Genomic DNA, 57,671 nt, shown 5'->3' with positions numbered 1-57,671 from the left:
CAAATAAACGTCCTCCAGCATGGATCATTTGTCTGCGCGTTGCATCATGAAACGTTTGTGGACTTTTCACTGTAATCCATCCAGTAATGACACCGCCTTGTCCTTGCATATGTAAATCGCTCGTATCCACTACTACTGCAAAATCAGCATCGTAACCCCTTTTGCAGCATTGAAGTGTACCTGCTTCTCCAACTTCTTCTCCAATTACCGATTGAAAAGTTAAATCTCCAGGTAATTCAATACCAGCTTCTTGTAAAAGTTGAATGGCAAATAGCGCTCCAGCCAGCCCACCTTTCATATCTGCTGCGCCACGTCCAACTAACCAGCCATCTTTTATAAATGGATCAAATGGATTTGTTTCCCACGCCTCATCTGCTGACACTTCGGCTACATCCATATGTCCATTAATAATAAGACTTTTATATGAGTCACTTTTTATCCCTTTTTTTACCCCAACAACATTCGGATCATTCGGATATACATCCCATTTATCAATACTAAAATTTCGTTTTCTTAAAAACTCTGCAACAAATTCTTGTGCTTCATTTGTATTTCTCGCTGGCGGTGCTGGTGTTTCAAAACGAATTAAAGTTTTTGTAAGTTCTAGTAATTCCTCTTTCCTTGAATCTATTTGTTTTAACAACTGCGAAACTTCTGGATTCATCGCTAATTCCCCTTTGCATACATAGTATGTTTCCAGCTTTATTTTCACAAAAAAAGAGACTGTTTACAATTTTACAGTCTCCTAATTAATCACTATTATAAACTCTCTACTTCCGTTGTATTTGTCTTTTCAATATGCTCTACATTACTTCCCTTATTTCTTGTAGCACGATAAAACAGTAAGCAAACAATCATAAATGGAATACCACAATACAATGCCATTCTTTGTTCTGGAATAAAGGCCATGCCAACGATTACTGTTAAATTTAATACTAACGCAAGAAGTGGTACAAATGGATACAATGGTGTTTTAAATTTCAAGTCCTTAACATCCCCGCCCCGCTTCATGTATGACCTTCTAGCTAATAAATTTGATAAAGCAATAGATGCCCAAACTAGTATCGCTCCGAATCCAGCGATAGAAAGCAGCCATAAATAAACTGTATCTTCCGCATAAATACCTGATAGTAGTGAGAGACACCCTACAATTGTGCTTACGATTAATGCATAAATAGGAACACCGTTTTTAGATAACTTTCCAAAAATTGGACTAATCATTCCTTGATTAGACATAGACCATAGCATACGCGAAGTTGCATATAATCCTGAATTCGCAACGGATAGTACTGCTGTAATAATAACGAAATTTATAATATCTGCTGCATAAGGAATACCAATTTTATCAAATACAACTACGAATGGACTTTCTATTACTCCTGCTTGCTGCCAAGGGAATAGTCCAGCAAGAATAAAAATAGATAGTACAAAGAAAACAAGTATACGCCAAACTGTATTGTTAATTGCCTTCGGGATCGTTTTCTCTGGATTTTCACTCTCACCTGCTGCAATACCAACTAATTCTGTTCCTTGGAAAGAAAAATTAACTGCAATCATTGTAATTAAAATGGCTGATAATCCATTTGGAAACAATCCACCATAATCAGTAAAGCTAGAGAACATTGGCGCTGGTTCATTCCCTTTCATATCTAGAAACCCAAACATTGCTGCCCCGCCCAAAATAATAAATGCAATAATTGTAATTACTTTAATACTTGCAAACCAAAATTCCACTTCCGCAAAACTTCTTGAAGATAACGCATTAATAGCAAAGAGCAGTACCGCGAACACTACACACCAAATCCATGACGGTACATCAGGAAACCAACGTTTCATCAAAATACTAACTGCAATTAATTCAATACCTATCGTAGCAGACCAGTTTAACCACGACATCCATCCCACTACATAACCTGCTGCAGGAGAAATATGCTTTGTCGCATACGTTTGATAAGACCCTGCGTCAGGCATCGCAACCGCTAACTCTCCAAGACAGAGCATCGTTAAATACATTACAAATCCACCGACAAGATACGCTACAATTGCTCCTCCAGGTCCAGCTTCATGAATCGTATAACCTGATCCTAAAAAAAGTCCTGTACCAATAACTCCACCGAGTGCAATCATAAATATGTGCCTGCTTTTCAATTCTCTTTTTAATCCTTGGTTTTGATCCATCATATAAATCCCCCCTTTTCACTTTGCCAATCCATTTAATGTAAGCGTTTTTAAAATTATTCACCGTAAAAATAATGATTTAAAATAGCAAAAATACATATCACTTACATTAATCACTGCCTGTTACTAAAAGGTCATCCCTTACTGTTATTAATAACTTTTGATCAGCAATAGCTTGTCCTTCTACTACTTCTAATGATTCAATATAACCACTGATTCCTATCTTAATTTCTACTTTCTGTTTATCTATTGTTTCAATTAACGCTAATTTCTCCCACTCGTATACGTAAGAACTTTCCGTAACAAATAACTTCTCTACTTTTCCATAACAAGGACTATACACACCTTCTATAACTGTCTTCACTTTATAAACCCCTCCCTCTTATTAATTGACACCGAAACGTTGTATATCCTGTAAAAATTCATATTCTCCCCTCTAGAGATTTCAAATATTATTTATGCAAAATGCGTACCAAGTCTCTAATTCATATATTAAATGAGAGTTTTACACAAAAAAGCGTGCACAACCGCAAAATTTTTCTATCATTTGAAAAGTTTTAAAAGAAAAATAGCAAAAAAATTTTGCGGTTTTATAAGAATTTTAATAAAATTATAAAAAGTCAGTCTTCATAGGGTGAAATGAGGAGAAGATAATCTATGCGTACAGAAGACATTAATTTTAAACAGATCATTGAAATGAACATGCTATATGAAACTTTACTCAATGAACTCGATATCGGGATTCATATTATTAATGAGGAAAGTAAAACGATTATCTATAACCGCAAAATGATGGAAATTGAATCAATGGAACGCTCAGATGTATTATATAAAAGTCCTTTAGAAATATTTGCATTTGAAGAAAATAAAAATAGTACTCTTATAGAGGCATTAAAATTAGGAAAAACAAACAAAAATATAAAACAAACGTATTTTAACAATAAAGGACAAGAAATTACAACGATTAACGATACTTTCCCTATAATAGAAAATGGAAAAATTAAAGGCGCTATTGAAATATCAAAAGAAATTAGTAACTTAAAGCAAACAATAAGAATGGGCCCTTCTCGAAAACAAAGTACTAAATTTACCTTTGATCACATAATTGGTGATTCTGAAGCTATTCAATCAATCATTACTGAAGGAAAAAGAGTAATTCGTACATCTTCCTCCATACTTCTAGTAGGAGAAACAGGCACTGGGAAAGAACTATTTGCACAAAGCATCCATAATGAAAGTCAGCGTTCAACAAAACCCTTTATTTCACAGAACTGTGCCGCTATACCTGATACACTCATGGAAAGCTTATTATTCGGTACAAACCGAGGTGCATTTACAGGAGCTATCGATAAAGCTGGTTTATTTGAAGAAGCGAACGGAGGAACTTTGTTATTAGATGAAATCAACTCATTAAGTCCAGCACTTCAAGCGAAGTTACTACGAGCTATACAAGAAAAAACAATACGAAGAATTGGAGGCACACACGAAAAAGAAATTGATGTTCGTATTATAGCAACTATCAATGAAGATCCTTTCGAAGCCATCGCACATAATCGATTAAGAGAAGACTTATATTACCGATTAAGCGTCGTTACTTTATGTCTTCCGCCTTTACGTGAAAGAAAAGAAGATATTCTAGCTCTTGTTCAGCACTTTATTGAAAAATATAATACTCAATTTGGGCTCAACGTAACCGATGTAGATGTAAATGTAAGAGAATTTTTCTATGCATACGATTGGCCTGGAAACGTACGGGAGTTGGAACATATAATTGAAGGTTCCATGAACTTGATAGAAGATGAAACCATCATTACAGCGTTTCATATGCCTACTCGCTTTCGTGAACGAATAAAAACAGAATTCAATATGCAGCATGCACTAACTAATCACAATACTGATGCACCTAAAACTTTAAAACACACAATAGAAAAAATGGAAAAGAACTACATTAATCAAATTCTTAAAGAGAATCATGGCAACATTTCACAAGCTGCAAAATTTTTAGGATTAAGTAGGCAAAACTTACAATATCGAATTAAAAAACTGCATTTACACATATGAAATGAACATGTCTCCAAGTGCAAAAACAACTTGGTAAAATATGTTATAATAAACGTATAACATGCTAGAAAGGGGCTATATATATGAGTAATGATAAAAAATTAAAGTTATTACAATACTTATACTTTTTCCCTGCCATGCTCTGTATGATGTTATTCATTAATGCCGATGTAAGCAGCTCTCCTTATGCAAAGCTATTAGGAACAATTTTTGGCTCCTTTGCAGCTATTATGCTTGCTGCTTTTTGGAATTTAAAGCTACGTATAAAAAATGAAAAATCTTCGTAATACTAAAAAAATCGAGCTACTTAGCCCGATTTTTTTATTTGCCATTAAAACTCAACATTCTCTAAATACAACCCACTTGCCTCAGCAAGACAATTAATTTGATTGCGCTGCTTTTCTTCTAAAATGTTTGGAATTGCTTCAGCATCTAATTGTCCTAATCCAACTTCAATTAATGCCCCAACAATTTTTCTTACCATATTATGAAGGAAGCCGTTACCACTTACTCTAATTTGTACAAACCCTGCCTCTTCCATCACATCAAGTGTATATACTTCTCGAACCATAGATTTTTTCTTTGATTTCGCATTTGAAAAAGCAGTAAAGTCATGTGAACCAACTAAATGTTTTGCAGCTGCTTTCATGCTTTTCACATTTAATTTTTTATTCACATGCATGCTGTATTTACGCATAAATGGATTTGTATGCTCTTCATTCCAAATTTTATACAGATATGTTTTTGCTTTAGAATTGTAACGAGCATGGAAACGATCATGTACTTCTTCCACATTCGTAATGCTAATATCATTAGGTAAATATTGATTTAAATATTTTTTCACTTTATGTTCCACTAACTTCTCATCACTTTGAAAGTTAGCAACTTGATTCAAAGCATGTACACCAGCGTCTGTTCTACTACAACCGATAATTTCAATTTCTTTTCCGATCATTTCAGATATGACACTTTCGATTTTTCCTTGAATCGTATTATCGTTATTACCGAGACGTTGCCATCCTTTAAAACGTGCACCATCGTACTGAATCGTTAATTTATAATTATGCATAATATTCTCCTTCATAGAAAATATTCCCTCATACCATGAGGGAATATTAATAAACTTTACTTTCTAACAAGCTTCACTACATTTTCTACGTGAGCTGTATGCGGGAACATATCAACTGGTTGCACATACTCCACTTCATAGCTCTTCATTAATGCTTGTACATCACGTGCTAATGAAGAAGGATTACAAGACACATACACAACTTGTTTCGGCTTCACTTTTAAAATTGTTTCCAGTAATTTATCATCGCAACCTGTACGTGGTGGATCGACAACAATTACATCTGGACGCCATCCTTCTTTTACCCATTTCGGTAACCATTGTTCAGCTTTACCTGCTTCATATTTCGTATTTGTAAATCCGTGACGCTTCGCATTTTTTCTTGCATCTGCAATCGCTTCTGGAATTACATCCATACCACGTACTTCCGCTGCATCATTTGCAAGCCAAAGTCCGATTGTACCAACACCACAATACGCATCTACAATTTTCTCATCGCCTGTTAACGCAGCTGCTTTTTTCGCTTCATCATATAAAACAATTGTTTGTTCTGGATTCAACTGGAAGAATGCACGTGCTGATAATTCAAATGATAAATCGCCAAGTGTTTCTTGAATTACTTCTTTTCCAGCTAATTTAAATGTTTTGTCTCCAAAAATAACAGATGTTTTACGCCAGTTTACATTTTGCATAATTGATTTAACCGCTGGCATCTGTTTTTGTACTTCTGCAACAAATTGTTCTTTATTTGGTAATTCTTCTTTTGTTGTAATAAGTGTAACTTGTACTTCCCCTGTTTGAACTGCAGTACGTGTTACAATTGTGCGTACTAAACCTTTTTGTTTTTTCTCATTGTAAATAGAAACATTTAATTTTTCTAAAATACGTCTTACAACTTTTGTCGCTTCATTCGTTGCTTTATGTTGAATCATACAGTGAGCAATATCAATTAACTGATGTGAGTTTTGTTTATATAGCCCTGTAATAACCTTTTCGTCTTTACGCCCCACTTGTAATTGACTCTTATTACGGTAATGCCATGGATTTTCCATGCCAAGCGTTGGACGAATTTTCTCTTCCATACTGTTTTTCATGTACTTCTCAAATGCTTGTACAACGATATCACGCTTTTGATTCAATTGTTCTTTATAATCTAAATGTTGCAGCTGACAACCGCCACACTCCTCATATACTGGACACGGTGCTTTCACACGATGCGGTGAAGCTTTACGAACTTTTTTCACTTTCGCTTCAGCGAAGCCACGCTGAATTTTCGTTGTTTCTGCAACAACTTCTTCTCCTGGTAATGCCCCTGGAATGAAAACAACTTGTCTCTTAAAATAACCAACGCCTTCTCCGTTAATCCCAAGACGTTTAATTGTCACAGGAAACGTTTGACCAACTTCCAACTTACTCTCATGTTGCTTTTGTATCATTATTACACCTCTACTCTATACTTTTCCATAAATATAACGCTGCATAACTGCAGTATGGTTCACACTCTTGTTTCACTTTTTCTAAAAATGCATCATCAGGTTTATCATCTAATTGAAATATACCTTGCACTGCACGCTGAATCCCAATGTCCGCTTTCGGGAACATATTTTTCCGTCCAAGCCCAAACATTAAAAAGTTTTGCACTGTCCATGCACCAATTCCCCTAATTGGCAACAATTGTGCTGAAACTTCTTCTTCCGTCCCATTTTCTATACTCGCTAAATTTAATGTACCACTGACAATACTTCGACCTAATCCTACTATATATTCAGCCTTTCGCTGACTAAACTTCTGCTCTCTCAATTCTTCTATTGAAATATTTGCTACTATTTCCGGAGTGGGGAAAAAGAATACACCGTTCTTCTCTATTCCATACCGTTTCACAAATTGTTCTGTTAACACAGTAGCAAATTTCAAATTTATTTGTTGGTGAATGATACAGCGAAGAAGACAAGCAAAATAATCAAATTCTAAAATAATTGGAGTATAAGCATATGTTTCAAATAGTGGACGTAATGATGTGTTTAAAAAATGATTTTGTATATCTTGAAACGGTTCATTCCAATGAAAAATGGCCCTCATTCGTTTCATGACTTTCTCCGGATTTCCTGTCTGACTAGAAATCCAAAACTGTGGATTTTGAACAGTACCAATCCCTTGTAAGCGAACAATAACCTGTTCCTCGTCTATACAAAGCGGGATATAAATGACTTTCTCATCTAATTGAATGACGTTAAGAGGATCAAAAGATAAACGTTTTAATACTTCTTCAAAATGATACGGATACTCTAACGTAACATGTTCGCTCCACATACGTTTCCCCATCCTTTTTACACATCATTATAGCATGAGAAAACCGTAAGCATACATGCTTACGGTTGATTGCTTTTTACTAAGTCATCTAGACTTTTAAAATGATACCCTTTCTCGCGCAAATCATCAATGATTTTCGCAAGTGCTTCTGCATTATCTTTTGATATTGCATGAAGTAATAAAATAGATCCTGGGTGAATCATCGTCATAACATTATTATGCGCATATTGCCATCCTCTTTGCTGATCCACTTTCCAATCCAAAAATGCAAGTGACCAAAATACATTATAGTAGCCCATTTCTTTCGTAAGAGCTAACGTTCTTTCACTAAATACGCCGCGCGGAGGACGTACATATTTCACTTCTTTTTGCCCAGTTACTTTTTTAATTTCTTCCGTTACACTCGTTAATTCTTCACGAAGCTTCTCATCATTTACCGCTGTAAAATCAGGATGACTCCAAGAATGATTTCCAATAATGTGTCCTTCATCCTTCATTCTTAACAATAAATCTTTTTGTGTTTTAATGTAATGCCCCGTTACAAAGAAAGTTGCTGGTACTTTTTTCTCTTTTAATACATCTAAGATTTTCCCTGTGTATCCATTCTCATATCCATTATCAAATGTTAAATAAATATCTTTTTTCTTCGTATCTCCTAAATAAAACCCGCCATTTTTTTGCAGTAAATCCGTATATAACTTTCCTGCATCTGGTACTGTTTCATTTTTAGGACGCGGGATTCCCCAGTTATGTGGAGTATTTGTATAAGCCAATGCCGAAACTGGAACAAGTGCCATCATAATTGAAAAAATGAGACCGATATATAACCATTTATATTTCATAAATAGTCTCCTTTCCATATATAATCGTACCTGTAGTTTCTGTTTACTTACTTACTTTCATGCTGTGCATGTTTTTCTATATATACCAAAAAATGCATCTCGAAAGATTCGAGATGCATTTTTGTTTATTTAAATACCGGCTCTTTAAAGCTCGCTAATTTTTCAAGTGATGTTTTATCAACATCTGCATGTAAACTATTACCATGAGAGTCCATCGTTACAACTGCTTTAAAACCTTCAATGCGTAAATGCCACATTGCTTCTGGAATACCAAATTGTAAGAAATCAACATCTTTCACTTCTTTAATACATTCAGCATAATATTGCGCCGCACCGCCAATTGCGTTTAAGTACACGCCGCCGTGTTCTTCTAAAGCCGCTAATGTTTTCGCACCCATACCGCCTTTTCCAATAACAGCGCGAATACCAAATTTCTTCATAATATCGCCTTGGTACGGTTCTTCACGAATACTTGTCGTTGGACCTGCCGCTTTAATTTGCCAATTGTCATTGTCATCTTTCACAACAACTGGACCACAGTGGTAAATAATTTGTCCATTTAAATCTACTGGACAATCATTATCCATTAAATGCTTATGGATTGCGTCACGACCTGTATACATCATGCCATTAATTATTACAACATCACCAACGCGAAGTCCACGAATTTGCTCTTCTGTAATTGGTGCTTGTAATACAATCTCACGTTGCTCTGTTTTTTCTTGTGCTTCATGCTGAAGTGTATCTTCACCTTCTTGATATAACCAATCCATAATTTCACCTGTTTCAGGATGGATTGTTACACCTAGGCGGCGATATGCCCAGCAATTATACGCCACAGATACGTAGAAGCTAGCCGGCAGGCGGTTATACACGCCAATTTTACAGCCCAGTAAAGTTGTTTCTCCACCAAATCCCATTGTACCAATGCCAAGCTTATTCGCATTTTCTAATACGTACTCTTCAAGTTGTTGTAACTCTGGTACTGGATTGACGTCATCTAATGTACGGAATAATTGATTTTTTGCTAATTCATAACCTGATGTGCGGTCTCCCCCGATACCAACACCAATTACACCAGCACTACATCCTTGACCTTGTGCTTGGTATACTGCATGAAGAAGGCATTTACGAATTCCTTCTAAATCACGGCCAGCTCGTCCAAGTCCTTCTAGTTCACACGGTAAGCTATATTGAATATTTTTATTCTCACAGCCACCACCTTTTAGGATTAAACGTGCATCAATATAATCTTTTTCCCATTGTTCAAACTTAATAACCGGTGTACCTGGTCCTAAATTATTTCCACTATTGTCTCCAAAAAGAGAGTCAACAGAATTTGGACGAAGTTTACCATCTTTTGTCGCCCGCTCAAGCGCATTATAGATAGCTTCCTTCAACTTTAATTGGTTCACACCAACTGGTGTATAAATTTTAAACGTTGGCATCCCTGTATCTTGGCAAATCGGTGAGATGTTATCATCAGCCATTTTAATATTATTTGTAATTGTGCCAAGTGCCATCGCAGAACGAGTCCCTGCATTTTCTCGCTCTTTCGCTTGTTGAATCGCACGACGAACATCTTTCGGTAAGTTCGTTGACGTTTCAACAATTAGTTGATACATGCTTTCTTGAAGCTTTTCCATTGTTACTTCCCCCTCAATTGTGAACGCTACCAAAACGTTATGAGCTGAAAATTCCATTGTTATGCTCTTTAGCTTTTTATTTGTTTCACGCTATTAAAGCATAAATGAAATTTTTCACAACTTGATTATACCTCTTTTTCTATCGTCCTTCTATTATCCGCACAGAAAAAGGCTACCAAATTGGAATTGGCAGCCTTTTTAATATATTATTCGTCTTTTTTAAATTGCTCACATTTTAATTCTAATTCATCTAACATTGCAAGAAGACGATCTACATCTTCTAATTCTACTTCTTCAGGTTCAATTGTATCAATTACTTCAATGAACATATTTAAACGCTCTTTTAAATATACTAATTGTGTATCTTTATCTTGAATTGCTTTTCCCATGAAGGCACTCTCCTTTTAATTCGAGTTGCTTTTATTATACCGCAAAAATGATTGCTATGGGCATGAAATTTCATCAATTTTGTCACAGTCATCCACTATAATGTAAGCCCTCTCTCTTTTCACGCTAAAAAGTTTCACTTTATAAAAAGCACATATTCTTCTATTATAGAGAATAGACAAATTGTTATTTCAATAGTCAAAGGAGTATTTCATATGACGATATCACAAAAAATGAAGCCGATTACTCCTTCTTACGATCCATGGGAAGCGTATATGGACCTTGAAGAGTACGGCAAACTACTATTAACAAATGTTGAATTTACAACGACGACGTTATGCAATATGCGCTGTGAGCATTGCGCTGTTGGTTACACGTTACAGCCGAAAGACCCAAATCCGCTTCCGATGGATCTTTTATTAAAACGATTAGATGAGATTCCTCATTTACGTTCTTTAAGTATTACTGGCGGAGAACCTATGCTTTCAAAAAAATCCGTCGACAACTATGTAACACCACTCTTAAAATACGCCCATGAACGAGGCGTTCGCACTCAAATCAACTCTAACTTAACTATAGATTTAGCACGTTACGAACAAATTATTCCTTATTTAGACGTGTTGCATATCTCTCATAACTGGGGAACAATTGATGACTTCGTTGAAGGCGGATTTGCAATGATGGAGCGTAAACCTACTTACGAACAACGTGCAAAATTATTCGAAAGAATGATTACAAATAGTAAGGCTCTATCAGATGCAGGTGTACTTGTATCGGCCGAAACAATGTTAAACAAAAGAACTCTACCACATATTGAACATATTCACCGTCAAATCGTCGAAGAGATGGGCTGTAAACGTCATGAAGTTCACCCAATGTATCCAAGTGACTTCGCGAGTAATCTAGAGATTTTAACAAAAGCTGAAATTCGTGATGCTATTGAGCATTTACTAGAAATTCGCGATGAAAATGTATGGATGTTATTTGGAACGTTACCTTTCTATGCTTGTAGCGATGACGAGCGAGACATTGCCACATTTAAAAAATTACAAGAGAGCAAAAATGTCACTGTTCGTAATGATCCAGATGGCCGTTCTCGTTTAAATGTAAATATTTTCGATGGAAATATTATTGTGACGGACTTTGGTGATGTTCCACTTCTAGGAAACATACAAACAAACACATTACAAGAAGCATATGACAAATGGAGTGCTTCAAAAACAGCAAAATCATTAAGCTGTCACTGTCCTGCAGTAAAATGTCTTGGACCAAATGTTCTTGTAAAAAACAGCTACTATCCGACAGAAGATTTCTTATCAAAAACAGCAAACATTACATTATAAAAAACGTCAGCTTATAAGCTGACGTTTTTTTATGTTATTGCGAGTGGGAGGAAGAAATGAATTTAAAAAATAAATGATCATGAATTGGAATCGCCGCTCCAATTCCTTGAGAAGTAATATTTTTCACAACAAGTCTTTTTTGATTTCCCTTTAATACAAGATACACTTCTCCAAATGTTACTTTTCCCTTTTCATTTACTGCTGGTGTATAAGCGTATAAATATCCGAGTTGACTCGGACTAATATTATACACACGCTCATGTCCAGTACCATAACCAATAGTTGTTTTAAACGAAAGGGGCAATTGTACTTTTTCAAGCGCTTTGAGAAGCATCATTTTTTTCACATCTGCAGCATCTTTCATATCTGCTGTTAAATCGCCTTCAACCGTCTTTTGTGTTTCTTGCTTATAGCGAAGTGGATATAAACGGTCTCCTCCGCGATTATCATACACATTTCGATTCACTTGTTTATATTCCCAATTAATCGATGTGTCTACTGATTCATAATGTAAAGCCCATTGACCTAAATAAATTTTTGCCCGGTACCCTACTGCAAGCGGCGCATTTGAAATTGTCGTTTCATTAAACATCCGAATTAAGTCTGGATTTTCAATTTTAATATTAGCTGTTTTCAATAGTTCTTGAGCAAACTTACTTGGCTGTAAACGTGGCAAATCTTGCGCATCATTTGGAAATGTATTGTCTTTTGAAATATTTAAAACAGATGAAGGCATTTTTGTTCCTACTGTTGTCTTTGCAAAACTCATGTTAGGAAATAATAAAATAAACGAGACCATAGTTGAAAGACATATGCTGTATACTCGTTTCACCTGTCTGGCTCCTTCCTATGTAAAGGTATATATACTACTTTGTTTATTGTTTTCTCTGAGCACAATTGTTATGCCTATTTTTCATAATAAATAAAAACCAATTCCCATAATGACATACGCCGCTAGTAAAGTGCCGCCTTCAAACCAGTTTGTATCTCCATCATTTGAAATCGCAATCGTTAAGAAAACGGCTGTAATCATAGATACAAGTTCTGGTATGGTAAATACTAAAGGCATCCTCTGCGCGAAGAACATAGATAGCAATACTAGTACAGGAGCAACAAACATGGCGATTTGTAATGTAGAACCTATTGCAATTTCGACTGCAATATTTACTTTATTTTTATAAGCCATAATAATTGCAGATGCATGTTCCGCTGCATTTCCAACAATTGCAACGATAATAACCCCTATAAATAATTCTGACCAACCAAATGATTTTGCAACAGTTTCAAAAGTATGCACGAGCGCCTCTGATACATAAGCTACCGCCAGTGTTGCTATCGCTAAAATAAGGAGTGCCTTCCCTTTCGACCACTCTGGCTCTTCTTCATGCGCTACTTCGTCACTTTTATGTTGATATACACCACGGTGCGTAACTAACTTAAATAGTAATGCAGCAATGTACATGATAATCATAATAATAGAAACACCTATACTTAATTGATACGTCTTGCCAACGTCCATCTTCATTGAAAAGATCTCTGGAATAACAAAGGCCACGACAACAGCAAATATTAATAAAGCTGAATTATGCCTTGCATCGTAAACGTTAAAGCTTTGCCTTTTATATTTAAGTCCACCTACAAAGAAGGATAGTCCTCCTACTAATAATAAATTTCCAAGTACAGAACCCGTTAAAGAAGCTAACACCACTTCAATTAACCCTGCTTGAAGTGCAAAAATTGAAATGATAAGTTCAACAGCATTACCGAAAGTAGCATTTAATAATCCGCCTATTCTAGGACCAGATACAATTGCTAAACTCTCTGTTGCTCTCCCCATAAAACCAGCTAACGCGATAATCGTAATACAATACACAGCGAACATAATTGTTTCTGGCCAATGAAGTGTTTTTCCAAGTACAGATAGTGGTACACCTATAAGTGCTACTATAAGAAATATTTTATTAAACATGCTTTTCACCCTTCCATCGTATGTATTTCTCCACAATATTATTATTATTCTTCTCCTAACTTGTCCGATTTCATCACAATTACGTTTAAAAAATCGGATTGAAGAAAACAGTATGAAAGATATTTAAATTATCTTGTTTAAACAGACAGAATTATAAATTGTGAAAAGGGGTTAAAATTATGCACTTAAAAGAAAAAATCGCAACTATTATTCAAGGTCAACGTACCGGTGTATTATCTACAGTACGAAATGAGAAACCTCATAGCGCCTTTATGATGTTTTTCCATGAAGATTTTGTACTGTACGTTGCAACAGATCGACAATCAAAAAAGATAACAGATATTGAAAACAATCCTAATGTCCATGTATTACTCGGACGAGAAGGAAAAAAATTAGATGAAGATTATATTGAAGTTGAAGGGTTAGCTTCAATCGAGGAAGACTCGACATTAAAAAACAAGTTTTGGAATAATAGCTTAAAACGTTGGTTACTCGGTCCTGAAGACCCTAATTACGTATTGATAAAAATCAATCCCGACACAATTTATTACATCGATGGTGCCGGTACGACGGAGCCTGAGTTTTTACGACTATAAAATAAAACAAGCCCCCCCCTTAGGTGGGCTTGTTTTGTCGAAAAGTTCTTTTGAAAAAAACAATAAAATAGGTGGAACTTTCTAAAGATTCTGTTATATAATAGAAGTAACTTAAATAAACTGTATTAAAACAGATTGAGAGGAGAAATAAAATTGATGAAGAGAGAAGAACGCAAAAACATGATTGAGTTTATTGAAAAGAAAAAAGGGATTGAGCGTGATGAATTACTGTTTATGACAGACGATGAAGTAGAACATATTTATAATGTAACGTACTTTTTATATGAGGAAATTGCAGAGTAGTATAATAATCCCCACCTTATTAAAAATATAAGGTGGGGATTATTTCGTTATTTAGCCCACTATTTGCGGGCAGTCAAACTCCCACCTTAAAATTCAGGTGGAACAAGAAGTTAAGTTGAAGTCGCGCTTCCTATAAACCTCAATTGCTTCAACTTTATACATGAGAATCATTTTCATGTATAATACTGTAAGATTGGAGGAATTTTACTATGAGTTCGTGGCTCTTATTTGCACTATTATCAGCAATTGCTGCTGCCCTTGTATCGATTTTTGGAAAGTTTGGTTTAGACGGAATCGATGCAAACGTTGCAACAACAATTCGATCTATTATTATGGCATTATTTATGATAGGCGTTATTATCATACAAGGTAAATTTCAAAATATCGGCGACGTACTGCTAAATAAAAAAGCACTGCTATTTATCACATTAAGTGGGATTGCAGGTGCTTCGTCATGGCTATTTTATTTTCTTGCCCTCAAAACAGGAAAGGTTTCACAAGTAGCTCCTGTCGATAAATTAAGCGTCGTATTTTCTATCATTCTCGCTATGATTATACTCGGTGAAAAGTTAAACTTTATGACCGGCGTTGGTGTAGTCTTTATTACAGCTGGTGTATTATTTATTGCTTTCAGCTAAAAAAACCGCTATTAGCGGTTTTTCTTTTTCTTTATATAAAACCATACAACACATGTAACAACTGCTGAAATTAATAAAATCCATATTCCATAATGATGTAAACTATACTCAACGAAGCGCCACTTCTCGCCTAACTTCCAGCCAAGCCCAATAAAAACACTTATCCAAATGAGCGCACCACCGTAAGCGTACAAACAAAAACGCCAAAGTGTCAAATTTGATACCCCAGCAAAATATGCTGTTAAATGACGTACTCCCGGTATAAAATAACCAATCATTAAAAGAAATGGCCCATATTTTTCAAATAAAATATGTGTTTTTTCAATGTGATGTTCTTTAATTCTAATTTTCGGCCCATATTTCTTTAAAACAGGGAGCCCAAGTTTTAAACCTAATATGTAGCTTAACGTGATCCCTAACATCGCACCAGCCATCCCACTTAAAAAAGCAGCAGTTCCTGACATAACTCCTTTTGAAACATTATAACCAACAAAGGTCAATAAAAACTCGTCTGGTATCGGTAATCCGACAATCCCACCAGCCAAAGCTATAACAATTCCAAAATAGCCATAATGCGCGATTAACTCGCCAATATGTTGTTCCATTCGGAAGACACATCCTATGCACGATCGTTATTCCACATTGTACCCTTTCTATCTTTAAGGCAAACATGGTATACATATTCACTATACATTGTTTTTATAATGAACTCTACTTCTATTCTTTCCTTTAACAGAGATAAAGTGAAACTTTAATCAGTGGGAGTTTTGTAATTATTAACCTATGCCAATCTTGCTTCTACAGACATCCCGACTCCCACATAACTCACTTACATTCACTAATTTTGAGATTAGATTCTTACTGCCTGCAAATGTCCTGATAAAAAATAAAAATTCATATGCGTGTTTTTTTGTTACAATAAAGGAAAGTTACTTTTCGCAACGGTTTAATTCTCAAGAAAAATGATATATCTAGCAAAAACATAGTTTGGTCTATATAATCCAACTTCTACCTATTAAAAGAACATGAACCCTTTTACATACAACATCATTTTTCTAAATTATACAGGGGGGAACGAACATGACCATTGAAAATCAATTTATTCAAAAAGTTTACTATAAAACATTTTTAACAGAAGAAACTTCTACTCCTGCATCGGAAGTACTCGGTGAAGCATATATAAATGAATCTAAAAATGAATTCTCCAACATTTCTAATATTCGATTTGCTCAAGGTGAATTTTATTATCAAAATAAAGATTTTGAAGCAGCTATATTTAAATGGGAAAAAGTTAATAATACTCTTGCACTTTGGGCAACAAAAAATATTGCAGATGCTTATTTTGAACTAGGATTCCTACCAAAGGCAGAAGAAATTTATCAATCTATTCAAACAGAAGATACAACTCTTACGATGGAAGTTTCATTACAACTTCTTTCTCTTTATATCGAACAAGATCGTTTAGGACTTGCTTTTAAGACGATTAGTGAAGCTGTTGCATTCCAACCGGATTACCCAAATATTACTGCAATTGCACGTTCTTTCTATGAAAAACAAGAAGATTGGAACAACGCTATCGAACTAGCTGTTCAAGAAGGTATTCGAACACAATCTTTACACTGGTTTGATACATTAATAAATTACATAAACAAAGGATTTACTAAAAATATTAAGCCTGAATATTTCTATGAGTCTTTAAAAGCTCTATATGCTGTTGATCAAGCTCAATTTAAAGAACTTGTTATTGCTCTTTGGAATAGCTACCAACATGAATCCTTATACCTTCCTTGGATTCAAAGTATTAATCATTTATTCTTGCATATTGAAACAGACAATAATGACGATTGGAATGAAATTTCTACTCGCTATCAAGAAACATACTTTGCATTAATTACCGGAAATCATTTTATGCATGAATTAAACGGACTTGTACCAAATCTATTAACAAATTGGTTCAGTTTAACGAAAGCAAAAGATTCTCTAGTTGTCTCTGCAGCAGTATTAGCATGGAATGAAGTCTCACCTACAACCTTAGAATCATTACTCGTAAAAAGTGCTGGATCCTTACTTTCTAATACATCAGCTGAAGCAGATGTAAATATGGAAATAGTTTCTCATTTATTCGAAACAATCGCTGTATGGGCTGAGAAAAATGATGTAGATTTAAGTCATCAATTTACGCTACTCGTCCATGAACTATGTGATTTAAATGTCACACCACTACTAATAGCTGGAACTAGTGACCATGATAAAACATCATTTGTTAATTCAATATTAGGAGAGAACATCTTAACTGAAACTTTAACAACTCCTATTCTATTTAAAGACGCTAGTCAAACTGAAATAACAGAATTTAACGAGTTAGATATTAGAAATATCTCTAACCTTGATGAATTCCATCAAATAGCGGCTACATCTGCTCAGTCAGAACTTGAGAAAAAATGTATAGAAATTAAGCTACCAAGTAGATTTTTAAGAAAAAATAAGTTTACATTTCTTATTACACCATCCATTCAAGGACAATTGGATAAAAACAATGCATACTTTGAATACTTACAAGCAGCAGATAGCCTTGTTTACGTATTAAATTCTTCTTCACCATTGCATAGTGAAGAAATTGATACGTTAATTTATTTACGTGAACAAGTACCAAACTTACAAATTCACTTCGTATTACACACAAATAATACGACTACTAATGAAAAACTAATTAGTAAACTTAAAGTACATTTTCCAGATGCACAATTCTTCCCATACTCTCCTTCGCAAGAGAGTAGTCAGCAACTTGGAGATGTAACAGAATCTATTCTCTCTAATCTTGCAAAACGCGATATAGAAAAAGAACGTATAGAAAAGCTAATATGGTTTACGCAAAAGACAATTGCTTATCTCATAAATGAACGTGTGGAATTAGAAAATACATTAGTAAAATCCGTACGCTGGAATAAACACATCTCAGTGAAACTTACTGGATTTATTAATAACCTTACTGCTCTTGAAAAAGATAAAATTCGCTCTATTACCGAATCCTATCTTTTAACGAAAGAAGAAATTACACGAGATATACATTCTCAAATTCCTGAATTATTACAGAGCTGCTCTGATCTTGTTCAAGAAGATAGTGATTTCAAACTAGTTCATGAAGAATTAAATGCTGCAATGAATGAACGAGTTCAAAAGCATGTGCAACAGGTACTTCTTCCTAAATTTACTGGGTCTATTCAAGAATGGATTGAAACGGCACATAATGAATTTATTCAAGCTCAAGCTTATTTAGATGAAATGAGTGAAACGTTTAATAAATTATATAAAGAAGAACGTATGAAACTTCCTTGCGATTTCAAATTATTAGATGATTGGAATCGAGATGTTGCACGAATGACAAATCGAATTACAGTAACGAACATCAATATTTTATTACGCTTTACACCGACACAGTTTTTCTTAAAAAGTGCCGGAAAATTATTTGGTAATATGCAAAAAAACCAATCTATGCTCGCCAACAAATATAAACAATATATTGAAACAGAAGACTATACAGAAATTGCTCACACAATTTCAAAACAATTCTTCCTTCAATTTGAAGTATTTGAAGGTGCATTAGAACGTGATATCATGATGTTCTTCAAAGATCCACTTAACATATTGAAACAAAATGTAGATGCAGCTCAACTTGAGATACAGGAAGACGAGCAAACATTAGCAACGCTAAGAAGCAATCCAGAAACATATCATGATCCTTTGGCGTTATTTAAACTACAATTGCTACAACATAAATTCGTTTTAAGTACTACAAAGAAACATGAAGATATGTTTGTATCTAACGAATCTCCTACTGTTTAACAAAAAAACCAAGCAAACTAAAATTTGCTTGGTTTTTTACTTTATTATTTTCATATGTTCAAACGGATAATAAATGCCTGCTAACTTTCCTAACACATCTTCTCTATCAATAAAACCTAAACCATTTCTACTATCTTTACTTATTAAGCGATTATCTCCCATAACAAAAATCTTATTTTTAGGAACTGTAATCGGTCCAAAGTCCTCTGTTAAATTCATAAGTTTTTTTTCTGCTTGTTTTTTATTACTATCCAAATACTCTTCATCTTTCACTTCAGAATTTACATATAATTGATCATTTCTCATCTCAATTATATCTCCAGATAATCCAATCACTCTTTTGACATAAAAATTATCTGTTTTCACAACAATAATATCTTCTCTCCCATAGCTTTCAAATTGTTTTGCTAACTTATTAACAATTACCTTATCTCCATCTTGCAACGTTGGCCTCATAGATGCTCCTTTTACAGTCGTAGGGAAAAACACAAAAATTTTCGTCAAAAACACCAATAAACATGCAATTGCAATAGTTCCAAAGAATTCACGCCAACGTTTTTTCTTTTGCATCATTTCACCATCTCATCATCTTTTTATTTTTATTATAAATAATACAACCGATATTTTTCTACAAAATTCTGAATTATAAAATTATAATATTAGAAATTTCAAATGGTAATACTGATCAAATTAAACAAGCAAAAAAGATACTCTCAAAATAGTCTATTCACTATTTTGAGAGTATCTTTTTATAATCCCACATATACAATACACATTTGAGCAGCTACATATGTAAACCAAACCCAAAGTGGCTCATACTTCAATTTACGCCCTCCGATATCTGTCACGCCAATAATAAAATCAGAAATCACAAACAGTAAACCACCAAACGCTGGTATCCACCATATTCCTGTATTTTCATAATATAAGGCGAATGCAAAGCAAGCCATTCCTCCAACCCACAATCCGTAAATTAGAGCTCCTATCGTAAACAATTTATCCTGTTTATCATTTCGGATAAAGAAGAACCATCCTACAATTAGAAAGAGCCCATATACGAGTAAGCCAATCCAAAAACCATTCCACGAAATTCCTGTTTGCAAAAATGCTTTTACATAAAAACAATGAGCAAGAGCGAAAGTAACCATCCCACCAATTAATCGATGACCAATTGGAATCAGCCCAGCCATAAACAAATCTCCCACAGTCGATAAAGTCATACCAAGTGCAACCCACGTACTATACTCTACAGATGGATCTTGTAACCATATCCAAATTGCACTACCTGTTAAAGAAAAACTAAGAATAAGACGGATTGCTAAAGGTAAAGGCATATTATCTTTCGTTCTTTTTGTCTGCCGCATTGCATAAATTGCACCAATTAAAAAAAGAAGTATTTGCCCAATTAACACCACGTAAAGTAGATTCATAATATGTTCTCCTCAATAAATGCTTTTTGTATCTTTTTTCGTTACACTTAGTCTATTATCCTTTTTCTATAAAAAAAGAAGAACAGTACTGTTCTTCCATTGTAATCGCTTTTCTGCTTTCTATGCTACTTGTTTTTCTTGCTCTATTTTTTGCTTAGCTGGCGTCCGATTTACCACAATAATTCCCGCGGCTACACATGCTAAACCGAGTAACACAAATGAATGAATTGCTTCACCTAAAATCATGCTCGATAATAACACACCAAATACGGGTATAAAGAACATATACATAGATACTTTTCCAACCTTGTTGTACTTCATAATTGTATTCCAAATACAAAAACCAGCTGCAGATAAGAAAGATAAATAAATCAGCATAAGTAGTGCATGTAGACTAAATGTAAATGGCATTACTCCAACTTGTAAAGCCCCTATACATAATAATCCTATAGAACCAAACATCATTTGGTATGCTGTCATATAGCCAACATCTAACGTTTTACTACCTTCTTTCGCTAATATGTTTCCATATGAATACAGCATTGCTGCACTAAGAAGTAATAAGCTTCCGATTCCAAAATGAAATGATAAGCTACCATCACTCGGCACATTTACTAAAACGACGCCACAAAAGCCAATCGATACGCCAATTATTTTTCTCATATTGAGGGCATCATCTTTATATAAAAAATGGGCGAGTAAAATTTGAAAGAATGATGATGTCCCTGAAATGATAGCTCCTTCAATTCCCGAACTATAACTCATTCCAATATAAAAACAGATATATTGAAGAAACGTTTGGAATAAACCAATTTGTATTAACTGTTTCCCCGTTCCTTTTTTGAAGCTCATATCTTTTCCTAACACTTTAAAGAATAATAAGAGCATGACTCCAGATAAAAAGAAACGATAACCGGCAAATAATATTTGCTCTCCAACTTCTTGTGGTTGAATTCCAAGTTCAACATAACTTAATTTAATAAAAGGAAATGCGCTTCCCCATAAAAAAGTTGCTACTATTGCAGCAATAAATACGCCAATCGGATGGGTAAAAAATTTCTCTGTCTTCACTTGTTGTCTTCCTTTCCGACCTTTTTATGAACAATATTCATATATACCAAAGGAATTGCGAAAACACAAGTTTTCCGTTTATACTTGAAACAAAACCGTACCATCTCATAAAAACATATGATATACTATAGAATAATTACAACATAAGAACGATTAAAAACAGATTCAACAGAAATGCTGCTATCCATTATGGATGGCAGCTTTCGTCGTTTTATAGGGGTTTCGATTTTGATTATTTTTCTCAATAAGAATTCGGAAGGAGCGAGTAGTAATGAACTCAGAAGTAAAAACGTTACACGCAAAAGAAACAATTTCTCATCCCTCTTTATGGGACACATTAAAAAAACATTATGAACTTGTATTTGCAGTAGCATCTGGTATTTTTATTTTAGCTGGCTGGCTATTCACAAAGAACGATGCAATAAATGTAGGTATTACTTGCTATATCCTTGCTTATATAGTTGGTGGATATGCAAAAGCTAAAGAAGGCATTGAAGATACGATTGAAGAAAAAGAGCTAAATGTTGAAATGCTAATGCTCTTTGCAGCTATCGGTGCTGCAATTATTGGCTACTGGGCAGAAGGGGCTATTTTAATCTTCATCTTTGCACTCAGCGGTGCTATGGAATCTTATACGTTAAGTAAGAGCCAAAAAGAAATTTCCGCTCTTCTTGACTTACAACCCGAAGAAGCATTACGTATTTCCACCGGAACTGAGGAACGTGTTCCTGTTGGAGAGTTACAAATTAACGACATTATTTTAATTAAACCTGGTGAACGTGTTCCTGCTGACGGTACGATTCATAACGGTGAAACAAATATCAATGAGGCAGCAATCACAGGAGAACCTATTCCAAATGAGAAAAGACATGGCGATGAAGTATTTGCCGGTACTGTAAATTTACGTGGTGCTATCGAAGTTAAAATTACGAAGCCGAGCGATCAAACATTATTCCAAAAGATTATCCGTCTCGTCCAAAGTGCACAAAGTGAAAAATCACCATCACAACTATTCATCGAAAAGTTTGAAGGAACATACGTAAAAGGTGTACTACTCGTTGTTGCGCTTATGATGTTCGTTCCTCATTTCTTACTTGACTGGAGCTGGAATGAAACGTTTTATCGCGCTATGATCTTACTTGTAGTCGCATCTCCTTGTGCGCTCGTAGCTGCCATTACACCAGCTACGTTATCAGCCATTTCTAACGGAGCGAGAAACGGTATTCTCTTTAAAGGCGGTATACATTTAGAACGCCTTGCTTCTGTGAAAGCAATCGCGTTTGATAAAACAGGAACATTAACAGAAGGTAAACCTACCGTAACAGATGTATATGTTCGAGAAAATATAACAGAAAAAGAAGTACTTTCTATTACAGCATCAATTGAAAGTCACTCTACACATCCTTTAGCTGAATCCATTGTTAAATATGCACAACATGCGTACGACATTACTTTAAAAAAACCAGAAAAGGTTGAAGATGTAACTGGTTTTGGTCTAAAAGGAATATTGGAAAACAACGCTTATAAAATAGGTAAAGCTGATTTTATCGGTGAAGAAACAAAGACATTTCATAATGGTATTTCTGCCTCACTTGAAAAAGAAGGTAAAACTGTCGTTTATATTAGTGATGAGGGAGGCATTCTTGGACTTATCGCTTTAAAAGATACGCTTCGCCAAGAAACAATAGCTGCTATTCGTGATTTACAAAGCATTGGTGTCGAAGCAATTATGATTACTGGAGATAATGAAGAAACGGCAAAAGCAATTGCCTCTGAAAGTAATATAAAGGAATATTACGCATCATGCTTACCAGAAACAAAAGTTGAAACGATTAAAAAGTTAAAAGAAAAATACGGTACAGTAGCAATGGTCGGAGACGGTATAAATGATGCACCTGCACTAGCTACTGCTAGCATTGGTGTCGCAATGGGAGAAGGAACAGATGTAGCTTTAGAAACTGCAGATGTTGTACTGATGAAGAACGAACTATCTCGCCTTTCCCAAGCAATTCGTTTATCAAAACGAATGAACCGTATTGTGAAGCAAAACGTAATCTTTTCGCTAGCCGTTATTGCCATGCTAATTTGTTCAAACTTCTTGCAATTTTTAGCTCTTCCATTCGGTGTTATTGGCCATGAAGGAAGTACGATTCTTGTCATTTTGAATGGCTTACGATTACTAAAAGGAAGCAAATAAAACGGGTCCCTCATAGAGGACCCGTTTTTTTTAGTGATAGCTATTATGACCGTTCGCACTGCTACTCGTTTTATGCTTTGGATGCGAACTGCTCTTTTGTTTATTATTACTTTTATTATTATGGTTCTTTTTATTATTACTCATGAAATATCCCCCCTGTTCCTTTTTATTATGGAACAAGAACTCATTATTCATTACGGGAATTATTGTCACCGGTTCTATAATGGTGGAGTAAACCATTAATTTCACCGCCAAGTAAAATTACCCATCCAGTTAAATAAAACCATAACATTAAAATAATGATACCACCGAGACCACCATATGTATTGGCGTAATTCGCAAACTTATCTACATAATAAGCAAATGAGTAAGACACCACAATCCATCCTACAGTAGCAAATAACGCCCCTGAAATAACTTCTCTTCTTTTTAACTTTCGATCTGGTGCAAATGTATATAAGAAACTAAACAAAGCAAATAGTACGAAGAAACTCGCTACTAATCGTGTAATGCTCCATACGAAAGAAAAACTATCTGATAAACCGAGTGCTTTAAACACTGCTGCTCCAATAACTTGTCCGAATACCGGAACAATTAACGCAAAGACAATCATAAAAATAATAGCTAATGTAAACACAATTGATAACGCTCTTGTTGTAATAAAAGAACGTGTTTCCTTTACGTCATAAGCGCGGTTAAAAGCATTCATAACCGCATTAACACCATTTGAGGCAAACCATAACATGGATAATAAACCAAATGATAATAAACCACCATTTTGCTGGTTTACAACTTTATCTACATTTACCTCAATTAAGTTCATTGCATCATCTGGTACATAAACCTCTAATAAACTAAGCACATCCTCTGTTTGAATGGGAATAAATCCAAGAAGCGTAATTAAGAAAACGAGCCCAGGAAAAATTGCAAGCAAGAAGAAATAAGCGAGCTGTGCTGCCAAGCCCGCTACATCATCGCGCATCGTCCGGTCATATAAATCTTTACCAAACGAATAAGTACGATTTCTTCTCACCTTTTCTAAAATTTTTCTCATATATGTTTAAACGCTTTTCTTCTCTTCTTTATCTTGCTTTAACTCAATGTACGCTTCAGTTTTTTTTTCCACTGCATTTGAGTCTTTTATAAATAATTCACGCGCTTCTTTCATACCACCATCTTCAGCAACTACTGGCTCTTCTTCTGCTTTCAGCTCATCTACCTTTGGAGATACAGCTTGAATTTCAATCGTTTCTGGCTTTTCTTCTGGCTCAACTTTTTTCTTACTAAAAATTTCTTTCGTTTCTTTTAACGTCTCTACAACAGATGGCGTTAATTTTTTAATTTCTGCTACTTTCGCTTTTACAACATTGAAATCAGCAAGTTCGCGTCCTTTATCTGTAACAGTTTGCACTTTTTCTTTGATCTTTGCATTTTCACCAATTTCAATCATCTTTGTTTTTGCTTTTTCTGCTGTATTTTTTACTTTTTCACGGTTTTCTTTCTTTAACATGGATACCGCTACACCTGCAGCTACACCAATCGCAATGTTTCGAGCAATATTATTTTTCTTTGCCATATTCCTTCACCCTTTCATTTCTTATGTTAGAAAGTATTTCTTTCTAAGCTTCCTCATATTCCTTGTTCATTTCGAATGAAAGCTAATAGCTTTGCACACCCTTCTGTTACAAGGTCATATACTTCTTGGAAATTCCCTGTATAGTAAGGGTCAGGAACGTCTGTCCAGCCACCGTCTGGAACAAAATCGGACAGCCTACCAATATAGCCTCCAGTTTTACCTAAACTTTTTAAATCTGCTATATTCTTGTTGTCCATGGCAATAATATAATCAAACTTTGTTAAGTCTTCTTTTTCTACTTGCCTTGCTTTAATTCCTTCAAAAGTGACTGCATTTTCTTTTAAAATTTTTTGTGTTCCTTTATGTGGCGGATGGCCAACATGCCAATCTCCAGTTCCTGCAGAATCAATGACAATTTTCTCTTCAAGTCCCTCTTTTACGACAAGATTTCGAAAAATCGCTTCTGCCATCGGAGAACGGCAAATGTTCCCAAGACAAACAAACAATACTTGAACCATGTTTTTGTTTCTTCCCTTCTTGGTGCATTTCTTCATATATACTTATAGTATAAACAACCAATTATGAAATATAAAGGAAATCCCTACTAATTTAATAGGATTGAAAAGATCCATTAACGAAAATGATAAAAAATGTTAAGATAGCCTTATGTTATTTTAAAGGGGGACACTTCGGTGGATTTATCCGTAAAGTCAGAAGAAAACGTTGAATACATGGTCGAAGCTATTAAAGAAAAATTACGTATGGTTAATGCTGGAGCGATGAGAGCTGCTAGTTTTAACGAAGAAATGTACGAAGATTTACGTGATATTTATGATCATGTTATGAAACGTGAAACATTCAGCATTAGTGAAATGCAAGCTATTACAGAAGAATTAGGTACATTAATTAAAAAGTAAAAAAGCCTCTCTTATATGAGGCTCTTTTTTATTTCCAACAAATTCATGACAACTCTTCTCTTTCCCTCAACCAACTGTAAAATATTGTACAATAGAAGTAGAACCTCACCTTAGATTTTTTCTCCATACATACTACTCACAAATAATAGCAACACTACCATTGCTAACTGTTTTTACTGGAGGTGCTTACTTATGAGCAATTGGTACAGTAAGACGAAAGATCAAACATTGATTGACCTAGAAACAAACGAACAACACGGTTTAACAGATGAGATTGTAAGTGAACGTTTAAAGCAATACGGTTCTAATGAATTAGCTACAAAACAAAAACGCACTTTATGGCAGCGTATTTTCGCCCAAATTAATGACGTCCTCGTATATGTCCTTATTATTGCTGCCCTTATTTCTGCCTTTGTAGGTGAATGGGCGGATGCCAGTATTATCGCGCTTGTTGTAGTTTTAAATGCTGTTATCGGTGTTGTCCAAGAATCGAAAGCAGAACAAGCTTTAGAGGCATTGAAAAAGATGGCAACACCTAAAGCTATCGTCAAGAGAAATGGTGAACTAAAAGAAATTCCATCTGAGCACGTCGTTCCAGGGGATATCGTTATGCTCGACGCCGGACGATATATCCCATGCGATTTACGCCTTATTGAAACCGCAAATTTAAAAGTTGAAGAATCTGCTCTAACTGGTGAATCTGTCCCTGTTGATAAAGATGCAATCTACCACCCTTCCATGCAAAGTGATGAGCAAGTACCACTCGGCGATCAAAAAAACATGGCATTTATGTCCACTCTTGTAACATACGGAAGAGGCGTCGGTGTTGCTGTTGAAACTGGAATGAACTCACAAATTGGTAAGATTGCTACCCTTTTACATGAAGCAGACGATGATATGACACCACTTCAAAAAAGCTTAGCACAAGTCGGAAAATATTTAGGCTTTGTCGCTGTAGCTATTTGTATCGTTATGTTCCTCATCGGTTTTTTACAAGGCCGGGATACGTTAGAAATGTTTATGACTGCTATTAGTTTAGCCGTTGCAGCTATTCCAGAAGGCTTGCCAGCTATTGTTTCCATCGTTCTTGCAATTGGTGTGCAACGTATGATTAAACAAAACGTTATCATTCGGAAACTACCAGCTGTTGAAGCCCTCGGTTCTGTCACAATTATTTGTTCAGATAAAACAGGTACGTTAACGCAAAATAAAATGACCGTTACTCACTTTTATAGTGATAACACATACGATCGCTTAGAAAGTTTAAATGTAAATAATGATGCGCAACGTCTATTGTTAGAAAATATGGTGCTATGTAATGATGCTTCTTACACTAACGAATCACAAACGGGAGACCCGACTGAAATTGCACTTCTCGTTGCTGGAACCACTTTTAACATGCAAAAAGATCATTTAGAAAAAATACATGAACGTGTTAACGAAGTACCTTTCGATTCAGATCGTAAAATGATGTCAACCGTACATACATACGATGAAAGCTACTATAGCATGACGAAAGGCGCTATTGATAAGCTCTTACCTCGATGTACCCATATTTTTAAAAACGGCAAAATCGAGATTTTAACTGATTCTGATAAAAATCAAATATTAGAAGCTGCCGGAGCAATGTCTCAAGAAGCTTTAAGAGTACTTTCATTCGCATTTAAACAATACAATTCAAACGATGTGGATATAAATCATCTTGAAGAAAATCTTATCTTTATTGGTCTTGTCGGTATGATTGATCCACCACGAACTGAAGTGAAAGATTCAATTACAGAATGTAAAAAAGCCGGTATTCGCACAGTTATGATTACTGGTGACCATAAAGATACCGCCTTTGCAATTGCCAAAGAACTTGGCATTGCTGAAGAAATATCGGAAATTATGATTGGAACTGAATTAGATAACATTTCTGATACAGAACTAGCTAGCAAAATTAATCATTTAAATGTATTCGCTAGAGTCTCTCCAGAGCATAAAGTGAAAATTGTAAAGGCATTACGCGCGAAAGGAAATATCGTTTCTATGACTGGTGATGGCGTCAATGATGCACCATCTTTAAAGCAAGCCGATGTCGGCGTAGCGATGGGCATTACAGGAACAGACGTTGCAAAAGGGGCAGCGGATGTTGTGTTAACAGATGATAATTTTTCATCTATCGTGAAAGCTGTTGAAGAAGGTAGAAATATTTATCGCAACATAAAAAAATCAATTCTCTTCCTACTCTCTTGTAACTTCGGAGAAATTATCGCTTTATTTTTAGCAATTTTACTCGGCTGGGCAACACCACTACGACCTATTCATATTTTATGGGTGAATTTAATTACAGATACACTGCCTGCATTATCACTTGGGGTTGATCCTGAAGATCCAGATGTGATGAAGGAAAAACCACGACATGCAAAAGAAAGCTTATTTAGTGGCAGCGTTCCTTTCCTAATTTTCAATGGAGTTATCATTGGACTTTTAACGCTAATAGCTTTTATCGCCGGAGCAAAATTCTATACTGGAGATACAAATTTATTCCCTCTTTTCCCAGAGCGAATTGATGACGATGCTCTATTACACGCTCAAACGATGGCATTTGTCGTTCTTAGTTTTTCTCAGCTCGTTCATTCATTTAACTTGCGTTCAAGAACGAAATCAATTTTTTCAATTGGGATCTTTACAAATAAATATTTAGTTTTCTCCCTTCTTATCGGTGTTCTTATGCAAGTTTGTATCATCTCCATCCCGCCCCTTGCAAATATATTCGGTGTACATGCATTAACGATGCGAGATTGGGGATTTGTTCTCTTATTGAGTATCATTCCACTTATTGTGAATGAGATTATTAAATTAGTGAAGAGAAACTAAAAAGGCAATGAGGAATATTCCTCATTGCCTTTTCATTTATCCTTGTAATTCTTTTTTGATATTCTCCGTTAATGTAGCCATACGCTTGCGACTTTCTTCACGCTCACGTTTATTTTGTTCTTCAATTTGTTGTGTTTCTTGCATACCTCTTGAAATAATGTTCCAAGTTTCCTCAAGCGTTTCCATCTTAATACTAGAAGAACCTGATAATCTCGCTACTTCTACACTTTGCGTTGCGATATTTTGTGCATTTTTCTTAAGTAATTCATTTGTACGGCGATCCAGTTCAGCCATAGAATCTGCAACAAGCTTTTGACGCTTCGCATTTACCGCTTGAATGATACCATTTTTAAAGATAGGAATCGTTGTAATAAATGCTGTATTAATTTTACCAATTAATTTATTATTACCACGTTGAATCATACGAATTTGTGGTGCTGTAAGTAGCGCAACCATACGCGCTTTTTCTAAATCATCAATACGTTGCTCTAAAATTTCAACCGAGTTTTTAAGCGACTCTAATTCAATACCTGCTAATTGATCATTATTACGCACACGCTCTTCATACATCGGAACTAACTCTGTATTTAAACGCTCTAATAACATTTCTCCTGCTACTACGTACTTCTCTAAGTCTAAATAATATTTTAAGTTTTGCTCATACAAGCCATCTAACGTACCAATTGATTTTTTCATCTCATCTTGGTACTTCGTAATTTCCACATACACTTTATCAATTTCACGGCCCATCGTTTGATACTTGCTAAAGATTTGTTCAATCATTTTATCCGCTTTTTTGAACATACGTGAGAAGAAACCACTTTTCTCTTCCGCAAAGTCTTTGCTATCAAATCTGTCCATAATTTTACCAAGCTGTTTTAATAATTCACCAGAATCTTCTATCTTTGATAATGACATTGTATGTAAAATTTGATCAGCAAAACGTGAAATTTCCATAGAAGGTTCTTTTCCAAGTTCAATTAATTCTAATTGATCTTTAATATCTACCGCATTATAAATACGTTGTACATCCGCATCTTGTCTAAGTTGCAAGCGAACATCTTGTGCTGTTTGCTCATTTAATTCTGTTTTCGGATCTAGTACGACTGGGTTATTCATATGGTATTCTCCCTTTCCTTATAAAAATGGACGAAATAGTCCTTTTATTGTTTGTGATAAATTTTTATAGGCTGATGAACCATGAAACTCAAGATCGAAATTAACCTCTTCAAGCCAATGGGAATCAAATGCCCCCGCTTCAATATACGGTTCAATATCGTTTCTTCCCGTTGGATTGAAATGGAATACATCTACTCCAATTTGATTTAAAAATAGTAATAAAACAGCATCAGAACGAGTTAACTCTCCACTCTTCTCATTATTAAATATAACAATTTTCGGCACATCTTGTGAATAATCAAATTTCTCAAGCTGTTCTAAAATATTCGGTGGTATTTGAGAAAGTTGCGCGAAAACATATAGCGCTACATCTTGTTTCGTCTCTTTCGCAATTGGTTTGCACATTTCACTTTCACACGTATGGATAATCGCTTCTGCAATCCCATGTTGTAAACCTTCCGGTAAACGCTTATGCGGCCACCAATGGCTATTCATAATTAGATCAGGATGTAATTTCCCCCCACGGTCTAATGCATCTCGATAATGATATTGGAAGTTTGCTTTTTGCTCTTTCGTAAATGGGAATGTATTAACTAGTATACTGTTATCAAATGATGTAACAGCCTTTAATCGTTGAAAATACTCTTTATCATTCTTTGAAACGCCTGATATTTTCGCAAATAAAGAAGGGATATAAATATGTTTATTTTCAACAAAGAATGTCGGGCGTACAAACGCCTTTTCTTTCGTAATTAAAAAGAGCTCATCATATGTTGTTTTTAGTGTACGAGCTACAGGCGTATAGGAACGGAATTGCCACGGCTTGTACAGCAGTGAATTATCGTGGTGAAGTACTTGCTCAATTTCTTTTGAAGCTTGATACGCTACTGTTGCCACACGCTCGCGGCGGCGATCTGGAAATGGTTCAAGAGAAATACGGCCTGGATGAGACACAATAAAGGTCCTTCCCTCTTCATCAACATTCTCAAATCCATCTTTTCCTTCTGGGTGATAATAAAGCACATCACAACCGAGCATAATAAGAAAGTATAAGAAATATATACGGCTTTCCTGTGCATCACCATACCAAACGATACGCGGCATCTGTTTCTTATAATTAATCGTAGAAAACCACTTCGCTACATAATTTTCGCTTAGTTTAATTATGTCGATTAAGAAACGACGGAAGCCTTCTGTCTTTAACGACTGATTATGTTGTTTCTCATATAATTTCAATAGTGAAATAAACGTCGTATGTATGTAATGCTGTAAATCAGGATTGTCTACTTTCGGTAAAAGTTGTTTCCCAGATAAGTGTGCAACTAACCTATTTACTGTCAGACCATTTGGTGCTTCTTGATGTAATCCGAACACTTCTTGAATATGACGAAGCTTTTCCGAATCAATCACTTTGTTTAAATTTTGTTCGTGTAAAACTTCGATTCCTTTCGCTTCACTATAATCAAACAGTTCATTAAAATATTCATCTACATCATTAGGAACGCCAAGGATTCGACATGCTATATAACTAAATTTCATCTCATTCTCTGTCAGTTCATATTGTGGACGTTTTTCTAAAAGCGTTTCAAATTGCTTTAAATCTGATTCATCTTTTAATGCATATGGTTGAAGTGTAAAACGTGAAAACACAACAGTTCACCTCCAAAAACAGTTACGTTTTTTCTAAGTCCTTCTTCTATTATAAACTATTTTTTGTTATAAAAAATGGGCGCTCGCAAAACGAGCAAACCCATTTCAATTATTTATTATCTTCTTTAGTAGCTGCAACTTCTTCTTTAGCTTGTCCAGAATTCTTCATGTAGTGAATTATAAATGTTGCTCCAAATGCTACAACTAAAATAATAAAGAATAGTGTATGACTAATCTCAATCTCGATTAAAGACAGTAACATTTTCGATGCAATAATTAAGATTAAAATGTATGCTGTCGTTTCAAGCTCTGGAATACGCTCTAATAATTTCAAGAATACACCGGCAATACCACGCATCATTAAAATACCTAGCATTCCGCCTAATAATAAAATCCAAACTTCATTAGATACACCAAATGCAGCAAGTACACTATCTACAGAGAATGCGATATCCATTAATTCGACCATTGCAACTGTTCCCCAGAAGACACCGAACATTCTGAAGAAAATACTGTTTTGGTTCATACCATGAGCTTCCTCTTCTTCACCTGCACCTTTACGCTTATCAATAAAGTATTTTACTGATAACCAAGCAAGGTAAAGTGCACCAAGAAGTTTTACCCACCATAATTTAATCAAGAACATTCCGATTCCAATTGCAATAAAGCGGAATATATAAGCTCCAATAAGTCCATAGAATAATGCTTTTTTACGTTTCTCTTCAGGAAGGTGTTTTACCATTACCGCTAACACAAGTGCGTTATCAGCAGATAACAACCCTTCAAGTACAACAAGTGTACCAATTAATCCCCAAGATACTGGATCTTGCAACACTTTAATCCACATGTCCAAGTCGAAAAACTGAGCATACGTATCAAGGATTCCTTGCAAAATACTCATCTTACCTTTATCCCCTATTCTTTGCTAGATTTATAGAAAGGTCAAAAAAAGGAAACGAATATCGTTTCCTTTCTATGCATCCAAGCCATACGCTCTTACAAGCGCACCTAAACCACCTTGGAATCCACTTCCTACTGCATTAAACTTCCACTGTCCATTATGACGGTATAATTCACAAAAGACAACTGCTGTTTCGATGGAGAAATCTTCCCCTAAATCAAAACGAAGAACTTCTTCATTCGTCTCTTCATTTGCTAAACGAACAAACGCATTTCCTACTTGTCCAAAGTTTTGATTACGGCCTTCCGCATCATAAATTGTAACTGTAATAGCAATTTTATGAACATCTGCTGGAACCTTCTTCAAATCTACAACAAGTTGCTCATCGTCGCCTTCGCCTTCGCCTGTACGGTTATCTCCTGTATGTAAAACAGATCCACAAGGAGACTGTAAATTATTATAGAAAATAAAATCAGTTTCCTTCGTACATTTTCCGTTTGCATCTAATAAAAAGGCAGATGCATCTAAATCGAAATCTGATCCACCGTCATAAGATTTAATATCCCATCCAAGACCAATTACTGCTTTTGTTAAACCAGGGCTTGTCTTACCTAAATCGATTTTCTGTCCTTTTTGTAATTGAATAACCATCTATATTCACCTCTATATTTTTATCTTTAAAAATATATCCATCGGTATACACGCATTTCACCGATGGATATATAAATCAAATCTATTACTCTACATCTAAACCAAAATTATTACATAGAGACGCTAATCCACCTTGGAATCCACTTCCGATTGCATTGAATTTCCAGTCACCTGCATGACGATATAATTCACCTACTACTACGGCTGTTTCAATAGAGAAATCTTCTCCTAAATCGTAACGAATTAATTCTGCATTCTTTTCTTCATCTAAAATACGTACGAAAGAGTTAGAAACTTGTCCAAAGTTTTGGCTGCGTCCTTCTCCATCGTAAATCGTGATTGTGAAGCAAATACGTTCGATATGTGCAGGTACATTTTTCAAATCTACTTTAATCGATTCGTCATCGCCTTCACCTTCGCCAGTTCGGTTATCTCCTAAATGCTCTACAGCACCATTCGCACCTTTTGGGTTATTATAGAAGACAAAATCCTCTGCACCTGAAACTTTACCGTTAGCACCTACTAAGAAAATACTAACATCTAAATCGAAATCGTTTTGTCCGTCATAACGATTCGTGTCCCAACCAAGTCCTACAAGAACTTTCGAAAGACCTGGATTCGTTTTTGTTAAGTCTACCTTTTGTCCCTTTTTCAATGAAATTGATGCCATATACAATTCCTCCTCGGTTATTTTATTGATAACGTGATACAATCTCACTTAAGTTTTTATCTTGCGTGCCTTCTCCAACTGCTGAAAACTTCCATTCACTTCCGTGACGATACATTTCACCTGCAATTAGAGTTGTTTTGCCAGCATAATTATCCGATAAATTATAGCGTGCTAATTCTTCACCAGTTTGCGGGTTTTGAATACGAATATATGCATTACGAATCATCCCGAAATCTTGACGACGATTTACACAGTCATAAATATTTACAACGAATACTAAACGATTAATACGGCTCGGAACTTTATGTAATTCTACGAAAATTGTTTCGTCATCACCAGCGCCTTCACCTGTTAAATTATCTCCTGAATGAATAATACTACCACAAGTAGAAAGTTTATTTCCGAAGTAAACTAAATCATTTTTGTTTAAAAAACGATCTTCTTCTAACATAACAACAGATGCATCACAATCTACATTTGGTTTACTTCCAAATAATGAAGACAGAAATCCACCTGATTGCCCAATTGGATCCCAGCCTAAGCCAACCTGTAGTTTTGCTACTTTTGGTTGTCCTTTCGTTAAATCGATCTTTTGACCTTTTTCTAAAATAATAGGCATGAAGTTTCTCCCTTTCTACAAAGCATTTTCCAAATCGGAAAATATTGTATTCTTCTCTTATATTGTAGCATTATTTACCTAGCGATAAAAAGGATAAATTCTCAGTTATATGAAAACATTCATATAATTTACTTATGATGATGTAAGAAGTGGTAAATAGCACCAATCATTCCTGCACAATTACCGTTTTGCGCAAGTTCAATCTCACAATTATTATAAATCTCTTGATTTAAGTATTTACTGATTTCTTCTTTTACTTCTTTTAAAAACTCATTTCCTCTATCGGTAATTCCTCCACCAATAATAATCGTTTCTGGATTAAAAATATAAGCAAGATTACTAATTCCGATTGCCAAATGTTTAAAAAAAATCCCAACTGCTTGAGCAACTTCTCTATCTCCTTTATCATACAACTCAAAAATTGTTCTCCCATTCCACTCGCCTTTGCCTTTATATTTTCTTACAAGCCGAATTAATCCTGAAATCGAAGCAACCTCTTCAAACGTTTTTCCTTCTATTAACATATTCCCCCATTCACCAGCACTAAATGAATGTCCTCGGTACAATTCTCCATCTATAAAAATTGCTCCCCCAATTCCTGTTCCAAGGGTGAGCATAATAAAGTTCTCTTTCTCTCTTCCACTACCATTCCACTTTTCTCCAAACGCTGCACAATTCACATCATTGTCAATCGATACTGGAACTTTTAATATCTCTTGCAATCTATCAATAATAGGAATAGTACTATATCCCGGAATATGATCCGCACCTCCCGTCACAATTCCTTTATTAATATCAACAATTCCCGTAGTGCTAATACCAATTCCTGCAATAGTATGTTCATTCATTATTTTTTTGGATACATATATAAGTTTTTGAATAATTTGTTCTCCGCCTAAATGAATTTCTGTTGCAACTGTTTTACGCTTTAATACTCTCCCTATTTCTGAAACAATGCCATACTTAATTTGCGTACCGCCAATATCAAACGCTATGTACTCTTTCATCTACTGCCACTTCCTCTACCGTTATGAATGTAAATTCCCCGCCTCTACTATTTGTAGGAAATCTACATTAACTCTTTTCTGCTTTGACAAATACACCACCTTTTTCTATATATAGTTTTTTTTGCATAAAACTCTTTTTCCTAAGAAATATTACAAAGGGATGTATTTTAGATGGAATATTAATTTCTTAGGAGGAAAACCATGACGAAAATCTTCATTTTAGCATCAACACTCTCATTATCTTTTTTTAGCGGTTTAAATATCGGTAATGCTGCAACTGAAAACTTCCAACCATTAACAAACGCTATTGTACAAAATAGCGATCATTTTGCCGAAGGAAATTTAAAGGATAATAATAAACCTCCAGGAAATAACGGTTCTCAGGACGATAGTGATTCTGGCGGCAATGGTTCCGGCGGTAACGGTTCTGGTGGCAGTGGCTCTGGCGGCAACGGTTCCGGCGGTAACGGTTCTGGTGGTAGTGGCTCTGACGGCAGTGGTTCTGGTGGTAGTGGCTCTGGCGGCAATGGTTCTGGCGGCAATGGTTCTGGTGGCAGTGGCTCTGGTGACAATGGTTCCGGCGGTAACGGTTCTGGTGGTAGCGGCTCTGACGGCAGTGGTTCCGGTGGCAACGGTTCTGGTGGTAGCGGCTCTGACGGCAGTGGTTCCGGTGGCAATGGTTCTGGCGACAGTGGTTCTGGTGGCAACGGTTCTGGTGGTAACGGTTCTGGTGGCAGTGGCTCTGGCGGCAATGGTTCCGGCAGTAACGGTTCTGGTGGCAGTGGCTCTGGTGACAATGGTTCCGGTGGTAACGGTTCTGGTGGCAGTGGCTCTGGCGGCAATGGTTCTGGCGGCAATGGTTCCGGCAGTAACGGTTCTGGTGGCAGTGGCTCTGGTGACAATGGTTCCGGTGGTAACGGTTCTGGTGGCAGTGGCTCTGGTGACAATGGTTCCGGTGGTAACGGTTCTGGTGGTAACGGTTCTGGTGGCAGTGGCTCTCACAGCGGTAATGGCTCTCACGGCGGCAATCGTGTTAAAGGTGATAGCAGTTCTCAAGGGGGTAATGGCTCTCAAGGTGGCAATCGTGTGAAAGGCGATAGCAATTCTCAGAAGGGCAACGGTTCTCAAGGGGATAATGTAAAAGATAATACAAAAAAACAAGGTGATAAATTACCTAATACTGCAACGCATTACCCTATATCTATTTTAATGGGTCTTTCAACATTCCTAATTGGTATGTTACTGTTTATTCGTCGTAAAAACGTAAAATAAGAACAACATCCTTCCATCTAAAGAATACATGAAATACTGTATAAAACCAAAAAGGGCTTTGGATTGCATTTTATTATGCAGCCCAAAGTCCTTTTTATCACCTATCAAAAGAGTATTAATATGCTTTTCCCCAATACACCATTTGTTTAGCTTCTTTACCACAACAAATACATTCTTCAGCTAAATGCTCTTGCTCAAAAGGCATACAACGTGAAGATACTCCCACCTCTTCTTTTAGTTTCTCTTCACAAGCCAATTCCCCGCACCACATTGCTTTAATAAAGCCTTGCTTTTCGTCAGCTACTTTTTTCATCTCTTCGAAATTTGTCACAGCATACGTATTCTCATCGCGAAATGCTTTTGCTTTATTAAATAAAGCAATATGAATTTCTTCAAGTAATGCTGGAATACGTTCTTCTAATTGATCCATTGTTACAAACTCTTTTTCCTTCGTATCTCTTCTTACAAGTACAACTTGATTCTTTTCAATATCTTTAGGGCCAACTTCTAATCGAATTGGAATACCCTTCATTTCATACTCATTAAATTTCCAACCAGGCGTTTTATTATTAGCATCTATTTTTACTCGTGCAACCTTTTGAATATGTCCTTGTAACTCTGTTGCTTTTGCTAAAACTCCTTCTTTATGCTGAGCAATTGGTACAATAACAACTTGCACTGGAGCGACTTTTGGTGGCATTACAAGTCCATTATTATCGCTATGAACCATTATTAGCCCACCTATCATTCTTGTTGATACACCCCAAGATGTTTGGTGCACATATTGCCATTTACCGTTACGATCTAAAAACTTAATATCAAATGCTTCTGAGAAATTCGTCCCAAAGTTATGAGAGGTTCCTGTTTGAAGCGCTTTTCCATCATGCATTAAACTTTCAATTGTATAAGTTGCCTTTGCTCCAGCAAACTTCTCTTTTTCTGTTTTTTGTCCTTTAATAACTGGTATCGCTAAATAATCCTCACAGAAAGAAGCATATAAGTTTAAAATATTTAATGTTTCAGCCTGCGATTCTTCTGCCGTTTCATGGATTGTATGACCCTCTTGCCATAAAAATTCAGTCGTACGAAGGAATGGTCTAGTTGTCTTCTCCCAACGAACTACTGAACACCACTGATTATATAACTTTGGCAAATCATTATAGGATTGCACAATTTTTGAAAAGTGCTCACAGAATAAAGTTTCAGATGTAGGACGTACACAAAGTCTTTCCGCTAACTTTTCATCCCCGCCATGCGTAACCCATGCTACTTCAGGAGCAAATCCTTCAACATGATCCTTCTCTTTTTGCAATAAACTCTCTGGGATAAACATTGGCATATATACATTTTCATGGCCAGTTTCTTTTAACTTCTCATCCATCACCTTCTGCATATTCTCCCATAAGGCATAACCATACGGACGTAAAATCATGCACCCTTTTACACTTGAATAATCAACAAGTTCGGCTTTTTTTACAATATCGGTATACCACTGCGCAAAGTCCTCTTCCATCTTCGTAATGGCTTGCACTTGTTCTTTTGCCATAGTCAGTCTTCCTCCTTCTAGAAAATACAAAAAAGCCCGCGTCCCTAAATAGGGACCGAGCTTTGCCGGCGTTACCACCCTGATTCATGCACAAAAATTGCGCATGCTCTCTTTTTGATAACGGGAAATTCCCGCTGCATATGCAGAACTCAAAGGCAGGTTCCATATTGCCTTTTTAAGAATCTTTCAGCCTGGCGGATTCTCTCTCTGCTAAAAAGGTTGAATATGTACTAGTCCTTTTTCATCGTTATAACGAAATAAATTTGTTGATTATCATAATACAAATTCTTTTTTAAAACAATAGCTAATTTTCTTATTATTATATATTCTTTTCATTTTTTACAGTTTTATACGTAGCTTTTTCGAGAGATTTTTACAAGTTGATGTGCAATCATACCGATAAGTGTACCTAGTAGAACGAAGAAACCAATAAATCCATATCCCATTCCTTCCCACCCACCAATAACCATCATGGTAACAGGAAATGATGCTAAGCAAAGAAGTATTACAATCAGTGCAAATATAATATCAAACTGTTTGTCTGGAAAACGTTTCTTTAGTAAATATGAAATAGCAAATACAAGGAGAATTGTGATGCCACCAATGATGTAAAATATACCGAATCCATCTAACCAGTCCATACTATTCCCTCCGTCCATAGATTCCCTTATACTTATTATATGTTTAATTTTTCTGAAAATAAACAATAAATTTTATTCAGAAACATATTTTTATTACTAGGTATTAATAGTAATATATAAGAATAGGTTTTATATAATTAGGAGGATTACTTTATGGATAAAGCATTAACGAATCGTGTCATTATTTTATCATTCGACTGTTTATCAGCTTTAGATTTTCCTATACTACAAAAACTACCTCATTTCCAATCTCTAATAAAAAAGGGCACGGTTGTCGAAAAAGTAGAACCAATTTATCCTTCTGTAACATATCCAAGCCACTCAACAATCGTAACCGGTAATTACCCTAACAAGCACGGTGTTGTTAGTAATACGTTACTTCAACCGGGACGTGAATCACCTGATTGGCATTGGTACCGAAAATCGATAAAAGGAACAACATTGTATGATGAAGCGCGTAAAGCAAATTTAACGACAGCTGCCCTTCTATGGCCTGTTACTGGGAGAGCAAACATTGATTACAATTTACCAGAAATTTTCCCCAATAGACCGTGGCAAAATCAAGTGTTAGTTTCCTTATTTAGCGGTAGCCCACTATACCAATTAGATTTAAATCGTCGTTTCGGCCATATAAGAAATGGTTTATCACAACCAGAGCTGGATGATTTCGTCCTCGCCTCTGCTGTACACACCATTCAGACGAAAAAGCCTAATGTTATGTTCGTACATTTCACTGATTTAGACACGCAAAGACATTATCATGGCTTTGAATCTAACGAAACAATTGCTGCAATTCATAGACATGATGAGCGGCTCGGGAAAATTATTCAAACTTTAAAAGACAGTGACCTATACGAAGAGAGTACAATTATCGCTCTTGGTGACCATAGCGCTTTAAGTGAAAACAAAGCAATTCAATTAAATGTGCTATTCCAACAAAAAGGCCTCGTATCTATAAATAAAAAAGGGCTATTAGTAGATTGGAAGGCCTATTGTCAAAGTTGCGACGGGTCTGCCTATGTATATGTGAAAGACAAAAATGATACGGATACAATTCGAGAAGTACAACTACTCCTTGAAGAACTGCTGCAAAATAAACAGAATGGAATTGAATTTATACTTCATGATGAAGCTGCGAAAGACTGCGGTGCAGATGGTAATTGTTTATTTATGTTAGAAGCGCAAGAGGGGTATTATTTCACTGAAAACTATACAGGAGATTTTATAAAAGAAATTACTGAAAAAGATGTTACTCCTAGTAAAAAATATACATTTGGTACGCATGGATACTCTCCAACAAAACCTAACTATGAAACAATTTTTATCGCTGCTGGAAAAGGAATAAAAACCGGCGTTACCGTCCCGTATATGAGACTTATTGATGAAGGTCCAACTATCGCTAGACTACTCGGTTTACACTTAGGCGAAACAGACGGATCAATTGTAGAGGATTTACTCCAATTGTAAAGAACTGTGTATATATGTAAAAGTTCTGTAAAAATCATCACTGTTTCTCTTTTTATAATTTTTATTTTTGTACACTGTTAGTAGAACAAATTTAAGGGGGAACACTATATGAAAAAAATGTCCAGACAAGAAAAAAGCTGGATATTATACGATTGGGCGAACTCGGTATATTCGCTCGTCATTACAACTGCATTATTTCCAATTTACTTTAAAGCAGCTGCAAAAGAAGCCGGGCTATCTGGTGCAACTTCAACAGCATATTGGGGATATGCAAACTCGTTCGCTACACTTTTAATTTCTATACTTGCTCCTATTCTCGGCACAGTTGCTGATTATAAAGGATTTAAAAAACGATTTTTCACATTCTTCTTTGGACTTGGTATCGTATTTACAAGTATGTTAGCAGTCGTTCCAACATCTCAGTGGTACTTATTATTAGGATGCTATATGCTCGCCTTAGTTGGTTTTGCTGGAGCCAACATTTTCTATGATGCATTTTTAGTAGATGTCACTTCTGAAGATAGAATGGATCGAATTTCTACAAGAGGTTTCGCTTTAGGCTATATTGGGAGTACTATTCCTTTTATCGGTTGTATCGCTCTTATTATTCTTGCTCAAAAAGGAACTATCCCTTTATCAGTTGGCATTGCTAGTCAAATTTCATTCGCGATAACTGCTCTTTGGTGGGGGTTATTTACAATTCCAATGCTTAAAAACGTAGAGCAAACACACTATATTGAGCGTCATCCAAGACCTATTAAAATGAGCTTCAAACGTCTTGCTGATACTTTTAAAAATATTAAAGAATATAAAACTGTATTTATGTTTCTAATTGCTTACTTTTTCTATATTGACGGAGTCGATACAATTATTACTATGTCTACAGCTTACGGAACCGACCTCGGTATCAGTGCAACGAATCTATTAATCATATTATTTGTAACACAAATTGTCGCTTGTCCATTTGCGTTACTATACGGAAAACTATCTGAAACATTTACTGGTAAAAAAATGTTATATGTCGGTATCATTATTTATATCATTATTTGCACATATGCTTATTTCTTAAAAACGACACTTGATTTTTGGATTTTAGCAATGTTAGTTGCTACATCTCAAGGTGGTATTCAAGCACTAAGTCGTTCATACTTTGCAAAACTAGTACCAAAAGAATCTGCTAATGAATTCTTCGGATTTTATAATATCTTTGGTAAGTTCGCCGCAATTATGGGTCCGGTATTAGTCGGTGTTACAACGCAATTAACAGGAAAAACAAACGCTGGTGTTCTTAGTATTATTGTTCTGTTTATTATCGGAGGATTCTTACTAACTAGAGTTCCAGAAAATAATACATCCGTTACACCACCTAGTCCAAAGACTAAAACGCTCTAAGAAAAGATCCTCTTCTCATAAGAAGAGGATCTTTTTTATTTTTAAAGGTGCGCCTTATAATGAACGACTCTACTGCTTGTACAAAAATAATTTATCAACAGTTGTTCCTAATACTTCAGCTAAACGGAATGCTAACGCTAAACTTGGATCATATTTATTATTCTCAATTGCATTTATCGTTTGTCTAGAAACCTTACATTTATCAGCTAATGCGCCTTGTGAAATATTATTTTCAGTGCGTAATTCATAGATTTGATTTTTCACACCATTGCTCCTAACCTGTAAAATCGTTTTTACAACATCAGTATATAATTGGCTCATATAGTTGTCAAAAGTTCCTCAAAGAAAAAGGGAGCAATATTGCTCCCTTACAATAGTTATTTTGAAGCTAATGAATTTGTTAGTGCCTCTTTATTAGCGATATCTTCTTTCTTTATTTGCATACGTAGAACTGGCCCTATCGCTAATAAAATAAGTGCCATTGCTATACAAAACACAGTAACTAGTGAAGTTAGTTCCTTTAATCCTCCAGCTAATGAAGTTCCAATTAGCATTGCCCCCATAAACAGTGGTAAAATCGTCCCATTTACTCTTCCAACCATATTTTCTGGTACAAGTTGAATCATAAGCGTACCGACAACAATATTAACACAAGCTAAACAAATACCTGTTCCAAATCTCATGAAACTAGTAATCCAAAATGATGTAGATAGCCCTTCTACTAAAAATGAAATCGCTAATATACCCATACCGAATACAAACATCTTTTTCGGATTCACTTTTGAAGCGAAAACTGCAGCAACAATACCACCAAGTAACATACCTATTCCATCAGCTGCCGCTAAATATTGAACAGCTTCTTTTTCCATGCCTAAACGTTCAATTACAAGGAATACTTCTAATGGATTCGTTAATCCAACAGCTAAACCCATAATTGTAAAAGTAATCGTAATCATACGTAAATTTTTCGTATGAAGAACATACTTCCAACCTTCTTTTATATCATTTTTTAATGAATCTCTCGCCACTTGCTCTTTTTCAACCCATTTTGGTAAAAATGAAAGGGCGATAGCAGATAACAAAAATAAAATGATTAAGCTATATAGTGACGTAAATAAACCAAGTTGTGTATACACAAGCGATCCTACCACTGGCCCAAAAATTAGAAATAATGACTGTAATGTTTGGTTAAATGCAATCGCATTTGCTACCTGTTCTTCTTTTACATAGCGCTTAAATATACGCGAAGATGAGGGCTGAGAAAACTGACCTACAATCGCGGAAATGAGTGTTGCAAAAAATATAGCCTGCCAATAATCCAGCTTTAACAACAGGACAATTCCTATAATAGACAGTACACTCAACACATCTCCAGCGACCATTGTTCTTTTCGGATTCCAGCGATCTGCTAATGCACCACCAATGAACGAGAAAATAAAGATAGGTGCATACTCCATGACAGATAATAGAGACACTGAAACTGGATCATTATTTGTCCGCTCCATTATGAAATATAAAAGAGCCATATTTCTGATCCAAATTGCAAATTGTTGTAAAATATCAGATGCCATAACGAGCATAAATGCTCGGTTTTTAAATAAAGCTTTCACTTTCATTCCCCTTCCATAAACCGACCGTTCGGTCTAATTTGTTTTGTAAGAAAAGCAACTGACTTATTATTCAGCTGCCATTCCTTTTAACAATACATCTATTGCCTTTTTATAAATACGTTTCAGCTCTTTATAATCTAACTCGTAGTAAAGTACTCCAAGCCCTGATAATAATCCGTTCACAATATACATAAGATCACGAGCATTATCTTCACGGAACTCTCCAGACTGTATACCTGCTTCAATTAATTTCTCAAACATAACATATGATTCTCTAGTTAAAGCTAACAGTTCATCCAGAATCTCTTTACTTACAACTTGGCTCATAGAGAATTCCTCTATTGCATTTGAAATTGGTTGCTGTATGTCCTCTACATGATATTCCGCGAGACCATATAGTTTTTCAGTACTAGTACTATACAACTTCTCTTTTTCATTCCATTTTTCAACCCAATCATACGTATGCTGTTTCACTACAAATAAAAATAATTCTTCTTTACTTTTAAAGTGATAATAAATGCTTCCTTTACTTCGCTCTGTAATTTCACAAATCTCTTCCATAGATGTAGCTGCATAGCCCTTCTGTGAAAATAGACTTTCTGCTTTATATGCAATTTCTTTCTTTATCTCTTCTGCGCTTCTTCTCATATTCACACCTCTTTAAACCGACCGTTCAGTCTAATAATAACAAATCAAAAACCTCTATCGCAAGAGGATATATTCCTTATTTAAGAAAACGTACTTTCAAACCAAGTTCGAATCATATGTATCGTTCCAAATTTAAATGCTAATTTAACAAGAAATACGCCTCCCGCAGCTAATAAAAATAACACTACTTTCCCCTTATTTTTCACTTTCGGTTCCCTTTTCATTTCCATTCCCCTTAGTATATTAAAAATATTAATCCAACGTTTGTTTAACTGTGTTTATGCAATATGTAAGCCAACTAATCAAACGTTTGTTTAAAAAGAAATACGCCTATATAAGGCGCATTTTCATCAATCACCACCGCCACCGCAGCTTCCTCCGCTATCTCCCCCAAAAGACCCTCCACAATCATGTGAGCCACCATCATGCGAGCTATCATTATCAGATCCAGCAAAGAAAAATAATGGTGATGAGCTGTTAGATGAATTATGAATGTTATTTTGTTTTGTAAGATTTACCTTCTTTTTGTTCGATCGAACTGCTGTTACGATTATTCCAACTACAACAAATAATAGTATGACGATAATAAATTCCATATAAAATCCTCCCTTATTCCTCGAATAATTGAATGGTTCTCTCTAGATTTTCAAGTGAAATGAAGCGCGATTCTCGAAGGATCTCTTTTCCATTATAAAATAATAAAATTGTCGGTCCTGCAAATACGGCATATCGCCCCGCAATCTCTTGCATGTCTTGTAGTAATATCTCTATTTTCTCTACGTAATCATAATTCTCTAATACGCAATTTACTTTTCTTAGCATAACATCACAAACACCACAATTTTCCGTTTTAATAAACAGAAGTACCAATTGTTGTTCTTCGATATAGGTCGCTATTTCTTCTATCGTTTTAAATGTAGTCATCTTATCCCTCTTAGCGTAATTTACGAAATACTTTGTCTTGATACATACGAAAAGCTGAACTATCTTTAATTTTTCTCTTTTCCATTACCTGCTGAAAACGTAACGTTTTTATTGTTAACTCTTCTCGTAATTTCTTTCTCTCTTCTTCATCATAACAGCAGGCAATTAGATCCTCTATTTTTAATATATCTTTTTGTAGTTCCATCTCTGGTGGAATCATTCCCGCATTTTTTAAAATTTTATAACTCATTCTAAGTTCTGGAGGTACCATTGAAAAATCTTCTAATTGTAGTGGTTTTCCTTTTCCCGGAAGATAATCAAGATCACCATTCCGTATTGCTTGTCGAATTTTTTCTTCAGCAATGTTCAAAAACACATCCACACTATTCCCTCCTTTACATATTTTTACTATTATTTTACATGATATTTCCTTATCTTTCTACGTCTTTAATAATTGGCTCCATACAATTTTTTCTCAAATTTATTTATAATGAGCTATTTCCTCCCATACCGACCTTTCGTTTTCATATATAGTTTGTATTCAAGCCTTTTTGTATTGAGAAAGTCTTTTTCAACTTAATAAAGCGTTTACACTAAATCTTACATTTGTTACGATTTAATCACCCCCCAGCTCCCTTGTATAGACTTCGTGATGTCTGATCATTTTATCTAGACGTTTCATACGTCTAGATTCATTTTGATTTATTGGCGTATGCCTTTAAATATATCTTTTATTTTGAAAGGAGAAATGGCTATGAGGTCTCAAAAATTCAAACTGCTATTACTATCTCTACTACTTTTCTTACCTCTTTTTCTCACAAATTTTATTACTCCAAATCTCGCATTAGCAGATTCACCAAAGCAAAGTCAAAAAATTGTTGGGTACTTTCCTTCGTGGGGCGTTTACGGACGTAATTATCAAGTTGCTGACATTGATGCATCAAAACTTACTCACCTTAACTATGCTTTCGCGGATATTTGTTGGAATGGAAAACATGGAAATCCTTCTACCCATCCGGATAATCCAAATAAACAAACGTGGAACTGTAAAGAATCTGGTGTACCATTGCAAAATAAAGAGGTTCCTAATGGTACTCTCGTACTCGGTGAACCATGGGCTGATGTTACCAAATCGTATCCTGGCTCAGGTACAACTTGGGAAGATTGCGATAAATATGCCCGTTGCGGAAATTTCGGAGAACTAAAACGATTAAAAGCTAAATATCCTCATTTAAAAACAATAATTTCCGTTGGTGGCTGGACTTGGTCTAACCGCTTTTCTGATATGGCCGCTGATGAAAAGACAAGAAAAGTATTTGCCGAATCTACAGTAGCTTTTCTTCGCGCATATGGATTTGATGGCGTAGATTTAGACTGGGAATATCCGGGCGTTGAAACGATTCCTGGTGGTAGTTATCGTCCTGAAGATAAACAAAATTTCACTCTTCTTCTTCAAGACGTCCGAAATGCTTTGAATAAAGCAGGTGCTGAAGATGGCAAACAATATTTACTAACAATCGCGTCAGGTGCAAGTCAACGCTACGCTGATCATACAGAGCTAAAGAAAATTTCTCAAATACTCGATTGGATTAATATTATGACATATGATTTCCACGGTGGATGGGAAGCTACTTCTAATCATAATGCAGCTCTATACAAGGATCCAAATGACCCAGCAGCAAATACGAATTTTTACGTAGATGGTGCTATAAATGTTTATACAAATGAAGGTGTTCCAGTGGATAAACTAGTATTAGGCGTACCTTTTTACGGACGTGGCTGGAAAAGTTGTGGAAAAGAAAATAACGGACAATATCAACCTTGCAAACCAGGTAGTGATGGGAAACTTGCTTCTAAAGGTACTTGGGATGATTATTCTACCGGTGACACAGGTGTGTATGATTACGGTGATTTAGCAGCCAATTACGTTAATAAAAATGGTTTTGTACGCTACTGGAATGACACAGCTAAAGTACCTTACTTATATAATGCGACTACAGGCACATTTATTAGCTACGATGATAATGAATCTATGAAATATAAAACAGACTATATAAAGACGAAGGGTTTAAGTGGAGCAATGTTTTGGGAACTAAGCGGGGATTGCCGTACAAGTCCAAAATATAGTTGTAGTGGTCCAAAATTACTTGATACGCTAGTAAAAGAATTACTTGGTGGACCTATTAGTCAAAAAGATACTGAGCCACCAACAAATGTTAAAAATATTGTAGTTACGAATAAAAATTCAAGCTCAGTTCAATTAAGTTGGACTGCATCCACTGATAACGTAGGCGTTACTGAATACGAAATTACTGCCGGAGAAGAAAAATGGAGTTCAACAACAAATAGCATTACAATTAAAAACTTAAAACCTAATACGGAATACACATTTTCAGTAATTGCCAAAGATGCTTCTGGAAATAAATCACAACCTACCGCTCTTACTGTCAAAACAGATGAAGCTAATACGACACCTCCTGATGGAAATGGCACTGCTACATTTTCAGTCACTTCGAATTGGGGCAGCGGTTATAACTTCTCGATTATAATCAAAAATAATGGAACGACCCCTATTAAAAATTGGAAATTAGAATTTGATTATAGCGGCAATTTAACACAAGTTTGGGATTCTAAAATTAATAGTAAAACAAATAATCATTATGTAATTACGAACGCAGGATGGAATGGCGAAATTCCTCCTGGCGGATCTATTACAATTGGTGGTGCAGGAACAGGTAATCCTGCCGAACTTTTAAATGCCGTCATTAGCGAAAACTAGACGTAATATCCATTAATTATTTCACTAAAGTTTGAATTTAGGTTCGAGCAATACCTCCTAAATTCAAACTTTTAATTTTACGAAAAATCAAATACATTACAATAACTTATTATAATTATATTTAGTTTCTAATATGAAGTTTATATGAAGTTCATTTGAATTTTACATGAATTTCCTTTAATTTCTATTGTCTTCCTATAATATCCACATTATCCTTTACATATAGGAATTATTTTCATTCCATTTTGAACTATCTATATATATAAAGAAAGATAGTCACCTGTTAGGGAAAGGCTTTCGTATTATTATAAATATAACAAAAGAAAAAGCACGCTTATAAGCGCACCATAAGAGTGCTTCTTCATACAATTCTCATGTAAGAGTTCTCGAAAATCATGTTAATCACAAAGAAAAGGCATTAGCTCATAAAAGCTAATGCCTTTTCTTTATTCATATTGTTCAGCATTCCAATCTTCTATATTCCACACTTTTGTTATCCACGATTCATAGAAAGAAGGTTCATGTGAGACAATTAAAACTGTTCCTTTGTATTGTTGTAACGCTTCCTGTAAAGCCATCTTAGTTTCTACATCCAAATGATTAGTCGGTTCGTCTAAAATTAAAACATTGCTTTTCGTTACGATAAGTTCACATAAACGCACTTTCGTTTGCTCTCCACCGCTTAATAAACGAATAGGTTTTAATACGTGTTCTTCTTTCAATCCACACTTCGCTAATGCTTGGCGCACTTCTTTCTTTGTCATATCTGGTCGTTCTGTCCAAACTTTCTCTAACGGTGTTATTTCTGAAGCAAACTCTTCCTGTGCAAAATAAGCAGGATTTACTCGTTCCCCAACAAAAATTGAACCGCTTAGCGGCTTTATTTGACCTAATAACGTCTTTAACATTGTCGTTTTTCCAATACCATTATGACCAACAACAGCTATCTTTTCTCCTTTTTTCACTTGTAAATTCAAGTCTGGAAATAACGGCTCACTATAACCCACTCTTAGTTTCTCAGCCTGTAATATACGACTTACTGGTTCATTATAAACAGTAAAAGCAAAACGGGACCGAGGTACATTATTAACCTTTTCAACCCTTTGCATTTTCTCCAATACTTTCTCTCGACTTTTTGCCTGTTTTGCTTTTCGAATTTTATTTTTTTGAATAAATGTTTCTAACTGAGCAATTTCTTTTTGTTGTTTCGCATACGCCGATTGTAATTGTTTCCTTTGCAATTGATAACTTTGTAAAAACTTTTCATAATCCCCTACATATCGCTTAACTTTTCGTTCTTCTAGATGGTAAATGACATTCGTAATATTGTTCAAAAATACTTCGTCATGCGAAATGATAATATAAGCTTTTTCATACAACTTCAAGTACGATTGCAACCATTCTATATGTGCTGTATCTAAATAGTTCGTTGGTTCATCTAGCAATAAAACATCAGCTTTTTCTAGAAGAAGCTTTCCTAGTAATAACTTTGTCCGCTGTCCTCCACTTAACTTTGAAACATCCTTTTCCAATCCTATTTCAAACAGCCCTAAACCAATTGCCACTTCTTCAATTTCTGTATGAATTTGATAGAAATTAGAGTTTTCCAATATAGTTTGTAACTCTCCATACCTTACTAACAATTTTTCTACTTCTACTGCTTCAGCCATCTCTTCTGCAATTTTTAACATTTCGTATTCAATCGCATACAAGTTAGAAAATGCACTTTGCAAGTATCCTTCAATTGTTATTCCTTCTTGTAAATCTATATGCTGCTGCAAAAATCCAACCTTCACATGTGGAAACCATTCAATGTTCCCATCATCATGTATAAGTTCTCCTGTTAAAATTCTTAGCAGTGTTGATTTTCCAATCCCATTTTTCCCTACTAACCCAACATGCTCCCCCTTTAATAATCGAAAGCATGCATTATATAAGATGGTTTTCTCACCATACGAATGACTTAAATTTTCTACTGTTAATATACTCATTGTTTTCTCTCCTTTACTTATCGTCCATAAGCTAAATAGAGAGACCAACAGTATGAAGCCTTATTTAATTATGCATATAAAAATGGGTAAGGTGAATACACCTTACCCATTACATATTATCGTAAAAAAGGATTAAGGTTCTTTACCTGCTGTCTTCAATTTAGCTTAATCTTAAAAAATGGGCAGACTTCTCCCCTATCAAGCTAAAACCATTTGAAGAACAGTTGATAAAGTCATTTTATCCTTTCACTCCTTTAACATTTGTTATATTAAGAGTATAAACTACTCTGTTATATTCTATTCTCTATTTTCCCTTTTGTTCCTTCTCCATCTTTTCATATTATAAAAAAGCCTCTTAACAGTAATTATACTAAAAACTGTTAAAAGGCTTTTTCTATTTTTTCATATAAGGAGCTAACACACTTAAAATCTCTTCTTTATCCTTTTTTAATTCGAGTGATGTTAACATATCCATCGTTCTCGGTCTAGGTAATTTCACTTGTACCTCGCCAACTATTGATGCTGGTCTTTGAGATAAAATAAATACGCGATCTGAAAGCAAGATTGCCTCATCTAAGTCATGTGTCACCATAACGATTGTTTGCTTCTCTTGATGCCAAGAGTTTAAAAGCCAGCTATGTACTTCCATTTTTGTAAATGCATCTAACTTTCCAAAAGGCTCATCAAGCAGCATAATTGGCTTTTCACATAAATATGTGCGCAGAAAACTAATTCTTTGACGCATACCACCAGACAATTCATCTGGATAATGGTCTGCATATTCATCTAGTTCGAACTGCTTTAATGCTTCCATTCCTTCTGTCAGCCTTTGTTTTTTCGGCTTTCCTTCAATTTCTAACGGAAGAACGATATTTTGCAAAGCTGATCGCCACGGTAGTAATAAATCTTGTTGTGGCATATAACTAACAACATCTTGCTCTTGTACTTGCTTATCTTTATACATTACGTTCCCGCTTGTTGGTTTTTCAACATTTGCAATCATGTTTAATAATGTGCTTTTCCCGCAACCACTCGGTCCTACAAAAGAAACAAACTCTCCCTCTTGTATAGAGGCACTAATATTCTCTAATACATTCTTTCCGTCGAAAGATTTCACTATATTTTTTATTTGTAATCCGCTCATTTTTCACTTGGAAGGAATTCATTTGTAAAAGCATCTTTTACATCGATTTTCTTTTTAATAACTTTGTTGTCATATAAGAAATTCATGTAATTCGTCCAAATTTCTTCCTTCTGTACTCCCCATGCTTTCGCATCATCTTGATACTTCGTACTTAACCATTTCTGGCTTTCTTGAACTAAATCTTTATTTACATCTGGAACAGCTTTAATTAGAATATCAGCAGCTTCTTTCGGTTCCTTAATTGCAAAATTATAACCTTCTGTTGTTGCACTCATAAACTTTTTCACAAAGTCTTTATCTTGCTTCGTATGTTTTTCACTCGTAATAATAACAGGACTATAGAAATCAAGCGCTGGATCTAAGTCTTTCACCATAATCGTATTTAACTCTTTTCCTTGGCGCTTCGCTTCAATACCATCCCAACCGTAATAAATCCATTCGAAATCTGCATCACGGCCGATTGATTTAAAGAAATCTGTTTGTCCTAAGATGATTTTTTCAACTTTATTAAAATCAGCTTGATGCTTATCCATAATCGTCTTTAATGTCGCTTCTTCCGCTGGTCCTCCCCAGCCGCCATAACGTTTACCTTCAAAATCTTTCGGTGACGTCATATTATCTTTCTTAAGCGATGCAAACGCTGAAGTGTTGTGCTGAATAATCGCTCCTACAGATACAACAGGAATTCCTTCCACACGAGCTAATGTTACATTTTCTTGTGCGCTTATTGCGAAGTCTGCTTTTCCTGATGCTATCATTTGCTCTGCTGTTACATTGTCACCTGGTTGAATAATTTCTACATCTAATCCTTGCTTTTTGTAATAATCTTTCGTTTGCGCTACATACAAGCCAGTATGATTCGTATTTGGAAACCAATCTAATACTACTTTTACTTTTTGATCTTTACTTGCACTTTCTTCTTTCTTCGCCGGATTACATCCAGCCACACCTACCGCTACTAAGGCAGCTAACATAACTTTCAAACCTTTTTTCATTTTCTGCCGTCCTTTCTATATATCCATGGTGCTGTTATTCTTGCCATAAACTCTACGATAAAATACAGGCATAATGTCACTATAACGATGATTGCTGCAACACCAAATACTCGGGCAGTCAAAAAGGATTTTGTAGCCCTCGTAAGCATAACGCCTAATCCTTCACTTGCACCGAGCCATTCTCCGATAATTGCCCCCATTACGCTATATGTAACTGCAATTTTTAAACCGGAGAAAAAGTATGGAAGCACTGCTGGAAATTTTACTTTCTGGTAAACTTGCCATTTTGTCGCCTTCATTGTTTGTAACAGCTTCAACATGTTTTTATCTACTGTTTGAAAACCTTCTAAAATACTAAGCGCAATTGGGAAGAAACAAACGAGTATTACGACCATTACTTTCGGCAACATCCCATATCCAAACCAAATAATAAATAGCGGTGCAAGTACAACAATTGGAATTGTTTGCGAAATAACGAGCAATGGATTTATTAAAATACGAAATAACGGTATAACGTCCATAATAATTGCGATGCTCGTCCCCAATAAAATTGCAAAGAATAGTCCAATTATAACTTCCTGCAGTGTTTGCATCGTATTTGGTAATAGTAAATCTTTCATCCCAATTAATTCTTGAACAATGGCAGAAGGCTTTGGTAAAATCCACGGTTCGATTTTAAATAATGAAACAGATCCTTCCCATATCGCAATGAGAAGGATAAGCCAAATAGTTGTAATAAGTTTAGATTGCTTCTGGTTTTGCATATTCATCACGGTACTTCCAAACCTTTTCATCTATCGTTACACCAGTGCTTGGACGATAATGGATTTTAATAGAAGTAATCACTTCTTCTGCTCCAGCATCGACGCAAGCTTGTTGTGCACGTTTAACGACATCAAGAAGTACATCTAATTCTCCTTCCAAAGTTGTTTCCATTGCCCCTACTTCATAACGAACTCCCGATTGTTGCACAACTTCAATTGCTTTATCGACAACAGAATATACATCTTTCGTTTTCGCTTGTGGTACTACTGAAAATGACATTGTAACTTGTTGTGACATAATAAAATCCCCCTTATAAAATTAGATTTCAAAAATAAGAAAAGGCTTTCCTACTGCGTAGGAAAGCCTTGTATGCAAGTTATTATAGAATAACATATGCTACATCACTTTAAGTAACTCCCTACGCTGGCATTATCCAGATCAGGTTGAGGGTCGATGTTTACTTACATCCTCTCAGCCAATTGGCTCCCCGGTCCTTAATTCGTTTTCATTGTAGCATGATTTATTTTATTGAACAAACAAAAGCATGCATAATCATTTCATTATTTTTGGAAAATATCCAACTTTTTCACCATGAGCTAATAACTGCTGTATAAATTCTTTATTGATTGCTGGTACTATCAATTCTTTTTTCTTAATCCATTCATTCGTTCTACGCGTACCCATTACAATTTCAGATTGCTGCGCTCCATCTCCTGCAACTTGAGAAGCAATTAACTCTGCTATTACTTCATTTTCCTTCGCTAATTCAAGTCCGGTATTTACATATTCTGAAAGTGGAACCATTTTAAGATTGTATCCACACTCTCCAATTAACTGTATAAATTGTTCAAACTCAATTTGCTGTGGATGACAAATATGTAACGTCTCTCCTACAATTTGCGAATCTTTTAAATACGATACAATTGATTTACTAGCAAAATCAATTGGTGTGAAATCAACTTTCCACTTCACATTTGGTGCTTTCCCAATTAATAGCATTGTTTTAATAAGACGATAAAATGCGTTTCCTTCAATATTTTGTTGGAACGAACCTGTTTCTGAATGACATGCTAAATTACCTGCACGATAAATATTTCCGCGCAAACCATTTTTCATTGCTTCACGAACAATGTTTTCCGCTTGTAGTTTACTATTTGAATATACATTCTCTAAGTCTACACTGTAATTAAAATCACCAGTTTTCATGTATGTATCCCATTGATCTACCGCTAATTCTAACGGGATACCAATTGTAGAAATAAAATGGAATGTAGCACCTTTCTCCGCTAATGCTAGCATACGGCTAGTTCCTTGGACATTTATATTTTCAAATTGTTTTACATCTCCAAAATGTCTTACATCTGCACCGCAATGAATTATCGTATCCATCTTAGAACTGATGAACATAAATTCTTCTTCGCTCATCCCAAGATACTCTTCCCCCAGATCACCAGCTACGGCCTGTATACGCTGTAACCATTCTTCACATATATCACTAAAGTAGCCTGTTAATGTATCTATAATTCTTTGTTGCACATCTTTGGTTGGTCTTACTAAACAATAAATAGTAGCAGATGTATCTCTCAACAATTCATATAATATGTGTGATCCTAAATAACCAGTAGCTCCTGTTAAAAAGACATTTAAAATCTGGGTTTCTTCCAAAACGTTTGCATACGTAATAGTATCTGGTTCGTGAATCACTTTATATTCACGAAATACTTCTTCTTTCTCTACTTTTACTTCTCGCTCAATTCGAGCTAATCCATATATCGTTCTTTCTTTAAAGAAATCTTGAATTGTTAAATGTGAAAAATCTTCTTTTAACAATGTTAAGACTCGTAATACTTTTAATGAATGTCCACCAATTGTAAAGAAATCATCATGTACTCCAACTTTTGAAATTCCTAATACTTCCGCCCAAGCGCGCGCTATTTGTTTCTCTGCTTTATTAGAAGGTGCAACATATTCTTGTAGACGAACCGGTTCATACTTTTCTTCTAGCTGAGCTAACTTCTTAACATCAATCTTTTTATTAGGTGTAAGTGGCAATTCATTAATATAAATTAGTTTAGATGGCACCATATAATCTGGTAATTGCTCTTGTAACTGATAAACTAATTCTGGTATTTCTTTTTTATTTAAAGTTGTATAGAACGCGATTAAATATTGGCTACCTTCCTTACTCTTCTTAGCAAAAACAGCATTTTCTTTTATATTATGATTTTGAGAAATTTTACTTTGGATTTCTCCTAGTTCAATACGATGTCCTCTAATCTTTACTTGATCATCTTTCCGATGTAAAAATTCTATATTTCCATCCTCTAACAACTTAACAATATCACCTGTTTTATATATATTAACTATAGGATTGAAAGGGTTCTGAATAAAAGCTTCAATTGTTTTATTAGGCTTATTAAAATACCCTTTTGCTAATCCTACTGAATCTATATATAATTCACCAGGTACACCAATTGGACAAAGATTCATATTCTCATCCAAAATCATAACTTGATAATTAGCACATGGTTTACCAATGGGAATACTCGCAACATCCTCATTTAACTGACTAGGTATTTTATAGGTTGTCGTCACTACAGTACATTCTGTCGGTCCGTATACATTATGAATTTCAACATTTGTACCTATTCTTTCTCTCCACAATTTAATAACCTCTACAGGCAACATTTCACCGCCAATCGCAATTCTTTTTAGGGAAGCTAGCTTATATATATCTTCTTCTGCTAAATAAGTTGCTACTTGTCGAACAAAAATTGTTGCTAATGCCAAGATCGAAGTTGCTTTCACTTTATAGATTGCATTTGCAAATGCTTCTACAGACAATCGCTCTTCCTCTAATAATACATACAAATTTCCTCCGCAGAATAAAGAAGCAAATGACTCCCATACAGAAGCATCGAAACTAAAGGAAGGAAATTGGGCAAATACATCCTCTTCTGTCAATTCATATTGCTTTTGCATCCAAGTGTACAGATTAACAACGCCTCTATGTGTTAACATCGTTCCCTTTGGATTCCCTGTTGAACCAGATGTATAAATCATATAAGCTACATCATCACAATGAATAGACAACTTTACATCTATATCTTCACAAGTTTCACTATCATACATTGAAACTGTTTGAACCCCATCACATGTTATAGGCGTCTCTTTCATCAATATAACTTTCGCTTGGCTATCTTGAATAATGTACTGTATTCTACTTTCCGGATAATCTGGATCAATCGGAACATACGCTGCACCAGCTTTTAATATAGCTACCATACTTACTACTGTGTCTATGCTACGTTTCATAAATATTCCAACATAGTCTCCTAATTGGACGCCATTTTTAATTAACATATGAGCTATTTGATTACTTTTTTTATTTAGCTCCTCATAAGTTAAAGTACCTTCCCTTGAAGATAAAGCTATACGATTTGGAAATTGAGTAACAGTATTATAGAACATATCGACGATACTTTTCTCAGGATATACTGCTGTCGTATCATTCACTTGACTATAAAGTGCCATCTCGGCCTCTGTAATAATATTAAAATTTTTTATATAATTATTCTTATTTTGTGATGTACCAATTAAAACACCTTGTATTTGTTGTGCATAACGAGTAATCGTTGTTTCCTTCCAATTAACACTATTAAATATTATTTCTACACTTTGCATATTTTTACTAAATACAAATTGTAATGTATTCGTGTCTTGTAGCTCATAATATGTTTCACCAATAATAATAGGTGACATTTCATATAATGTATTACCGTTTTGAAACTCTTCTATTTCTTCCTCATTCATTTCTTTAATTTGTTCCAGTTGCTCTTCAATCTGTAAATTCAAACTTTCATAGGAGAGAAAATTAGAAACTTCAATAGTAATCGGAAATAAACTTCCTCTTACATGATAAAGCACGACAATATGTTTTTCTTTAGAAATATGATATAACCACGTTGCAGTCGCTCCTATTAAATCTACAATGTGAGTCAAATTTGGAAATAGTTCAGTTTTCCTTTTTATCCTAAGTTCCGTTCCTTGCACATCTTTAGGTATTTTAATACTTCCTTCTACTTTCCCTAAAAATTCTTTTACCATCTCATTATAAGAAATTGCTAATTTCATATTTATGTAAATTCCTCTCTTAAATATAATAAAGGTGTGAAAATTCACACCTTTTTCATCCCTTATTAACGGGCAGATTCGTTCAATTCATAATCAATAGCGGAGATATCCCCTTTGATTAGAATTGAACTTTCTCCTTATTCGCTTTTAAACTCACCAATAAGCTCTTGTAATTCCTGAGAAAGCCAACTTAAAGAAGTCGCTAATTCTGCAATAACTTGTACTGATATTTCTTGCTCTTTCATGCTTTCTTCAACATTACTACTGCTGTTGGCATAAGTGTTTGCAATATGTGATAATTCATTTACGACTTGAACGATATTCTGGCTATTTTGTAAAATGTCACTCGAATTACCCGAAACAGCTTTTACTTGATCTGTAACAGATTGCGCTGATTTGGAGATTTTTTCAAAGAAATCTCCACTACTTTGAACAAGTGAAATTCCAGTTTCTACTTCTTTTGAACCTTTTTGCATTGAAACTACAGCATCTTCTGTCTCAGCTTGTGTTT

At 35.2% G+C, this 57,671-nt stretch carries 55 protein-coding genes, 1 riboswitch and 1 other annotated feature (2 of these 57 running past the window's edge); of the genes, 14 read left to right on the top strand and 41 right to left on the bottom strand.

Annotated elements, in window-relative coordinates; genetic code table 11:
* From AC1Q8L_RS25635 to AC1Q8L_RS25625, 3 genes are all read right to left on the bottom strand, one after another.
* Positions 1–664, bottom strand: partial view of an acetylornithine deacetylase gene (locus tag AC1Q8L_RS25635; protein ID WP_098311790.1) — the 5' portion only. It extends 611 nt beyond the left edge of the window; the window shows 664 of its 1,275 coding nt (coding positions 1–664); it begins with the start codon at positions 662–664; the stop codon falls past the left edge of the window.
* Between the two features lie 95 nt (positions 665–759).
* A complete protein-coding gene (locus AC1Q8L_RS25630) occupies positions 760–2,181 on the bottom strand; it encodes an amino acid permease (protein ID WP_000969253.1) in 1,422 nt (473 codons plus the stop codon).
* Positions 2,182–2,287: 106 nt separating this feature from the next.
* A complete protein-coding gene (locus AC1Q8L_RS25625) occupies positions 2,288–2,542 on the bottom strand; it encodes a biotin/lipoyl attachment domain-containing protein (RefSeq protein ID WP_000859489.1) in 255 nt (84 codons plus the stop codon).
* A 293-nt stretch (positions 2,543–2,835) separates the two neighbouring features.
* Here AC1Q8L_RS25625 and AC1Q8L_RS25620 point away from each other — a divergent pair, with 293 nt between their 5' ends.
* Both AC1Q8L_RS25620 and AC1Q8L_RS25615 read left to right on the top strand, forming a co-directional pair.
* On the top strand, positions 2,836–4,239 hold the full coding sequence (locus tag AC1Q8L_RS25620; protein WP_001258420.1) for a sigma-54 interaction domain-containing protein: 1,404 nt from the start codon (positions 2,836–2,838) through the stop codon (positions 4,237–4,239).
* Between the two features lie 83 nt (positions 4,240–4,322).
* Positions 4,323–4,526, top strand: coding sequence for a hypothetical protein (locus AC1Q8L_RS25615; RefSeq protein ID WP_000063861.1), 204 nt, complete (start codon positions 4,323–4,325; stop codon positions 4,524–4,526).
* A gap of 44 nt (positions 4,527–4,570) precedes the next feature.
* Here the strand turns inward: AC1Q8L_RS25615 and truA are convergent, their stop codons facing one another.
* From truA to AC1Q8L_RS25585, 6 genes are all read right to left on the bottom strand, one after another.
* On the bottom strand, positions 4,571–5,308 hold the full coding sequence (truA, locus tag AC1Q8L_RS25610; RefSeq protein WP_000553114.1) for a tRNA pseudouridine(38-40) synthase TruA: 738 nt from the start codon (positions 5,306–5,308) through the stop codon (positions 4,571–4,573).
* A gap of 56 nt (positions 5,309–5,364) precedes the next feature.
* Positions 5,365–6,744, bottom strand: a complete 1,380-nt coding sequence (rlmD, locus tag AC1Q8L_RS25605; RefSeq protein ID WP_000615211.1) for a 23S rRNA (uracil(1939)-C(5))-methyltransferase RlmD — start codon at positions 6,742–6,744, stop codon at positions 5,365–5,367.
* 10 nt (positions 6,745–6,754) lie between these two features.
* Complete coding sequence (locus AC1Q8L_RS25600; RefSeq protein ID WP_000269415.1) at positions 6,755–7,618, bottom strand: DNA-3-methyladenine glycosylase family protein; 864 nt, start codon at positions 7,616–7,618, stop codon at positions 6,755–6,757.
* 59 nt (positions 7,619–7,677) lie between these two features.
* Positions 7,678–8,460: a delta-lactam-biosynthetic de-N-acetylase gene (pdaA, locus tag AC1Q8L_RS25595; RefSeq protein WP_000875957.1), complete on the bottom strand. Its 783-nt coding sequence runs from the start codon at positions 8,458–8,460 to the stop codon at positions 7,678–7,680.
* Positions 8,461–8,585: 125 nt separating this feature from the next.
* Positions 8,586–10,106, bottom strand: coding sequence for a class I fumarate hydratase (gene fumA, locus AC1Q8L_RS25590; RefSeq protein ID WP_000413528.1), 1,521 nt, complete (start codon positions 10,104–10,106; stop codon positions 8,586–8,588).
* A gap of 206 nt (positions 10,107–10,312) precedes the next feature.
* On the bottom strand, positions 10,313–10,495 hold the full coding sequence (locus AC1Q8L_RS25585; protein WP_000513558.1) for an SE1561 family protein: 183 nt from the start codon (positions 10,493–10,495) through the stop codon (positions 10,313–10,315).
* A 213-nt stretch (positions 10,496–10,708) separates the two neighbouring features.
* On the opposite strand from AC1Q8L_RS25585, the gene yfkAB reads away from it, so the two are divergent.
* Positions 10,709–11,836 carry a radical SAM/CxCxxxxC motif protein YfkAB gene (gene yfkAB, locus AC1Q8L_RS25580; protein ID WP_000156022.1) on the top strand — a complete coding sequence of 376 codons (1,128 nt, stop codon included), beginning with the start codon at positions 10,709–10,711 and terminating at the stop codon, positions 11,834–11,836.
* 34 nt (positions 11,837–11,870) lie between these two features.
* Here yfkAB and AC1Q8L_RS25575 read toward each other — a convergent pair whose 3' ends face one another.
* Together AC1Q8L_RS25575 and cax are read right to left on the bottom strand one after the other, a co-directional pair.
* Entirely contained in the window at positions 11,871–12,668 is a 798-nt protein-coding gene (locus tag AC1Q8L_RS25575; protein WP_002083605.1) for a YfkD famly protein, read from the bottom strand.
* Between the two features lie 81 nt (positions 12,669–12,749).
* Positions 12,750–13,805, bottom strand: coding sequence for a calcium/proton exchanger (cax, locus tag AC1Q8L_RS25570; protein WP_000482136.1), 1,056 nt, complete (start codon positions 13,803–13,805; stop codon positions 12,750–12,752).
* A 179-nt stretch (positions 13,806–13,984) separates the two neighbouring features.
* Here cax and AC1Q8L_RS25565 point away from each other — a divergent pair, with 179 nt between their 5' ends.
* The 3 genes from AC1Q8L_RS25565 (at position 13,985) to AC1Q8L_RS25555 (ending at position 15,342) form a co-directional block, all read left to right on the top strand.
* Positions 13,985–14,401 (top strand): pyridoxamine 5'-phosphate oxidase family protein, encoded by a 417-nt coding sequence (locus tag AC1Q8L_RS25565; protein WP_000550219.1) that lies wholly within the window; start codon positions 13,985–13,987, stop codon positions 14,399–14,401.
* Between the two features lie 156 nt (positions 14,402–14,557).
* The gene (locus AC1Q8L_RS25560; protein ID WP_000817786.1) at positions 14,558–14,704 is read left to right on the top strand and encodes a BH0509 family protein; all 147 of its coding nucleotides are present in this window, start codon (positions 14,558–14,560) and stop codon (positions 14,702–14,704) included.
* 209 nt (positions 14,705–14,913) lie between these two features.
* On the top strand, positions 14,914–15,342 hold the full coding sequence (locus AC1Q8L_RS25555) for an EamA family transporter (protein ID WP_000100295.1): 429 nt from the start codon (positions 14,914–14,916) through the stop codon (positions 15,340–15,342).
* Between the two features lie 11 nt (positions 15,343–15,353).
* On the opposite strand, the gene AC1Q8L_RS25550 is transcribed toward AC1Q8L_RS25555, so the two are convergent.
* Positions 15,354–15,947 (bottom strand): DedA family protein, encoded by a 594-nt coding sequence (locus tag AC1Q8L_RS25550; protein ID WP_000434876.1) that lies wholly within the window; start codon positions 15,945–15,947, stop codon positions 15,354–15,356.
* Positions 15,948–16,422: 475 nt separating this feature from the next.
* Between AC1Q8L_RS25550 and AC1Q8L_RS25545 the strand changes: the two genes are divergently transcribed.
* A complete protein-coding gene (locus tag AC1Q8L_RS25545; protein WP_000151423.1) occupies positions 16,423–19,185 on the top strand; it encodes a tetratricopeptide repeat protein in 2,763 nt (920 codons plus the stop codon).
* Positions 19,186–19,221: 36 nt separating this feature from the next.
* Here the strand turns inward: AC1Q8L_RS25545 and lepB are convergent, their stop codons facing one another.
* The 3 genes from lepB to AC1Q8L_RS25530 form a co-directional block, all read right to left on the bottom strand.
* Positions 19,222–19,758: a signal peptidase I gene (gene lepB / locus AC1Q8L_RS25540; RefSeq protein ID WP_000983312.1), complete on the bottom strand. Its 537-nt coding sequence runs from the start codon at positions 19,756–19,758 to the stop codon at positions 19,222–19,224.
* Positions 19,759–19,934: 176 nt separating this feature from the next.
* Positions 19,935–20,615 carry a lysoplasmalogenase gene (locus AC1Q8L_RS25535; protein WP_001051081.1) on the bottom strand — a complete coding sequence of 227 codons (681 nt, stop codon included), beginning with the start codon at positions 20,613–20,615 and terminating at the stop codon, positions 19,935–19,937.
* A gap of 120 nt (positions 20,616–20,735) precedes the next feature.
* Entirely contained in the window at positions 20,736–21,686 is a 951-nt protein-coding gene (locus AC1Q8L_RS25530) for a DMT family transporter (protein ID WP_000845707.1), read from the bottom strand.
* A 271-nt stretch (positions 21,687–21,957) separates the two neighbouring features.
* Between AC1Q8L_RS25530 and AC1Q8L_RS25525 the strand changes: the two genes are divergently transcribed.
* Positions 21,958–23,883 (top strand): heavy metal translocating P-type ATPase, encoded by a 1,926-nt coding sequence (locus tag AC1Q8L_RS25525; protein ID WP_001083748.1) that lies wholly within the window; start codon positions 21,958–21,960, stop codon positions 23,881–23,883.
* A 187-nt stretch (positions 23,884–24,070) separates the two neighbouring features.
* Here the strand turns inward: AC1Q8L_RS25525 and AC1Q8L_RS25520 are convergent, their stop codons facing one another.
* Genes AC1Q8L_RS25520 through AC1Q8L_RS25510 form a run of 3 tightly spaced genes read right to left on the bottom strand, consistent with a single transcriptional unit; the run spans position 24,071 to position 25,977 of the window.
* The gene (locus AC1Q8L_RS25520; RefSeq protein ID WP_001226536.1) at positions 24,071–24,937 is read right to left on the bottom strand and encodes a YihY/virulence factor BrkB family protein; all 867 of its coding nucleotides are present in this window, start codon (positions 24,935–24,937) and stop codon (positions 24,071–24,073) included.
* Between the two features lie 6 nt (positions 24,938–24,943).
* Positions 24,944–25,459: a DUF4075 domain-containing protein gene (locus tag AC1Q8L_RS25515; protein ID WP_001085387.1), complete on the bottom strand. Its 516-nt coding sequence runs from the start codon at positions 25,457–25,459 to the stop codon at positions 24,944–24,946.
* A gap of 53 nt (positions 25,460–25,512) precedes the next feature.
* Positions 25,513–25,977: a low molecular weight protein-tyrosine-phosphatase gene (locus AC1Q8L_RS25510; protein ID WP_000250916.1), complete on the bottom strand. Its 465-nt coding sequence runs from the start codon at positions 25,975–25,977 to the stop codon at positions 25,513–25,515.
* A 174-nt stretch (positions 25,978–26,151) separates the two neighbouring features.
* Here AC1Q8L_RS25510 and AC1Q8L_RS25505 point away from each other — a divergent pair, with 174 nt between their 5' ends.
* On the top strand, positions 26,152–26,376 hold the full coding sequence (locus AC1Q8L_RS25505) for a DUF1128 domain-containing protein (RefSeq protein WP_000366196.1): 225 nt from the start codon (positions 26,152–26,154) through the stop codon (positions 26,374–26,376).
* 192 nt (positions 26,377–26,568) lie between these two features.
* On the top strand, positions 26,569–29,235 hold the full coding sequence (locus tag AC1Q8L_RS25500; protein ID WP_000073697.1) for a cation-translocating P-type ATPase: 2,667 nt from the start codon (positions 26,569–26,571) through the stop codon (positions 29,233–29,235).
* A 36-nt stretch (positions 29,236–29,271) separates the two neighbouring features.
* Here the strand turns inward: AC1Q8L_RS25500 and AC1Q8L_RS25495 are convergent, their stop codons facing one another.
* From AC1Q8L_RS25495 to AC1Q8L_RS25465, 7 genes are all read right to left on the bottom strand, one after another.
* Positions 29,272–30,354, bottom strand: coding sequence for a toxic anion resistance protein (locus tag AC1Q8L_RS25495; protein ID WP_001064409.1), 1,083 nt, complete (start codon positions 30,352–30,354; stop codon positions 29,272–29,274).
* A gap of 18 nt (positions 30,355–30,372) precedes the next feature.
* Complete coding sequence (locus tag AC1Q8L_RS25490; RefSeq protein WP_000492865.1) at positions 30,373–32,004, bottom strand: YceG family protein; 1,632 nt, start codon at positions 32,002–32,004, stop codon at positions 30,373–30,375.
* Positions 32,005–32,113: 109 nt separating this feature from the next.
* Entirely contained in the window at positions 32,114–32,905 is a 792-nt protein-coding gene (locus AC1Q8L_RS25485; protein WP_000025688.1) for a TerC family protein, read from the bottom strand.
* Positions 32,906–32,977: 72 nt separating this feature from the next.
* A complete protein-coding gene (locus tag AC1Q8L_RS25480; protein ID WP_000236648.1) occupies positions 32,978–33,556 on the bottom strand; it encodes a TerD family protein in 579 nt (192 codons plus the stop codon).
* A gap of 85 nt (positions 33,557–33,641) precedes the next feature.
* Positions 33,642–34,226, bottom strand: coding sequence for a TerD family protein (locus AC1Q8L_RS25475; protein WP_000146729.1), 585 nt, complete (start codon positions 34,224–34,226; stop codon positions 33,642–33,644).
* A gap of 22 nt (positions 34,227–34,248) precedes the next feature.
* Positions 34,249–34,845: a TerD family protein gene (locus tag AC1Q8L_RS25470; RefSeq protein WP_001121581.1), complete on the bottom strand. Its 597-nt coding sequence runs from the start codon at positions 34,843–34,845 to the stop codon at positions 34,249–34,251.
* 128 nt (positions 34,846–34,973) lie between these two features.
* Positions 34,974–35,852 (bottom strand): ROK family protein, encoded by an 879-nt coding sequence (locus AC1Q8L_RS25465; RefSeq protein WP_000666110.1) that lies wholly within the window; start codon positions 35,850–35,852, stop codon positions 34,974–34,976.
* 201 nt (positions 35,853–36,053) lie between these two features.
* On the opposite strand from AC1Q8L_RS25465, the gene AC1Q8L_RS25460 reads away from it, so the two are divergent.
* Positions 36,054–37,124, top strand: coding sequence for an LPXTG cell wall anchor domain-containing protein (locus tag AC1Q8L_RS25460; RefSeq protein WP_318588258.1), 1,071 nt, complete (start codon positions 36,054–36,056; stop codon positions 37,122–37,124).
* A gap of 115 nt (positions 37,125–37,239) precedes the next feature.
* On the opposite strand, the gene proS is transcribed toward AC1Q8L_RS25460, so the two are convergent.
* Complete coding sequence (proS, locus tag AC1Q8L_RS25455; protein WP_001040980.1) at positions 37,240–38,670, bottom strand: proline--tRNA ligase; 1,431 nt, start codon at positions 38,668–38,670, stop codon at positions 37,240–37,242.
* Between the two features lie 47 nt (positions 38,671–38,717).
* Positions 38,718–38,924, bottom strand: a binding site (T-box leader).
* Positions 38,925–39,017: 93 nt separating this feature from the next.
* Positions 39,018–39,311 carry a YesK-like family protein gene (locus AC1Q8L_RS25450; RefSeq protein ID WP_000383860.1) on the bottom strand — a complete coding sequence of 98 codons (294 nt, stop codon included), beginning with the start codon at positions 39,309–39,311 and terminating at the stop codon, positions 39,018–39,020.
* A gap of 153 nt (positions 39,312–39,464) precedes the next feature.
* Here AC1Q8L_RS25450 and AC1Q8L_RS25445 point away from each other — a divergent pair, with 153 nt between their 5' ends.
* Positions 39,465–40,778 carry an alkaline phosphatase family protein gene (locus tag AC1Q8L_RS25445; RefSeq protein ID WP_000356442.1) on the top strand — a complete coding sequence of 438 codons (1,314 nt, stop codon included), beginning with the start codon at positions 39,465–39,467 and terminating at the stop codon, positions 40,776–40,778.
* A 108-nt stretch (positions 40,779–40,886) separates the two neighbouring features.
* Complete coding sequence (locus tag AC1Q8L_RS25440) at positions 40,887–42,170, top strand: MFS transporter (protein ID WP_000738820.1); 1,284 nt, start codon at positions 40,887–40,889, stop codon at positions 42,168–42,170.
* Between the two features lie 69 nt (positions 42,171–42,239).
* Here AC1Q8L_RS25440 and AC1Q8L_RS25435 read toward each other — a convergent pair whose 3' ends face one another.
* The 7 genes from AC1Q8L_RS25435 to AC1Q8L_RS25405 form a co-directional block, all read right to left on the bottom strand.
* The gene (locus tag AC1Q8L_RS25435; RefSeq protein ID WP_002023181.1) at positions 42,240–42,491 is read right to left on the bottom strand and encodes a helix-turn-helix transcriptional regulator; all 252 of its coding nucleotides are present in this window, start codon (positions 42,489–42,491) and stop codon (positions 42,240–42,242) included.
* A 56-nt stretch (positions 42,492–42,547) separates the two neighbouring features.
* A complete protein-coding gene (locus AC1Q8L_RS25430) occupies positions 42,548–43,780 on the bottom strand; it encodes an MFS transporter (RefSeq protein ID WP_000645358.1) in 1,233 nt (410 codons plus the stop codon).
* 66 nt (positions 43,781–43,846) lie between these two features.
* Positions 43,847–44,428, bottom strand: coding sequence for a TetR/AcrR family transcriptional regulator (locus AC1Q8L_RS25425; RefSeq protein WP_001254447.1), 582 nt, complete (start codon positions 44,426–44,428; stop codon positions 43,847–43,849).
* Between the two features lie 80 nt (positions 44,429–44,508).
* A complete protein-coding gene (locus tag AC1Q8L_RS25420; RefSeq protein ID WP_000817981.1) occupies positions 44,509–44,652 on the bottom strand; it encodes a hypothetical protein in 144 nt (47 codons plus the stop codon).
* Between the two features lie 126 nt (positions 44,653–44,778).
* Positions 44,779–45,024, bottom strand: a complete 246-nt coding sequence (locus AC1Q8L_RS25415) for a hypothetical protein (protein ID WP_000394364.1) — start codon at positions 45,022–45,024, stop codon at positions 44,779–44,781.
* A gap of 13 nt (positions 45,025–45,037) precedes the next feature.
* Positions 45,038–45,352 carry a thioredoxin family protein gene (locus AC1Q8L_RS25410; protein WP_000206512.1) on the bottom strand — a complete coding sequence of 105 codons (315 nt, stop codon included), beginning with the start codon at positions 45,350–45,352 and terminating at the stop codon, positions 45,038–45,040.
* A 10-nt stretch (positions 45,353–45,362) separates the two neighbouring features.
* Positions 45,363–45,734: a DnaJ family domain-containing protein gene (locus AC1Q8L_RS25405; protein ID WP_000382370.1), complete on the bottom strand. Its 372-nt coding sequence runs from the start codon at positions 45,732–45,734 to the stop codon at positions 45,363–45,365.
* A gap of 372 nt (positions 45,735–46,106) precedes the next feature.
* Here AC1Q8L_RS25405 and AC1Q8L_RS25400 point away from each other — a divergent pair, with 372 nt between their 5' ends.
* Entirely contained in the window at positions 46,107–48,131 is a 2,025-nt protein-coding gene (locus tag AC1Q8L_RS25400; protein ID WP_001257468.1) for a glycosyl hydrolase family 18 protein, read from the top strand.
* Positions 48,132–48,577: 446 nt separating this feature from the next.
* Here the strand turns inward: AC1Q8L_RS25400 and AC1Q8L_RS25395 are convergent, their stop codons facing one another.
* From AC1Q8L_RS25395 to AC1Q8L_RS25365, 7 genes are all read right to left on the bottom strand, one after another.
* The gene (locus AC1Q8L_RS25395) at positions 48,578–50,122 is read right to left on the bottom strand and encodes an ABC-F family ATP-binding cassette domain-containing protein (protein WP_000025948.1); all 1,545 of its coding nucleotides are present in this window, start codon (positions 50,120–50,122) and stop codon (positions 48,578–48,580) included.
* Between the two features lie 394 nt (positions 50,123–50,516).
* Entirely contained in the window at positions 50,517–51,266 is a 750-nt protein-coding gene (locus tag AC1Q8L_RS25390; protein ID WP_000016079.1) for an ABC transporter ATP-binding protein, read from the bottom strand.
* The gene (locus AC1Q8L_RS25385) at positions 51,263–52,261 is read right to left on the bottom strand and encodes an ABC transporter substrate-binding protein (protein ID WP_000715573.1); all 999 of its coding nucleotides are present in this window, start codon (positions 52,259–52,261) and stop codon (positions 51,263–51,265) included. Before AC1Q8L_RS25385 ends, AC1Q8L_RS25390 begins: the two co-directional genes overlap by 4 nt.
* Positions 52,258–53,031, bottom strand: coding sequence for an ABC transporter permease (locus tag AC1Q8L_RS25380; RefSeq protein ID WP_001057164.1), 774 nt, complete (start codon positions 53,029–53,031; stop codon positions 52,258–52,260). The genes AC1Q8L_RS25385 and AC1Q8L_RS25380 overlap by 4 nt, the downstream gene beginning before the upstream one ends.
* The gene (locus AC1Q8L_RS25375; RefSeq protein ID WP_000082906.1) at positions 53,003–53,323 is read right to left on the bottom strand and encodes an MTH1187 family thiamine-binding protein; all 321 of its coding nucleotides are present in this window, start codon (positions 53,321–53,323) and stop codon (positions 53,003–53,005) included. The genes AC1Q8L_RS25380 and AC1Q8L_RS25375 overlap by 29 nt, the downstream gene beginning before the upstream one ends.
* 101 nt (positions 53,324–53,424) lie before the next feature.
* Positions 53,425–53,526: riboswitch (TPP riboswitch) on the bottom strand.
* Between the two features lie 52 nt (positions 53,527–53,578).
* On the bottom strand, positions 53,579–57,160 hold the full coding sequence (locus AC1Q8L_RS25370; protein WP_098311786.1) for a non-ribosomal peptide synthetase family protein: 3,582 nt from the start codon (positions 57,158–57,160) through the stop codon (positions 53,579–53,581).
* 137 nt (positions 57,161–57,297) lie between these two features.
* On the bottom strand, positions 57,298–57,671 hold the 3' end of the coding sequence (locus AC1Q8L_RS25365; RefSeq protein WP_492339515.1) for a methyl-accepting chemotaxis protein. 1,369 nt of this gene lie beyond the right edge of the window; the window shows 374 of its 1,743 coding nt (coding positions 1,370–1,743); its start codon lies off the right edge, out of view; its stop codon occupies positions 57,298–57,300.

The sequence above is a fragment of the Bacillus sp. GW823-FHT06A11 genome, assembly GCF_058795355.1.
Note: the sequence above shows the minus strand (reverse complement) of the source record. Positions and strands in the feature narration are given on the sequence as shown.

Coding starts and splice junctions, on each gene's coding strand:
- AC1Q8L_RS25420 (WP_000817981.1), bottom strand. CDS start 44,652: ATGAAAAGGGAACCGAAAGTGAAAAATAAGGGGAAAGTAGTGTTATTT.
- AC1Q8L_RS25565 (WP_000550219.1), top strand. CDS start 13,985: ATGCACTTAAAAGAAAAAATCGCAACTATTATTCAAGGTCAACGTACC.
- AC1Q8L_RS25525 (WP_001083748.1), top strand. CDS start 21,958: ATGAACTCAGAAGTAAAAACGTTACACGCAAAAGAAACAATTTCTCAT.
- AC1Q8L_RS25560 (WP_000817786.1), top strand. CDS start 14,558: ATGAAGAGAGAAGAACGCAAAAACATGATTGAGTTTATTGAAAAGAAA.
- AC1Q8L_RS25425 (WP_001254447.1), bottom strand. CDS start 44,428: ATGAGAAGAAGCGCAGAAGAGATAAAGAAAGAAATTGCATATAAAGCA.
- rlmD (WP_000615211.1), bottom strand. CDS start 6,744: ATGATACAAAAGCAACATGAGAGTAAGTTGGAAGTTGGTCAAACGTTT.
- AC1Q8L_RS25555 (WP_000100295.1), top strand. CDS start 14,914: ATGAGTTCGTGGCTCTTATTTGCACTATTATCAGCAATTGCTGCTGCC.
- AC1Q8L_RS25510 (WP_000250916.1), bottom strand. CDS start 25,977: ATGGTTCAAGTATTGTTTGTTTGTCTTGGGAACATTTGCCGTTCTCCG.
- AC1Q8L_RS25390 (WP_000016079.1), bottom strand. CDS start 51,266: ATGAGCGGATTACAAATAAAAAATATAGTGAAATCTTTCGACGGAAAG.
- AC1Q8L_RS25450 (WP_000383860.1), bottom strand. CDS start 39,311: ATGGACTGGTTAGATGGATTCGGTATATTTTACATCATTGGTGGCATC.
- AC1Q8L_RS25460 (WP_318588258.1), top strand. CDS start 36,054: ATGACGAAAATCTTCATTTTAGCATCAACACTCTCATTATCTTTTTTT.
- AC1Q8L_RS25475 (WP_000146729.1), bottom strand. CDS start 34,226: ATGGCATCAATTTCATTGAAAAAGGGACAAAAGGTAGACTTAACAAAA.
- AC1Q8L_RS25435 (WP_002023181.1), bottom strand. CDS start 42,491: ATGAGCCAATTATATACTGATGTTGTAAAAACGATTTTACAGGTTAGG.
- AC1Q8L_RS25470 (WP_001121581.1), bottom strand. CDS start 34,845: ATGCCTATTATTTTAGAAAAAGGTCAAAAGATCGATTTAACGAAAGGA.
- AC1Q8L_RS25375 (WP_000082906.1), bottom strand. CDS start 53,323: ATGTCACAACAAGTTACAATGTCATTTTCAGTAGTACCACAAGCGAAA.
- AC1Q8L_RS25385 (WP_000715573.1), bottom strand. CDS start 52,261: ATGAAAAAAGGTTTGAAAGTTATGTTAGCTGCCTTAGTAGCGGTAGGT.
- AC1Q8L_RS25445 (WP_000356442.1), top strand. CDS start 39,465: ATGGATAAAGCATTAACGAATCGTGTCATTATTTTATCATTCGACTGT.
- AC1Q8L_RS25485 (WP_000025688.1), bottom strand. CDS start 32,905: ATGAGTATTTTGCAAGGAATCCTTGATACGTATGCTCAGTTTTTCGAC.
- pdaA (WP_000875957.1), bottom strand. CDS start 8,460: ATGAAATATAAATGGTTATATATCGGTCTCATTTTTTCAATTATGATG.
- AC1Q8L_RS25410 (WP_000206512.1), bottom strand. CDS start 45,352: ATGACTACATTTAAAACGATAGAAGAAATAGCGACCTATATCGAAGAA.
- AC1Q8L_RS25520 (WP_001226536.1), bottom strand. CDS start 24,937: ATGAGAAAAATTTTAGAAAAGGTGAGAAGAAATCGTACTTATTCGTTT.
- AC1Q8L_RS25620 (WP_001258420.1), top strand. CDS start 2,836: ATGCGTACAGAAGACATTAATTTTAAACAGATCATTGAAATGAACATG.
- AC1Q8L_RS25615 (WP_000063861.1), top strand. CDS start 4,323: ATGAGTAATGATAAAAAATTAAAGTTATTACAATACTTATACTTTTTC.
- AC1Q8L_RS25515 (WP_001085387.1), bottom strand. CDS start 25,459: ATGGCAAAGAAAAATAATATTGCTCGAAACATTGCGATTGGTGTAGCT.
- AC1Q8L_RS25495 (WP_001064409.1), bottom strand. CDS start 30,354: ATGAATAACCCAGTCGTACTAGATCCGAAAACAGAATTAAATGAGCAA.
- AC1Q8L_RS25550 (WP_000434876.1), bottom strand. CDS start 15,947: ATGGAACAACATATTGGCGAGTTAATCGCGCATTATGGCTATTTTGGA.
- fumA (WP_000413528.1), bottom strand. CDS start 10,106: ATGGAAAAGCTTCAAGAAAGCATGTATCAACTAATTGTTGAAACGTCA.
- AC1Q8L_RS25535 (WP_001051081.1), bottom strand. CDS start 20,615: ATGAATCTACTTTACGTGGTGTTAATTGGGCAAATACTTCTTTTTTTA.
- AC1Q8L_RS25415 (WP_000394364.1), bottom strand. CDS start 45,024: ATGGAATTTATTATCGTCATACTATTATTTGTTGTAGTTGGAATAATC.
- truA (WP_000553114.1), bottom strand. CDS start 5,308: ATGCATAATTATAAATTAACGATTCAGTACGATGGTGCACGTTTTAAA.
- AC1Q8L_RS25500 (WP_000073697.1), top strand. CDS start 26,569: ATGAGCAATTGGTACAGTAAGACGAAAGATCAAACATTGATTGACCTA.
- AC1Q8L_RS25480 (WP_000236648.1), bottom strand. CDS start 33,556: ATGGTTATTCAATTACAAAAAGGACAGAAAATCGATTTAGGTAAGACA.
- AC1Q8L_RS25465 (WP_000666110.1), bottom strand. CDS start 35,852: ATGAAAGAGTACATAGCGTTTGATATTGGCGGTACGCAAATTAAGTAT.
- AC1Q8L_RS25545 (WP_000151423.1), top strand. CDS start 16,423: ATGACCATTGAAAATCAATTTATTCAAAAAGTTTACTATAAAACATTT.
- AC1Q8L_RS25440 (WP_000738820.1), top strand. CDS start 40,887: ATGAAAAAAATGTCCAGACAAGAAAAAAGCTGGATATTATACGATTGG.
- AC1Q8L_RS25370 (WP_098311786.1), bottom strand. CDS start 57,160: ATGAAATTAGCAATTTCTTATAATGAGATGGTAAAAGAATTTTTAGGG.
- yfkAB (WP_000156022.1), top strand. CDS start 10,709: ATGACGATATCACAAAAAATGAAGCCGATTACTCCTTCTTACGATCCA.
- AC1Q8L_RS25585 (WP_000513558.1), bottom strand. CDS start 10,495: ATGGGAAAAGCAATTCAAGATAAAGATACACAATTAGTATATTTAAAA.
- cax (WP_000482136.1), bottom strand. CDS start 13,805: ATGTTTAATAAAATATTTCTTATAGTAGCACTTATAGGTGTACCACTA.
- AC1Q8L_RS25380 (WP_001057164.1), bottom strand. CDS start 53,031: ATGAATATGCAAAACCAGAAGCAATCTAAACTTATTACAACTATTTGG.
- AC1Q8L_RS25400 (WP_001257468.1), top strand. CDS start 46,107: ATGAGGTCTCAAAAATTCAAACTGCTATTACTATCTCTACTACTTTTC.
- lepB (WP_000983312.1), bottom strand. CDS start 19,758: ATGATGCAAAAGAAAAAACGTTGGCGTGAATTCTTTGGAACTATTGCA.
- AC1Q8L_RS25395 (WP_000025948.1), bottom strand. CDS start 50,122: ATGAGTATATTAACAGTAGAAAATTTAAGTCATTCGTATGGTGAGAAA.
- AC1Q8L_RS25600 (WP_000269415.1), bottom strand. CDS start 7,618: ATGTGGAGCGAACATGTTACGTTAGAGTATCCGTATCATTTTGAAGAA.
- proS (WP_001040980.1), bottom strand. CDS start 38,670: ATGGCAAAAGAACAAGTGCAAGCCATTACGAAGATGGAAGAGGACTTT.
- AC1Q8L_RS25630 (WP_000969253.1), bottom strand. CDS start 2,181: ATGATGGATCAAAACCAAGGATTAAAAAGAGAATTGAAAAGCAGGCAC.